42 protein-coding genes and 1 pseudogene (2 of these 43 cut by a window edge) are annotated in these 57,671 nt (G+C 71.7%); 30 read left to right on the top strand and 13 right to left on the bottom strand.

Going from position 1 to position 57,671, the window contains the following annotated elements:
• From OG199_RS14565 to OG199_RS14545, 5 genes are all read left to right on the top strand, one after another.
• Positions 1-103: the 3' end of a GNAT family protein gene (locus OG199_RS14565; protein WP_356803881.1), read on the top strand. Its footprint begins 464 nt before the window's first position; only the last 103 of its 567 coding nucleotides appear in the window; the start codon falls outside the window, past its left edge; the stop codon is at positions 101-103.
• A 97-nt stretch (positions 104-200) separates the two neighbouring features.
• Positions 201-812 carry a hypothetical protein gene (locus tag OG199_RS14560; protein WP_405829801.1) on the top strand — a complete coding sequence of 204 codons (612 nt, stop codon included), beginning with the start codon at positions 201-203 and terminating at the stop codon, positions 810-812.
• A 175-nt stretch (positions 813-987) separates the two neighbouring features.
• Positions 988-1,185 carry a hypothetical protein gene (locus OG199_RS14555; RefSeq protein WP_266701517.1) on the top strand — a complete coding sequence of 66 codons (198 nt, stop codon included), beginning with the start codon at positions 988-990 and terminating at the stop codon, positions 1,183-1,185.
• Between the two features lie 179 nt (positions 1,186-1,364).
• A complete protein-coding gene (locus OG199_RS14550) occupies positions 1,365-4,469 on the top strand; it encodes an AAA family ATPase (RefSeq protein ID WP_405829799.1) in 3,105 nt (1,034 codons plus the stop codon).
• Positions 4,470-4,507: 38 nt separating this feature from the next.
• A complete protein-coding gene (locus tag OG199_RS14545) occupies positions 4,508-4,726 on the top strand; it encodes a DUF6191 domain-containing protein (protein ID WP_356803885.1) in 219 nt (72 codons plus the stop codon).
• 11 nt (positions 4,727-4,737) lie between these two features.
• Here the strand turns inward: OG199_RS14545 and OG199_RS14540 are convergent, their stop codons facing one another.
• Together OG199_RS14540 and OG199_RS14535 are read right to left on the bottom strand one after the other, a co-directional pair.
• Positions 4,738-5,946, bottom strand: coding sequence for a PQQ-dependent sugar dehydrogenase (locus tag OG199_RS14540; RefSeq protein WP_356803886.1), 1,209 nt, complete (start codon positions 5,944-5,946; stop codon positions 4,738-4,740).
• Positions 5,947-6,014: 68 nt separating this feature from the next.
• On the bottom strand, positions 6,015-7,028 hold the full coding sequence (locus OG199_RS14535; protein WP_356803888.1) for an aldo/keto reductase: 1,014 nt from the start codon (positions 7,026-7,028) through the stop codon (positions 6,015-6,017).
• A 76-nt stretch (positions 7,029-7,104) separates the two neighbouring features.
• Here OG199_RS14535 and OG199_RS14530 point away from each other — a divergent pair, with 76 nt between their 5' ends.
• The 6 genes from OG199_RS14530 to serA all read left to right on the top strand — a co-directional run bounded on the left by OG199_RS14530 (position 7,105) and on the right by serA (position 17,230).
• The gene (locus OG199_RS14530; RefSeq protein WP_401799853.1) at positions 7,105-8,046 is read left to right on the top strand and encodes a 2-hydroxyacid dehydrogenase; all 942 of its coding nucleotides are present in this window, start codon (positions 7,105-7,107) and stop codon (positions 8,044-8,046) included.
• Positions 8,047-8,500: 454 nt separating this feature from the next.
• Positions 8,501-11,455 (top strand): putative bifunctional diguanylate cyclase/phosphodiesterase, encoded by a 2,955-nt coding sequence (locus tag OG199_RS14525; protein WP_405834546.1) that lies wholly within the window; start codon positions 8,501-8,503, stop codon positions 11,453-11,455.
• Between the two features lie 226 nt (positions 11,456-11,681).
• A complete protein-coding gene (locus tag OG199_RS14520) occupies positions 11,682-13,538 on the top strand; it encodes an acetolactate synthase large subunit (protein WP_356803891.1) in 1,857 nt (618 codons plus the stop codon).
• Between the two features lie 20 nt (positions 13,539-13,558).
• A complete protein-coding gene (ilvN, locus tag OG199_RS14515; protein ID WP_148010603.1) occupies positions 13,559-14,089 on the top strand; it encodes an acetolactate synthase small subunit in 531 nt (176 codons plus the stop codon).
• Between the two features lie 115 nt (positions 14,090-14,204).
• Positions 14,205-15,206: a ketol-acid reductoisomerase gene (ilvC, locus tag OG199_RS14510; RefSeq protein WP_266701535.1), complete on the top strand. Its 1,002-nt coding sequence runs from the start codon at positions 14,205-14,207 to the stop codon at positions 15,204-15,206.
• Positions 15,207-15,640: 434 nt separating this feature from the next.
• Entirely contained in the window at positions 15,641-17,230 is a 1,590-nt protein-coding gene (gene serA / locus OG199_RS14505; protein ID WP_359495124.1) for a phosphoglycerate dehydrogenase, read from the top strand.
• A gap of 177 nt (positions 17,231-17,407) precedes the next feature.
• Here serA and OG199_RS14500 read toward each other — a convergent pair whose 3' ends face one another.
• Positions 17,408-20,419, bottom strand: a complete 3,012-nt coding sequence (locus OG199_RS14500) for an AAA family ATPase (protein WP_405829796.1) — start codon at positions 20,417-20,419, stop codon at positions 17,408-17,410.
• 277 nt (positions 20,420-20,696) lie between these two features.
• Positions 20,697-22,250: an MFS transporter gene (locus OG199_RS14495; protein ID WP_405829795.1), complete on the bottom strand. Its 1,554-nt coding sequence runs from the start codon at positions 22,248-22,250 to the stop codon at positions 20,697-20,699.
• Between the two features lie 123 nt (positions 22,251-22,373).
• Here OG199_RS14495 and OG199_RS14490 point away from each other — a divergent pair, with 123 nt between their 5' ends.
• Positions 22,374-22,979, top strand: a complete 606-nt coding sequence (locus tag OG199_RS14490) for a TetR/AcrR family transcriptional regulator (protein WP_356801852.1) — start codon at positions 22,374-22,376, stop codon at positions 22,977-22,979.
• A gap of 88 nt (positions 22,980-23,067) precedes the next feature.
• Here the strand turns inward: OG199_RS14490 and OG199_RS14485 are convergent, their stop codons facing one another.
• Positions 23,068-24,345 (bottom strand): PucR family transcriptional regulator, encoded by a 1,278-nt coding sequence (locus OG199_RS14485; protein ID WP_405829794.1) that lies wholly within the window; start codon positions 24,343-24,345, stop codon positions 23,068-23,070.
• A 168-nt stretch (positions 24,346-24,513) separates the two neighbouring features.
• On the opposite strand from OG199_RS14485, the gene OG199_RS14480 reads away from it, so the two are divergent.
• The 3 genes from OG199_RS14480 (at position 24,514) to OG199_RS14470 (ending at position 27,846) form a co-directional block, all read left to right on the top strand.
• Positions 24,514-25,440: a proline dehydrogenase family protein gene (locus OG199_RS14480; RefSeq protein WP_356801848.1), complete on the top strand. Its 927-nt coding sequence runs from the start codon at positions 24,514-24,516 to the stop codon at positions 25,438-25,440.
• Positions 25,441-25,475: 35 nt separating this feature from the next.
• Entirely contained in the window at positions 25,476-27,107 is a 1,632-nt protein-coding gene (gene pruA / locus OG199_RS14475; RefSeq protein ID WP_356801846.1) for an L-glutamate gamma-semialdehyde dehydrogenase, read from the top strand.
• 172 nt (positions 27,108-27,279) lie between these two features.
• Positions 27,280-27,846: a GNAT family N-acetyltransferase gene (locus tag OG199_RS14470; RefSeq protein WP_405829792.1), complete on the top strand. Its 567-nt coding sequence runs from the start codon at positions 27,280-27,282 to the stop codon at positions 27,844-27,846.
• A 67-nt stretch (positions 27,847-27,913) separates the two neighbouring features.
• Here OG199_RS14470 and OG199_RS14465 read toward each other — a convergent pair whose 3' ends face one another.
• Positions 27,914-28,888 carry a LysR family transcriptional regulator gene (locus tag OG199_RS14465; protein ID WP_356801842.1) on the bottom strand — a complete coding sequence of 325 codons (975 nt, stop codon included), beginning with the start codon at positions 28,886-28,888 and terminating at the stop codon, positions 27,914-27,916.
• Positions 28,889-28,954: 66 nt separating this feature from the next.
• On the opposite strand from OG199_RS14465, the gene OG199_RS14460 reads away from it, so the two are divergent.
• Together OG199_RS14460 and OG199_RS14455 are read left to right on the top strand one after the other, a co-directional pair.
• Complete coding sequence (locus tag OG199_RS14460) at positions 28,955-30,388, top strand: MFS transporter (RefSeq protein WP_405829790.1); 1,434 nt, start codon at positions 28,955-28,957, stop codon at positions 30,386-30,388.
• Positions 30,389-30,591: 203 nt separating this feature from the next.
• Entirely contained in the window at positions 30,592-30,720 is a 129-nt protein-coding gene (locus OG199_RS14455) for a hypothetical protein (RefSeq protein ID WP_095852449.1), read from the top strand.
• Positions 30,721-30,831: 111 nt separating this feature from the next.
• Here OG199_RS14455 and OG199_RS14450 read toward each other — a convergent pair whose 3' ends face one another.
• The gene (locus tag OG199_RS14450; RefSeq protein ID WP_405829788.1) at positions 30,832-32,397 is read right to left on the bottom strand and encodes a purple acid phosphatase family protein; all 1,566 of its coding nucleotides are present in this window, start codon (positions 32,395-32,397) and stop codon (positions 30,832-30,834) included.
• Between the two features lie 142 nt (positions 32,398-32,539).
• Here OG199_RS14450 and OG199_RS14445 point away from each other — a divergent pair, with 142 nt between their 5' ends.
• The 3 genes from OG199_RS14445 (at position 32,540) to OG199_RS14435 (ending at position 36,334) form a co-directional block, all read left to right on the top strand.
• Positions 32,540-33,583, top strand: a complete 1,044-nt coding sequence (locus OG199_RS14445; protein WP_401799877.1) for a 3-isopropylmalate dehydrogenase — start codon at positions 32,540-32,542, stop codon at positions 33,581-33,583.
• A 274-nt stretch (positions 33,584-33,857) separates the two neighbouring features.
• Entirely contained in the window at positions 33,858-34,964 is a 1,107-nt protein-coding gene (locus OG199_RS14440) for a branched-chain amino acid aminotransferase (RefSeq protein WP_405829785.1), read from the top strand.
• A gap of 392 nt (positions 34,965-35,356) precedes the next feature.
• A complete protein-coding gene (locus OG199_RS14435) occupies positions 35,357-36,334 on the top strand; it encodes a GNAT family N-acetyltransferase (protein ID WP_356801835.1) in 978 nt (325 codons plus the stop codon).
• A gap of 186 nt (positions 36,335-36,520) precedes the next feature.
• Here the strand turns inward: OG199_RS14435 and OG199_RS14430 are convergent, their stop codons facing one another.
• Positions 36,521-37,969 carry a cytosine permease gene (locus OG199_RS14430; protein WP_405829783.1) on the bottom strand — a complete coding sequence of 483 codons (1,449 nt, stop codon included), beginning with the start codon at positions 37,967-37,969 and terminating at the stop codon, positions 36,521-36,523.
• A gap of 164 nt (positions 37,970-38,133) precedes the next feature.
• On the opposite strand from OG199_RS14430, the gene ureA reads away from it, so the two are divergent.
• The 5 genes from ureA to cimA all read left to right on the top strand — a co-directional run bounded on the left by ureA (position 38,134) and on the right by cimA (position 44,359).
• Complete coding sequence (gene ureA, locus OG199_RS14425; RefSeq protein ID WP_405829782.1) at positions 38,134-38,838, top strand: urease subunit gamma; 705 nt, start codon at positions 38,134-38,136, stop codon at positions 38,836-38,838.
• Positions 38,835-40,505, top strand: coding sequence for an urease subunit alpha (locus tag OG199_RS14420; RefSeq protein ID WP_405829780.1), 1,671 nt, complete (start codon positions 38,835-38,837; stop codon positions 40,503-40,505). The genes ureA and OG199_RS14420 overlap by 4 nt, the downstream gene beginning before the upstream one ends.
• 11 nt (positions 40,506-40,516) lie before the next feature.
• Positions 40,517-41,554, top strand: a complete 1,038-nt coding sequence (locus OG199_RS14415; protein WP_405829778.1) for an agmatine/peptidylarginine deiminase — start codon at positions 40,517-40,519, stop codon at positions 41,552-41,554.
• Between the two features lie 223 nt (positions 41,555-41,777).
• Positions 41,778-42,314 carry a TetR/AcrR family transcriptional regulator gene (locus OG199_RS14410; RefSeq protein WP_401800097.1) on the top strand — a complete coding sequence of 179 codons (537 nt, stop codon included), beginning with the start codon at positions 41,778-41,780 and terminating at the stop codon, positions 42,312-42,314.
• Between the two features lie 440 nt (positions 42,315-42,754).
• Positions 42,755-44,359, top strand: a complete 1,605-nt coding sequence (gene cimA, locus OG199_RS14405; protein WP_266701575.1) for a citramalate synthase — start codon at positions 42,755-42,757, stop codon at positions 44,357-44,359.
• Positions 44,360-44,431: 72 nt separating this feature from the next.
• Here cimA and OG199_RS14400 read toward each other — a convergent pair whose 3' ends face one another.
• Complete coding sequence (locus tag OG199_RS14400) at positions 44,432-46,297, bottom strand: ricin-type beta-trefoil lectin domain protein (RefSeq protein ID WP_405829776.1); 1,866 nt, start codon at positions 46,295-46,297, stop codon at positions 44,432-44,434.
• 238 nt (positions 46,298-46,535) lie between these two features.
• Between OG199_RS14400 and OG199_RS14395 the strand changes: the two genes are divergently transcribed.
• Together OG199_RS14395 and OG199_RS14390 are read left to right on the top strand one after the other, a co-directional pair.
• Positions 46,536-49,556, top strand: a complete 3,021-nt coding sequence (locus tag OG199_RS14395) for a glycoside hydrolase family 3 protein (RefSeq protein ID WP_405829774.1) — start codon at positions 46,536-46,538, stop codon at positions 49,554-49,556.
• 145 nt (positions 49,557-49,701) lie between these two features.
• Positions 49,702-51,054, top strand: a complete 1,353-nt coding sequence (locus OG199_RS14390; RefSeq protein ID WP_405829772.1) for a hypothetical protein — start codon at positions 49,702-49,704, stop codon at positions 51,052-51,054.
• Between the two features lie 179 nt (positions 51,055-51,233).
• On the opposite strand, the pseudogene OG199_RS14385 reads toward OG199_RS14390, so the two are convergent.
• Positions 51,234-51,482 (bottom strand): annotated as a pseudogene (locus tag OG199_RS14385) (MarR family winged helix-turn-helix transcriptional regulator); the annotation flags it as partial.
• Between the two features lie 61 nt (positions 51,483-51,543).
• Here OG199_RS14385 and OG199_RS14380 point away from each other — a divergent pair.
• Positions 51,544-52,668 carry an FUSC family protein gene (locus OG199_RS14380; RefSeq protein ID WP_405829771.1) on the top strand — a complete coding sequence of 375 codons (1,125 nt, stop codon included), beginning with the start codon at positions 51,544-51,546 and terminating at the stop codon, positions 52,666-52,668.
• A gap of 80 nt (positions 52,669-52,748) precedes the next feature.
• Here the strand turns inward: OG199_RS14380 and OG199_RS14375 are convergent, their stop codons facing one another.
• Positions 52,749-53,246, bottom strand: coding sequence for an N-acetyltransferase (locus OG199_RS14375; RefSeq protein ID WP_356801820.1), 498 nt, complete (start codon positions 53,244-53,246; stop codon positions 52,749-52,751).
• A gap of 194 nt (positions 53,247-53,440) precedes the next feature.
• Positions 53,441-54,052, bottom strand: a complete 612-nt coding sequence (locus OG199_RS14370; RefSeq protein WP_356801819.1) for a YceI family protein — start codon at positions 54,050-54,052, stop codon at positions 53,441-53,443.
• 627 nt (positions 54,053-54,679) lie between these two features.
• Here OG199_RS14370 and OG199_RS14365 point away from each other — a divergent pair.
• Positions 54,680-56,269 (top strand): acyl-CoA carboxylase subunit beta, encoded by a 1,590-nt coding sequence (locus OG199_RS14365; RefSeq protein ID WP_401799904.1) that lies wholly within the window; start codon positions 54,680-54,682, stop codon positions 56,267-56,269.
• Between the two features lie 57 nt (positions 56,270-56,326).
• Positions 56,327-56,521 (top strand): acyl-CoA carboxylase subunit epsilon, encoded by a 195-nt coding sequence (locus tag OG199_RS14360; protein WP_148014275.1) that lies wholly within the window; start codon positions 56,327-56,329, stop codon positions 56,519-56,521.
• Between the two features lie 952 nt (positions 56,522-57,473).
• Here OG199_RS14360 and OG199_RS14355 read toward each other — a convergent pair.
• Positions 57,474-57,671 carry the final stretch of an ATP/GTP-binding protein gene (locus OG199_RS14355; RefSeq protein ID WP_030793786.1) on the bottom strand. It continues 384 nt past the right edge of the window, so the window shows 198 of its 582 coding nt (coding positions 385-582); its start codon lies off the right edge, out of view; it ends in the stop codon at positions 57,474-57,476.

The raw sequence follows: 57,671 nt of genomic DNA, 5'->3' as shown, positions 1-57,671 counted from the left end.
GCTGCGCGAGAGCTTCCCCCACCGGGGCGTACGCCTCGACATGGAGGTCTGGTCGGTGCTCGCGCGCGACTGGCGGGCAACGCGCGCGCGGACGAGCGACTGAGCGTTGCCCGACGGTCACGCACGCGTACGCCGATCGTTACCCGCGGGCACAGGGATCATTAAGAGACTTCTCAGACTCCGTCCGTACGGTGCGGGACATGGGAACCAAGACAGTTGACGAAGCCGTGGACGCGAACGGCACCGAGGCGAAGAGCGACGAGGAGACCGTGGACGGCACCGCTACCGAGGAGAAGCCGGACGGCACGGCCGTGACCGAGGCCGAGACGGAGACCGCGGCCGAGGCCGAGGAGCAGGACCACACCGAGGACGACGCCCCGGTGGACGAGGACGTCCCCGCGGCCGGGGAGAAGACCGCTCCCGGCGTCGGTCAGGGCGCCGCCGCCGTCGTCTCCGCCGGACTCGGCATCGTGTCGCTCACCGGCAGCTGGGTCGCCACCGTGGCCGCCGCCCGCGAGACCCTGGTCGGACAGCTGCAGACCTCGTCCTCCGCGAGCGTCGCCACGCAGGTCAAGGAGGTCTACGGCGACGCCTGGGCGACCACCGCGCTCGTCGGCGGCCTCTTCGCGCTGGCCGCGCTGATCGTCGGCGTCGTGGTCCTGGCCCGGCCCGCCTTCGGGGCGCCCGGCAGGCCGCAGGCCGCCTGGATCAAGTCCGTCGCCTGGGCGGGCGTCTCGCTCGGCGTCGTCGGCCTCGTGCTCGCGGTCGCCAAGTACTCCGACATCCTGCTCGGACTGCCCTCCACCAAGTGAACCTCCCTGCCTCTGAGGGGCCTTAGGGCCGGCGCGGGTGATCCGCCGCCGCTCCTAAGGCCTTTCGCGTGCGCAAGATGCGGCACTCTCCCGATGTGACGCACCCCCCTGGGAGACGAAGGTTGAGGCATCGCACAGAGCGAGGCCGAAACCGGCTCTTCACGAGGGGTACGAGATGTTCGAGTACGAGCTCCACCAGATCCGATCCGCCGAGCTGATCCGCGAGGCGCAGAACCACCGACTGGTACGGGACGCCCTCCGCGGCCGCCGTGCCGACCGCCGCACCGCCGCGCGCGAGTCCGGCCAGAACGACACGGAGGGGCAGGCGCATAGCCCGCGTCCCCGCCGGCACCGGTTCGCCCGCGCCGCGTGAGCGCCGGGCCGAAGGGGGCCGCCCGCACCGCGGGCGGCCCCCTTCACACGCCGGAGGAGGCCGGCCGCACGGGGGACGGCCGGCCTCCCGGGAGAACGCTCGCCGCTCACCCGGCACCCGGCCCGGCACTGATGGCCGGCCGCCCGATAACCAGTGCCGCTCCCACGGACCGTTGTGCGATGCTCGGGCCCGTGGAGACCAGATCCGTCAGCCCCGTGTTCGTCGGCCGCGCGGACGAACTGGGCGTCCTGCGCGAGGCGCTCGCCCGCGCCGCCGGCGGCGGTGGCACGTCGGCGTCGAGCACCGGGGGCGAACCGCAGGCGCTGCTCCTCGGCGGCGAGGCCGGGGTCGGAAAGACCCGCCTGATCGAGGAGTTCGCCGCCGTGGCCGGCCGCGAGGGCGCCGTCTTCGCCTGCGGGGGCTGTGTCGAGATAGGCGCCGACGGACTGCCCTTCGCCCCGTTCTCCGCCGCTCTGCGCGCCCTGCGCCGGCTGCTCCCGGACGAGTTCGCCGCGGCCGCCGCGGGACAGGAGGACGAGCTGGCCCGGCTCCTGCCCGAGCTGGGCGAGACCGACCGTGGCCGGCGGCCCGACGAGGAGGGCATGGCCCGCCTCTTCGAACTCACCGTCCGCCTCCTGGAACGCGTCGCCGCCGACCGCACGGTCGTCGTGGCCCTGGAGGACCTGCACTGGGCCGACGCCTCCACCCGCCACCTGCTGGCCTACCTCTTCCGCACGCTGCGCGGCGGACGCCTCGTCGTCGTCGCCACGTACCGCGCCGACGACATCCACCGCCGCCACCCGCTGCGCCCCCTCCTCGCCGAGCTGGACCGCCTGCGCACCGTCCGGCGCATCGAACTCGGCCGCTTCACACGCGCCGAGGTCGGCCGGCAGATCGCCGGAATCCTCGCCCACGAACCCGAACCGGCCCAGGTCGACGACATCTTCGAACGATCCGACGGCAACGCGTTCTTCGTGGAGGAACTCGCCGTCGCCGCCCGCCAGGGCTGCCGCACGGGCCTCACGGACTCGCTGCGCGACCTGCTCCTCGTACGCGTCGAAGGACTGCCCGAGAGCGCCCAGCGCATCGCCCGGCTGGTCGCCGAGGGCGGCTCCACCGTCGAGTACCGACTGCTCGCCGCCGTGGCCCGGCTCGCCGAGGACGACCTCATCGACGCGCTGCGCGCCACCGTCGGCGCCAACATCCTGCTCGCCTCACCCGGCGGCGACGGCTACCGCTTCCGTCACTCCCTGGTCCGCGAGGCCGTCAGCGACGACCTGCTGCCCGGCGAGCGCTCCCGCTTCAGCCGGCGCTACGCCGAAGCCCTGGAGGCCGACCCCGCACTCGTACCGGCCGACGAGCGCGCCACCCGCCTGGCCAGCTACTGGTACCACGCACACGACGCCGCCAAGGCCCTGCCCGCCGTCCTGGACGCCTCCGTCGAGGCCCGCTGCCGGCACGCCCACTCCGAACAGCTCCGGCTCCTGGAACGGGCGATGGAGCTGTGGGAGGTCGCCCCGGAAGCCGTACGGGCCGCACTGCGCCCCATCGACTACGTGGAGGTGTTCCCGCCCTGCGGCCACGACCCGGCGGCCCAGGGCCCCCCGGATGCCCCGGCGCCCCTGCGCTATCTCGACCTGATGGCCGAGGCCGCCGTCGCCGGCCGGCTGTCGGGGGAGCGCGAGAGAGCCCTGAAGATCACCAAACGGGCGCTGCACGTCCTGGAGGACGGGAGCGATCCGCTGCGCGCCGCCTGGTTCTGGGTCCAGCGCTCCCGTCTGGTCACGGCACAGGCCCGCGGCGACGGGTGGCAGGAACTCGCCACCGCCCGGGACCTGGTGCGCGGCCTGCCCCCGTCGGCGGTGCACGCCGAGGTGCTGTCCCTGGTCGCCGCCTGGTGCATGCTGCACGAACCGGGCCCCGGCGCCCTCTTCGCCGCCGAGCGCGCCGTGGAGTACGCGCGCATGGTCGGCGCCCGGGACATCGAGCTGAACGCCCGGCTCACCCTCGGCGGCCTCATGGTCGACGCGGGGGACATCGAGGCGGGCATCACGGAGATGTACGAGGTCAAGGAGCAGGTGCCGCTGCACGGCGCGTCCCTCGTCGCGGGACGCCTCCACATCAACCTGCCCTCCCACCTGGAGTCGGTCGGCCGCTCCCGCGAGGCCGTCCCGATCCTGCGGCAGGGCACCGAACTCGCCCGGAAGAACAGCCTGCTGGACACCGAGGCCTGGGTGTGGGGCAACCTCGCCGAGTCGCTCTGCTCACTCGGCCGGTGGGACGAAGCCGTCGAGGCTGCACGGAACGCGCTGGGCGTGGGCCTCAGCGGCAAACCGTCCGGCAGCGGCGCCATGCGCCTGGCCGACCTCGCCCTCGACCGCGGCGACCTCGCCGAAGCCGCACGGCAACTGGCCGCCGCCCGCGCCCACTTCGGCACCCACGATCCCATGCCGCAGCACGCCCTGCCGCTGGCGCGCAGCACGATCCGCATCGCCGCGGGAGAGGGGCGCCTCCTCGACGCCCGCACCGCGCTGGAACAGGCACTGGACGCGGGCTTCCCGCCCGGCACCCAGCGCTACGGCTGGCCCCTGCTGCTCGCCGCCGCCACCGCGGAGGCCGACGCCCGCGGACTGCCCGCCGCGGAGGCGGGGCGCGACCGGACCGTGCGCGGCCTGCGGGAGGCCGCCAGGAAGCTGGCCACCGGAGCGCCGGTCTGGCACGCGCACGAGCGGTGGGTGCGCGCCGAACTCCGGCGAGCCGAGGGCGTGTCCGACCCGCACGAGTGGGCCGAGGTGGTCTCGGCCTTCGAATGCCTGGAACGCCCCTACGACCTCGCCCGCGTCCGCCACCGCCTCGCCGACTCCCTGTTGACCGCGGGCGCCGACGAGGACGGGCGGACCCGCGCCACCGAGCTCCTGCGGCTGGCCCGGGCGGCGGCCGACCACCTCGGCGCCCGCCCGCTCGCCGACGCCGTCGCGCTGCTCGCCCAACGGGCCCGCCTCGCCCTGGGCAGGGCCCCCGGGCCGTACGCCCCGACCCCCGTCGACCCGGCCCAGGCCCTCGGTCTCACCAGCCGTGAGCGCGACGTGCTGCGCCTGGTCGCGGCCGGCCGCAGCAACCGCCAGATCGCCGAGGAGCTCTTCATCTCCCCGAAGACCGCCAGCGTCCACGTGTCGAACATCCTGGCCAAGCTCGACGTCTCGGGAAGAGGCGAGGCGGCGGCACTGGCCCATCGGCTTCGGCTGTTCCCCCAGGAGACCCCCACTGCCAGGACGGCGGGCTGAGGCATACGCTGGCAGGGACCCGGGCCGAGGGAGGCGCCGTGTTCAACATGTTCGAGGAGATTTTCGCTCCAGGCCGCAAGCACACCGACGACGAACGCAAACGGCTCGAACTGAGCCGCGTGGACCTGAACGACGGTGATCCGGGACGCGGCCCCATAGACCTGTCCTCGGGCAAGGTGGTCGTACGGCCGCCGGAGCGGGAACGCGACGGGGCGGACCCGAAGGAGGAACCCGTGTCCGAGCCGGACGAACCCTGAGGCCGCGGGCCCTACTTCACCTCCAGCTCCAGGATCCGGTCGTCCCCCTTCCCGGGGCTGCCCCGCCCGTCCGTCTCGCTGGTGACCAGCCAGAGCTTGTCGCCGCCCGCCGAGACCACCGTGCGCAGCCGCCCGTACCTGCCCTTCAGGAAGGACTGCGGAGCTGCGGCGGCCCGCGTGCCCTTCAGTGGGACCCGCCACAGACGCTCGCCCTTGAGCCCCGCCATCCAGATGGAACCCTCGGCATAGGCGATGCCGCTGGGCGAGGCGTCGTCGGTGTGCCACTGGGCGACCGGGTTGTGGTACTTCGGGTCGTCGCTCCTGCCCTCGACCACCGGCCAGCCGTAGTTGTCGCCCGGCTTGATCTGGTTCAGCTCGTCCCAGGTGTCCTGCCCGAACTCGGAGGCCCACAGGCGCTGTCTGTCGTCCCAGGCGAGCCCCTGTACGTTGCGGTGCCCGTACGAGTACACGACCGAATCGCCGAAGGGGTTGCCCGGCGCCGGGTCCCCGTCCGGCGTCATCCGCAGGATCTTGCCGCCCAGCGCCTTCTTGTCCTGCGCCAGACCCCGGGTGCCCGTCTCGCCCGCTCCCGCGTACAGCATCCCGTCCGGACCGAAGGCGATCCGGCCGCCGTTGTGGATCACCCCCTTGGGGATGCCCTTGAAGATCGTGTCCGGCGCGCCCAGCTGCTCGCCGGGCGGCTTCTTCGCGTCGTACAACATACGGACGATCCGGTTGTCCGACGCCGTCGTGAAGTACGCGTAGACCATGTGGTCCGAGGCGTAGGCGGGGGAGAGCGCGATACCGAGCAGGCCACCCTCCCCGGCCGGGGCCACCCCCGGCACCTGGCCCAGCTCCGTCGTCCTCCCGGTCTTCTCGTCCACCCGGGTGATCGTCCCCTCGTCCCGCGAGGACACCAGCAGACCGCCCTCCGGCAACGGCGCCAGGCCCCAGGGCGACTTGAGGCCCTCGGCGAGGGTGCGCACCACCCTCACCGAACCCTTGGCGGGCGCGGCCGTCTCGGTCGACCGCCCCGAGGACGCCGACCCCGTCACCGGAACGCTCGACGACGGGTTCAGGCCGTCCTTCGGCGATCCGCCTCCCGAGCCGCCGGAGGAACAGCCGGCCGTCACCACCAGCGCTGCCGCGGCCAACGCGGCCTTCACCACTCGACGTTGCACGATCAGAGGTCCCTTCGACGTGGCGGTCCTACTGTTCATACACCGCTCGCGTCCCGCGGGTTCCCGATCAGGAACACCCGATGCGCGGGCGCCGGCCGCGGGAGGTGTCAGTCCCACGACCCCTGGGCCCCGGGCAGCCCCGCCACCTCCGCCAGATCCTCCGCCGTCAGCAGCAGCCCGGCCGCTCCCGCGTTCTCCGCCGCCCAGCGCGCCCGCTTGGCACCCGGCACCGGAACCACGTGCCGGCCCTGGGACAACACCCAGGCCAGCGCCACCTGCGCCGGAGTGACCCCGTCGCCGTGCCGTCGGGCCACCCGCCGCAACCCGGCGACGATCGGCTGGTTGGCGGCCATCATCTCGGCCGTGAAGCGGGGATGGCGGGCACGTACGTCATCGGGCTCGAAGCCCCCGCCCGGCGTCAGCGTGCCGGTCAGGAAACCGTTGCCGAGCGGCATCGCCGCCAGGAAACCCACGCCGCGCGCGGCGCACCACGGCAGCAGCTCGTCCAGGGCCTCCGTCGACCACACCGACAGCTCGGCCTCAACCGCGCTCACCGGGAAGACCTGTTGCACCCGCTCCAGCTGCCGGATCGTTCCGTCATGCAGCCGCCCGGCGTGCGGGCGCGCCCCCGACCGGCGGGCGGCACGGGCGCCGACCGCGCACAGCCCGAGCGAACGCACCTTTCCGGCCGCGACCAGATCGGCCATCGCGCCCCAGGTCTCCTCGACCGGCACCTCGGGGTCCGCGCGGTGCAGCTGGTAGAGATCGATCACGTCGGTCTGCAGCCGGCGCAGCGAGGCGTCGCAGGCCCTCCGTACATAACCGGGACGCCCGTTGGCCACGATGTGCTGCTCGCCCACCAGCAGCCCCACCTTCGTCGACACGAAGGCCTCCGGGCGCCGATCCCGCAGCGCCCGGCCCACCAGCAGCTCGTTGGTGAAGGGCCCGTACATGTCGGCCGTGTCGAGCAGCGTCGACCCCAGGTCGAGGGCCGCGTGCACCGTGCGCAGCGACTCCTCACCGCGCTGCCGCGAACCGGTGTACGCCCAGCTCATCGGCATGCACCCGAGCCCGACCGCCCCCACATCGAGCGTTGCCGCGCCGATCGTCCTGCGCTCCACCTGGCCGTGACCCTCCCTCTCCTGCCACCCCAACCTAACCTCTGTACGTCCCGCTGCCTGACATAGCCTCCTGAGCATGACTTCCGATGTGTGGCTCCCCTTTCACGCCGACGAGATCAAGGGCCTGCCCGAGGGCCTCGACTACCGCTTCTGGGACGGTGGCCAGGAGTTCCCCGCGGACCCGGCCGACTGCGTGTTCTACGTCGTGCCCTACATGAAGCCGCCCGCCGTCGCGCAGCGGCCGATGGCCGAAATGACCTCTCTGCAGGCCGTGCAGACCCTCTCCGCCGGAGTCGACCACGTCCAGCCGAGCCTGAAGTCCCTGCGTCCGGGGGTGCAGTTGTGCAACGCCCGGGGGGTGCACGAGGCGAGCACCGGCGAACTCGCCCTGGCCCTGATCCTCGCCTCGCTGCGGGGCATCCCCGACTTCGTGCGCGCCCAGGACAAGGGGGAGTGGCGCTCCGGATTCCGTCCGGCGCTGGCCGACAAGTCCGTTCTGATCGTGGGGTACGGGTCGATCGGGTCCGCGATCGAGGACCGGCTCGTGCCGTTCGAGGTGGCGCGGGTGGCGCGCGTCGCGCGCTCTGAGCGCACCACGGCGCGCGGTCCGGTGCACCCACTCACGGAACTGCCCGCACTGCTCCCCGAGGCCGACATCGTGGTGCTCTCCACCCCCCTCACCGACAGCACGCGCGGCCTGGTGGACGCCGACTTCCTGGCCCGCATGAAGGACGGCGCGCTCCTGGTCAACGTCGCCCGAGGGCCCGTCGTCGACACAAAGGCCCTGCTAGCCGAGCTGGACGCCGGACGCCTCACCGCGGCCCTCGACGTCACCGATCCCGAGCCGCTGCCCCTGGGGCACCCCTTGTGGCAGGCGCCCGGCGTGCTCATCAGCCCCCACGTCGGCGGCCCCACGTCGGCGTTCCTGCCGCGCGCCGAGCGGTTGCTGGTCACGCAGTTGAATCGTTTCGTGAACCGGGAGCCGCTCGGCAACGTGGTCCTCACCACGGGCATGTAATCCGCTGCCGTCCGCGGCCGCGCCCGGGGGAGGACACTCTCCGCATTCCCCCGGATGCGGGTCGTGTCCGCATCCTCGCTGGTCGTCACGGAGCGTAGAGGAACTATGTCCCTGAGTGACGAGACTGGTGTATCGTCCCGACAGGGGCTGCGCCGCGCACCGTTCGGCGCCGGGGATGGACATTCGGACTGCGAGGGGGGCGACGGGCGATGCACGGCCTATGGACGAACGATCCGACGCGGCGGGGCCGCCGACGACCCTGGCGCGCGGCCACGCGCAGCCGAGCCCACGGCGGCCACGGCGGACATCACCACCGCAGGCACGGAGCCCGCAGGAAGCATGCACACCCAGCGTGCCCGGAGCAGCGGGACCCCGCTGTGCGGACCGGGTGGGACCGGTGAGTTCCCCCGGGGCGCTGCTGACCCGCCGCCCGGTACTCGGCGGTGGGACGGGTATGGTCTCGCAGCTCGTGCTGGCCGTGGTGTGCGCGGGTTACGCCGTCGGTTCCGCCCTCGGCTGGGGATCGGCGAACCTGGCGCTGGTCATGGGGGACTTCGGGCTGAGCGCCGCCGCGGGCACCGCGGCCGTCTCCTGCTTCCTCTACGCCCATCACCGGCGCAGCCGCTTTCGACCCGCGTGGATGCTCTTCGCGGTCTCCTCCGTCATGGCCTCGCTGGGCAACGGCGTCTGGGGGTGGTACGAGATCGTCCTCGAGCGTCAGGTCCCGAGCCCCAGTGTCGCCGACATCTTCTTCCTGTGCTTCGCGCCCCCGGCCATCGTGGGACTGCTGGTGCTCGCCAAGAGGCCGGTGACCAAGGCCGGTTGGATCTGCCTGGTGCTCGACTCCTGGCTGATCGGCGGTTCCCTGATCACGCTGTCCTGGAGTCTCGCGCTCGCCCAGGCGGCGAAGTTCGACGGCCCGAGCGTCGCGCACACCGCACTCTCCCTGGCGTACCCCCTGCTGGACATCGCCCTGGTGAGCATGGTGCTGGCGCTGCACTTCAGGCGTTCCTCGCTGAACCGCTCGGCGGTGAACACCGCGATCGGCGCACTCGCCCTGACCGTCATGTGCGACGCCCTGTTCACCTCGCCCCTCCTGCACAACAACTACCACTCCGGGCAGCTTCTCGACGCGGGCTGGTTCGCCGGCTCACTGCTCCTGGCGTACGCCCCCTGGGCCGGCACCCGGCACGGACAGCCCGACGCCGACGAACACGACGGGAACGGACCGCGCGGGAACGGGTACGAACGGAGCGGCCACGGAAGGGACGGCTCTCACGAGGACGGGCACGCGCGCGTGGTGCACGAACACATCCCGGGCCGGCGTCCGGACGGCGGACACCCCGTGGGACACCCCGTCCCGCAGGGTCCGGGCCACCACCGGTACGCGGCCCCCCGCCCGATCGCCGGATCCCTCGGCGCGCTCACGCCCTACCTGGCCGCCGCGGTCTGCACGCTGGGGATTCTCTACAACGTGCTCAACGGCCGCAGCGTCGACCGCGTGGTGCTCCTCACCGCGGGCCTGGTCGTGCTCGCCCTCGTGGTGCGCCAGGGCATCATGCTGCTCGACAACATCACCCTCACCCAGGAGCTGGCCCAGAAGGAGAACCACTTCCGCTCCCTGGTGCAGGGCTCCAGCGACGTCATCATGATCGCGGCGCCCAACGGCATCCTGAAGTACGTCAGCCCGGCGGCCGCCGGGGTCTACGGCCGTAGCGCGGAGGACCTCGTCGGCTCCGAGCTCGCCTCCCTCATCCACCCCGAGGACCTCGGGTGCGTGGTGCACGAGGTGCGCCGCTTCCTGGCCGCCAGTCATCTGCAGGAGCCCACCACGCGCATCGAGTGCCGCTTCAAGTCCGGCGAGGGCGGCTGGCTCAACGTGGAGTCCACCGTCAACCGGCACCACGGCGGCCTCATCTTCAACAGCCGGGACGTGACGGAGCGGGTGCGTCTGCAGGCGCAACTGCAGCACAACGCCGAGCACGACCCGCTCACCGACCTGCCCAACCGCGCCCTGTTCACGCGGCGCGTCCAGCAGGCCCTGTCCGGCCGCCGCTCCACCGACCGCGGCACGGCTGTTCTCTTCATCGACCTCGACGGCTTCAAGGCGGTCAACGACACCATCGGGCACCAGGCCGGAGACGAGCTCCTCGTCCAGGCCGCCCGCAGACTCCAGGACTCGGTGCGGCACGGCGACACCGCCGCCCGGCTCGGCGGCGACGAGTTCGCGGCCCTGATCGTCGGCGACGGCAACCGCGACCGTGCCGCGCGTGAGCAACAGATCACGGAACTCGCCGACCGGCTGCGGATCAAGCTCTCGCAGCCCTACGCCATCGACGGCAACGATGTCCGGGTGGCCGCGTCCATCGGCGTCGGCTTCGCCGAACCGGGGCTGAGCGCGGGCGAGTTGCTGCGCAACGCCGACCTGGCCATGTACCGCGCCAAGGCGGCGGGCAAGGGGCGTGTCGAGCTGTACGCACCCCAGATGCAGCAGGACGTCGTACGCAAGGCGGAGCTGGCGACGCGGTTGCGCTCCGCTCTTCAGGGCGGCGAGTTCGCGCTGCTGCACCAGCCCGTGGTCTGCCTGGAGAACGGCCGGATCGCGACGGTCACCGCCCAGGCCCGCTGGCGTTCCTCCCAAGGGGTGCTCTTCACACCCGCCGAGTTCCTGCGGGTCGCCGAGGACAGCGACCGGACGGCCGAGCTGGGCCGCTGGATCCTGGAGGAGGCGGTCGAGCAGGCCGCCGAGCGGGCCGCCGCGGGGGTCACGGTGCCCGTCGCCGTCCGGATGAGCGCCCGGCGACTGCTGGACCGCTCGGCACCCCTCGGCTCTGTGGAGGCCCTGCTGACCCGGCACGGGCTCTCCTCGGGCGCCCTGATCGTCGAGCTGTCCGACGCCGATCCACGGGTGGCCCTGGACGAGCTGGAGCGCCGGCTGAACGCGCTGCGGAGGGTCGGGGTCCGCATCGCCCTGGACGGCTTCGGGGGCGGCTGCGCCGCCATCACGGCACTCAGAAGGCTGCCCGTCGACGTCCTCAGGCTCGACCGGGGCCTGGTCGAGGGGGTCGTCGAGTCCGCCCGGCTGTACAAGATCACCAGCGGGCTGCTGCGGATCGCCACCGACCTCGGGCTGCAGTCCGTGGCCGACGGCGTGGACCTTCCCGAGCAGGTCGTGGCCCTGCGCGCGATGGGCTGTACGCACGGCCAGGGGATGGCCTTCTCCGGGCCCCTCGACGAGTACCGGCTGCGCAGAGCGCTGTCTTCCGGCCACTACCCCGTCCCCCACGGGCCGGCCGAGCCCGCGTTCGCGGGCGGCGGCGCGGGGGTGTATACGAGTGGTGTGCCCGCTGTTCTCGGGGGCGGTACCGCCCTCCGCTCACATAATGAGACTCCCGTCCCACCTACTTGACAGTCGATGCGTGCCGGGGGGAGGGTCAATGCCATGCGCACCCGAATTCTCGTACTTGGAAAGCGCGTCGGCTGAAGCTGGTGATCACCGGACCGACCCGGAACACCCAGCGACCGCACCCGGCGCGCTCCCCTCGCTTGCCTCACGGCACGAGGGGTTTTTTGTTGCACAGGCACCAGTCGTACACCGCACAAACCTCGCAAAAACCCTCAGCATCGAGAAGAGAATGACGATGACCGAGCAGGCCACCGGGGCCCATCATCCGCAGCCGCGGCCCCGTTCCGGAGGACAGCAGTCCGCGCCCGAACAGGTGACGGGTGCCAAGTCCCTCATCCGTTCTCTCGAGGAGGTAGGGGCCGACACGGTGTTCGGCATCCCCGGCGGCGCGATCCTTCCGGCCTACGACCCGCTGATGGACTCCCAGCGCGTGCGGCACGTGCTCGTCCGTCACGAGCAGGGCGCGGGCCACGCGGCCACCGGGTACGCGCAGGCCACCGGCAAGGTCGGCGTCTGCATGGCGACCAGTGGTCCGGGTGCCACCAACCTGGTGACGCCGATCGCCGACGCGCACATGGACTCGGTGCCGCTCGTGGCGATCACCGGGCAGGTCGCGTCCAAGGCGATCGGCACGGACGCCTTCCAGGAGGCGGACATCGTCGGCATCACCATGCCGGTCACCAAGCACAACTTCCTGGTCACCAAGGCCGAGGACATCCCGAAGACGATCGCGGAGGCCTTCCACATCGCCTCCACCGGCCGCCCCGGCCCGGTCCTCGTCGACATCGCCAAGGACGCCCTCCAGGCGCAGACCACCTTCCAGTGGCCGCCCACCATGGACCTGCCCGGCTACCGGCCGGTGACCAAGCCGCACGCCAAGCAGATCCGCGAGGCCGCCAAGCTGATCACGCAGGCGAAGCGGCCCGTGCTCTACGTCGGCGGCGGTGTGCTCAAGGCCCGTGCCACCGCCGAGCTGAAGGTCCTCGCCGAACTCACCGGAGCGCCCGTCACCACCACCCTGATGGCGCTCGGCGCATTCCCCGACAGTCACGAACTGCACGTGGGAATGCCGGGCATGCACGGTGCGGTCACCGCCGTCACCGCGCTGCAGAAGGCCGACCTGATCGTCGCCCTCGGAGCCCGCTTCGACGACCGCGTCACCGGCAAGCTGGACAGCTTCGCCCCGTACGCCAAGATCGTCCACGCCGACATCGACCCGGCCGAGATCGGCAAGAACCGCGCGGCCGACGTGCCGATCGTCGGGGACGCCCGCGAGGTCATCGCCGACCTGGTCCAGGCCGTGCAGAAGGAGCACAGCGAGGGGCACCGCGGCGACTACAGCGCCTGGTGGAGGGACCTCAACCGCTGGCGCGAGACCTACCCGCTGGGTTACGAGCAGCCCGACAACGGCTCGCTGTCGCCGCAGCAGGTCATCGAGCGCATCGGACAGCTCGCGCCGGAGGGCACGATCTTCGCCGCGGGCGTCGGCCAGCACCAGATGTGGGCCGCGCACTACATCCAGTACGAGACCCCCGCGACCTGGCTGAACTCCGGCGGCGCCGGGACGATGGGCTACGCGGTGCCGGCCGCGATGGGCGCCAAGGCGGGGCAGCCGGACCGCACGGTCTGGGCGGTCGACGGCGACGGCTGCTTCCAGATGACCAACCAGGAGCTCACCACCTGCGCCCTGAACAACATCCCGATCAAGGTCGCCATCATCAACAACGGCGCCCTCGGGATGGTCCGCCAGTGGCAGACCCTCTTCTACAACCAGCGCTACTCCAACACCGTGCTGCACAGCGGCCCGGGCGCTGACGGCAAGCAGCCGAGCGCGGGCACCCGCGTCCCGGACTTCGTGAAGCTGTCGGAGGCGATGGGCTGCTACGCCATCCGCTGCGAGTCCCCGGACGACCTCGACAAGGTCATCGAAGAGGCGAACTCGATCAACGACCGCCCCGTCGTGGTCGACTTCATCGTCCACGAGGACGCCATGGTGTGGCCGATGGTCGCCGCCGGCACCTCGAACGACGAGATCATGGCAGCCCGGGACGTCCGCCCCGACTTCGGCGACAACGAAGACGACTGAGAGAGAGCCGAGTCCGAACCATGAGCACCAAGCACACCCTCTCCGTCCTCGTCGAGAACAAGCCCGGTGTCCTCGCCCGGATCACCGCGCTGTTCTCGCGCCGCGGCTTCAACATCGACTCGCTCGCCGTCGGCATCACCGAGCACCCGGACATCTCCCGCATCACCATCGTGGTGAACGTGATCGAGGCACTGCCGCTCGAACAGGTCACCAAGCAGCTCAACAAGCTCGTCAACGTCCTGAAGATCGTCGAGCTGGAGCCCGGCGCGGCGGTGCAGCGCGAACTCGTTCTGGTGAAGGTGCGCGCCGACAACGAGACGCGCTCCCAGATCGTCGAGATCGTCCAGCTGTTCCGCGCCAAGACCGTGGACGTCTCCCCGGAGGCCGTCACCATCGAGGCCACCGGCGGCAGCGACAAGCTGGAGGCCATGCTCAAGATGCTGGAGCCGTTCGGCATCAAGGAGCTCGTCCAGTCCGGCACGATCGCGATCGGACGCGGGGCGCGTTCGATCACGGACCGGTCGCTGCGCGCGCTCGACCGATCAGCCTGAGTCCCGGAACGGGCGGCCGGTGATCGCCGACCGCCCGTATGCCGAGACCCGGAAACTTTCCCTCCCCCGCCCGCCGTACGGTGGGACGCGACACCGCACACCAAGGAGAACCCCAGTGGCCGAGCTGTTCTACGACGACGACGCCGACCTGTCCATCATCCAGGGCCGCAAGGTCGCGGTCATCGGCTACGGCAGCCAGGGCCACGCCCACGCGCTGTCGCTGCGCGACTCGGGTGTCGACGTCCGCGTCGGTCTGCACGAGGGCTCCAAGTCCAAGGCGAAGGCCGAGGAGCAGGGCCTTCGCGTGGTGACGCCGTCGGAGGCCGCCGCCGAGGCCGACGTCATCATGATCCTGGTGCCGGACCCGATCCAGGCCCAGGTCTACGAGGAGTCCATCAAGGACAACCTCAAGGACGGCGACGCGCTGTTCTTCGGTCACGGCCTGAACATCCGCTTCGACTTCATCAAGCCGCCGGCCGGCGTCGACGTCTGCATGGTCGCCCCGAAGGGCCCGGGTCACCTGGTCCGCCGCCAGTACGAGGAGGGTCGCGGCGTGCCCTGCATCGCGGCCGTCGAGCAGGACGCGACCGGCAACGGCTTCGAGCTGGCGCTGTCGTACGCGAAGGGCATCGGCGGCACCCGCGCCGGCGTCATCAAGACGACCTTCACCGAGGAGACCGAGACTGACCTGTTCGGTGAGCAGGCCGTCCTCTGCGGTGGTACCGCGGCGCTGGTCAAGGCGGGCTTCGAGACCCTGACCGAGGCCGGCTACCAGCCGGAGATCGCGTACTTCGAGTGCCTCCACGAGCTGAAGCTCATCGTCGACCTCATGTACGAGGGCGGCCTGGAGAAGATGCGCTGGTCGATCTCCGAGACCGCCGAGTGGGGCGACTACGTCACCGGCCCGCGCATCATCACCGACGCCACCAAGGCCGAGATGAAGCAGATCCTCGCCGAGATCCAGGACGGCACGTTCGCCAGGAACTGGATGGAGGAGTACCACTCCGGTCTGAAGAAGTACAACGAGTACAAGACCCAGGACCAGAACCACCTCCTGGAGACCACCGGCAAGGAGCTCCGCAAGCTCATGTCGTGGGTCAACGACGACGAGGCGTAAGCCGAACGGCCGAAAGGGCCGGAGCGGACCTGCTCCGGCCCTTCGGTCTGACCCTGGGTAATGCCCGTGAGCGCGACGTTGTACACACCGTCCAGCCACGGACGAGTGATCCTTCCACAGAGGCGCAAGAAGACCCCTGTTACGGCACTACACTGCTGCACAACATACGCGTCAGGCCCACAGCGTCGTGCGTCTTCCACGCGGCTCGAGCGACCCCGAAGATCTGCAGGCACGCCCCCGCGCCGCCCGGCACGCACTCTCGCCGCACCGGTCACGGGCCCGAGTAGCTTCCGCTACGAGAGCCCCGTCCGGCAGACCGAGAGCACGCTCCGGACGACGCGAGAACGCACCCGCACCTCCCCGAGGCCGCTACATCCCTCCACTCGCCCGCGGCCGTCGGGACGGCCGTCCGCATTGGACTTGTGAGGACTCACGTGAGCTCGAAACCTGTCGTACTCATCGCTGAAGAGCTGTCGCCCGCGACTGTTGACGCCCTGGGCCCGGACTTCGAGATCCGGCACTGCAACGGCGCGGACCGTGCCGAGCTGCTGCCCGCGATCGCCGACGTCGACGCGATCCTGATCCGTTCGGCCACCAAGGTCGACGCCGAGGCGGTCGCCGCCGCGAAGAAGCTGAAGGTCGTCGCACGAGCCGGCGTCGGCCTGGACAACGTCGACGTCTCCGCCGCCACCAAGGCCGGCGTGATGGTCGTCAACGCGCCCACCTCCAACATCGTGACCGCCGCCGAGCTGGCCTGTGGTCTGCTGCTGGCCACCGCGCGGCACATTCCGCAGGCCAACTCGGCGCTGAAGAACGGCGAGTGGAAGCGCTCGAAGTACACCGGCGTCGAGCTGGCCGAGAAGACCCTCGGTGTCGTCGGACTCGGCCGCATCGGCGCGCTGGTCGCCCAGCGCATGTCGGCGTTCGGCATGAAGGTCGTCGCCTACGACCCCTACGTCCAGCCTGCCCGGGCCGCGCAGATGGGCGTCAAGGTCCTGTCGCTGGACGAGCTGCTCGAGGTCGCGGACTTCATCACGGTGCACCTGCCCAAGACCCCCGAGACGGTCGGTCTCATCGGTGACGAGGCGCTGCACAAGGTCAAGCCGTCGGTACGGATCGTCAACGCCGCGCGCGGCGGGATCGTCGACGAGGAGGCGCTGTACTCGGCGCTCAAGGAGGGCCGCGTCGCGGGCGCGGGCCTGGACGTGTACGCGAAGGAGCCCTGCACGGACTCCCCCCTCTTCGAGCTCGACGAGGTCGTCTGCACCCCGCACCTCGGCGCCTCCACGGACGAGGCGCAGGAGAAGGCCGGTGTCTCCGTCGCCCGTTCGGTGCGTCTGGCGCTCGCCGGTGAGCTGGTCCCGGACGCGGTGAACGTGCAGGGCGGTGTCATCGCCGAGGACGTCAAGCCGGGCCTGCCGCTCGCCGAGAAGCTCGGCCGCATCTTCACCGCGCTGGCGGGCGAGGTCGCGGTCCGCCTCGACGTCGAGGTGTACGGCGAGATCACCCAGCACGATGTGAAGGTGCTCGAACTCTCCGCGCTCAAGGGTGTGTTCGAGGACGTCGTCGCGGAGACGGTGTCGTACGTCAACGCCCCTCTCTTCGCCCAGGAGCGCGGTGTCGAGGTGCGCCTGACGACCAGCTCGGAGTCCCCGGACCACCGCAACGTCGTCACCGTGCGCGGCACGCTCGGCGACGGCCAGGAGGTCGCGGTCTCCGGCACGCTCGCCGGCCCCAAGCACCTGCAGAAGATCGTCGCCGTCGGCGAGTACGACGTGGACCTCGCCCTCGCCGACCACATGGTCGTGCTGCGCTACGAGGACCGTCCCGGTGTCGTCGGCACCGTCGGCCGCGTCTTCGGCGAGGCGGGCATCAACATCGCCGGCATGCAGGTGGCCCGCGCGGCCGCGGGCGGCGAGGCCCTCGCGGTCCTCACCGTCGACGACACGGTCCCGCAGGGTGTCCTCAACGAGGTGGCCGAGGAGATCGGCGCCACGTCGGCCCGGTCGGTGAACCTCGTCTGACGTCCGCCATCGAGGGCCGGGCCACCTTCGGGGGCCCGGCCCTCGGTCGTGCGCCGGTGGTCGCCGGTGGGCGGACGGCCCGCGGTTCGGCGGCGGACGAGCCTGTGGCGGATCGACATCGGCCGGGTGTCGACGGGGGACCCGCGGGGGCGGATCCGCGGGCGTGGGGCCAAGGCCTCAGGCGGACGCGGTGGGCTCCGGTTCGATCAGGCCCTCGCGGTAGGCGATGGCCACCGCCTCCGTGCGGCCGGCGGCGCCCAACTTGCCGAGGATGTTGGAGACATGGACGCTCGCCGTCTTGCCGCTGATGAACAGCTCCTCGCCGATCTGGCGGTTGGTGCGGCCCCGCGCGAGCAGCCGCAGGACGTCGCTCTCGCGGGCGGTCAGGGCCGCGATGCGATCCGCGGCGGACGGTGAGCCGGCGAGACGGCCGCGCCGGATCAGGGCGTCCACCTCCTCGCGCAGCGGTACGGCACCGAGCCGGTCGGCGATGTCACGGGCGGCGCGGGCCTGCCCGGCGGCCTCCTCGCGCCGGTCCGCCGCGACCAAAGCCTCGGCGAACCGCCGTCTGGAGCGCGCCAGTTCGTAGGGATCGCCGTAGCCGAACGCGCTGACGGCCGATTCCCACGCGGAGACGGCCCGTTCCCGCGCGGCGCTCTCCGTCTGGGCGTGCGCGCGCAGCCACTCCGCCTCGGCGCGGGCCAGCCAGGCGAGGCCTTCCGGGCCCTGCCGCGTCCCGTCCTCGCCCTTGGCGGCGGTGCTCCGGGCGACCTCCACCAGTTCGGAGGCGGTGGCCGCCCAGCGCAGGGCCCCGGCCTCGTCGCCGGTCAGACGCAGCCGTACGGCCGCGTCGGCGACCGCGGAGAGCGCGAGCGCGGCGAGCCGCACCCCGATGTCGGGCCGCTCGCTGCCGGAGCCGTCGCTGAGGGCCGCGAGGCTCTCGCGCATGGCCGCGACGGCGCCCTCGGCGTCCCCGCGCAGCGCCGCGGCGTCGGTCAGCACGATGCCCGCGACGAGTGAGGCCATCCAGTCGAACGGCCCGTCGAGCAGGGCGCGGGCCCGCTCGACGGCCCCCTGCTCGCCACGCGCCAGCGCCACGTACAGCGCGGGACCGGTGGCGAAAGCGCCCGCCGGAGGCAGCCGTTCGGCGTCGGCGGCGGCCGCCCGGGCGCACTCGTCCCAGCGGCCCAGGGTGTAGAGGATCAGGGACTGGAGGTAGCGCAGCTCCAGCGCGTACGGCGAGGACAGGAGTCCGGAGCGGCCCGCTCGCTCCAGCCCCTCGGAGAGCCAGGTCAGGCACTCGTCCAGTGCCCCGGACTCGTAGCATCCGATGGCCAGGTTGAAGAGCGCGCGCATCTCGACGGAGACGTTGCCCGCCTGCCGGGCCAGGTCACGGGCCCGGCGCAGTCGCTCCCGGCCCCGCGGGGTCCGCCGGTTGCCGCCGTCCAGACCGACGAGGGAGATGGTCAGGTCGGCCTGGGCGTCGGGCAGCCGGAGTTCCTCGGCGGTGCGCAGGGCCTGCCGGGCGACACGGTGGGCGTCCTCGTCGTGGCCCATGTACCGCGCGGCCATGACATGGGTGGCCGCGGCCCACACCCAGGTGTGCGAGGGGGGCTCGGCCGGGATCATGGCCAGCGCCTCACTGCTGTACGTGTAGGCGGCCTTCGTGCTGTCGACACGCATCAGATTGCCCGCGAGGGTGTAGCGGACGCGGGCGGCGAGCTCCGAGTCGGCGTCCGAACCCGCCCGGGCGAGTGCGGCGCGGGTGAGGGAGACCGCCCGGTGGGCGTCGCCGGCGTGCGCGGCGGCCGCGGAGGCGCGCAGCGTGAGCGTCACGGGGCCGGATGTCCGTGGGCGGGCGGCGGGGTCCACCGCGGACCACAGTTCGAGCACGGTCTCCAGGTGACGCAGCTCCTCGGCGGGCGCGCCGAGAACCTGGGCGTGGTCGGCGGCTTCCAGGGAGGCGGTGAGCGCGTCCGCCAGGTCGTGGCTCTCGCGCGAGTGGTGGGCGCGCTCGGCCGAACGGGCCTGCCCGGCAAGGAGTCCGGCGAACGTACCGTGCAGCCGGACTCGCTCGCCCGGTAGCAGATCGGCGTAGACGGCCTCCCGGGTCAGGGCGTGCCGGAAGGAGTAGGTGCCGTCCTCGCCGGGGACCAGGAGCTGTCGTCCGACGGCCTCGCGCAGCGCCGACTCCAGGGTGTCCTGCGGCAGTTGCAGGGCGTCGTGCAGCAGGCCGTGCTCGACGCGCCGTCCGGCGACCGCGGCCGTGCGCAGCACCTGCTGGGCGGTGTCGGACAGTTGCTCGATGCGGATGAGGAGTACGTCGGCGAGGCCGCTCGGCATGGCGGGGGTGGCCGGGTCGACGTCGCCGGGCAGCGCGGCGAGCAGCTCCTCCGCGTAGAAGGCGTTGCCCTCGGCGCGTTCGACGATACGGCGGACGGTGGTGTCGGAGAGGACCTCCGCCCGCAGGGCGCGTACCAGGCGGGCCACCTCGGCGTCGGCCATCGGGCGCAGTTCGAGACGGTCCACGGAGGGCAGCCGGACCAGCTCGGCGAGCAGGGGGCGCAGGGGGTGGCGGCGGTGCAGGTCGTCCGCGCGGTAGGAGGCGAAGACGGCCAGGCGGTGGGCCGGGGCACCGGGCGCCGCGTTCTGGAGGAGCCCGCGGCTGAGGAGGAAGCGGAGCAGGTCGCGGGAGGACTGGTCGGCCCAGTGGAGGTCTTCGAGGACCAGGAGGAGGGGGGTGATGTCGGCGACGGCGGCCAGCAGGGCGGCCACCCCCTCGAACAGCCGCAGGCGGCCGCCGGCGTCCGCGGTGCCGTCGGGGGTGCCGGGGCCGGTTCCGCCGCCGGTTCCGGTGCCGAGCAGTCGGTCGACCGCCGGGTGGGCGGCGAACGCGGCCGCGAAGCGCTCGTCCGCGGCGAGGACGCCGAGGATCTCGGTGAACGGGAGGTAGGGCAGGCCCACGTCGCCGAGGTCCACGCAGTGGCCTGTCAGCACCGTCATGTCCGTGCGGGTGGCGTGGGCGGCGGCCTCCGTCAGGACACGGGTCTTGCCGACGCCGGCGTCTCCGGAGACGAGCACCGCGCGCGGGGTGCCGTTCCTGGCTCGGTCCAGCACCTCGGTGAGCCGGGCGAGTTCGCTGGCGCGGCCTATGAGCGGCGTACCGAATGTCTGTGCCACAACCACCATCCTGGCACGCGTCCCGTCCCAGGGGGCTCCGCCCCCGGACCCCCGCCAGGGGCGCTGCCGCCCCCTGGACCCCCGCTTCGCCCGAAGGGCTCGTCCTCAAACGCCGGACGGGCTGAAAATCCGCAGCCCAGGCCCGCGTCTCCAGCCCGTCCGGCGTTTGAGGGCGAGGCCGTTCAGGCCGACAGGGGGTCTGGGGGCGGAGCCCCCAGGTACAGGATGGGTCGGGTAGGGGCGGCGGGGGCGAGAACCCCGGGGTGCCAAGAGCGCGCGGCGGGTGTCAGACGGAAGTCTGCTCCCGGTGCGGCGCCCCGACCGCGTCCTCCCGCACCCGCACCCGCCGAAGCGTCGCCGAGGCGAGCACCGCCGCGCCGACCAGCAGCACCGCACCCGTGACCGCCGCCGCGTGCATCCCGTCGGTGAAGGCCTCGCGGGCCGCCCGGACCAGTGCCCCGCCGGCGTCGCCGGGCAGCTGGTGGGCCACCGCCAGGGCGCCGCCCAGGGTCTCGCGGGCCGCGTCCGGCGCGTCGGACGGAATCCCGTGGCGATAGACCGCCGTGCCGATCGAGCCCAGGACGGCCATGCCCAGCGCACCCCCGAACTCCGCGCCGGTCTCCAGCAGGGAGGAGGCGACGCCCGCGTTGGCGGCGGGGACCGTGCTCAGCGCCAGGTCCATCATCTGGGACATGACGACGACGATGCCGGCGGCGAGGACACCGGCTCCGGCGAGTGCCCACCACAGCGAGTCCGTGCCGGTGAGCGCCAGCAGCCCGTAGCCGCAGGCGCCTAGGGCGAATCCGCCGGAGACGACATGGGCGCGGTGCACGCCCTTCTGCACCAACTGCGCGGCCACCGGCGCGGCGACGCCGACCAGGACCGTCGGGAGCAGCGCCCACAGGGCGGCCTCCATGGAGCTCTTGCCCAGCACCGACTGCAGGTACTGGGTGGTGAAGTACGCCGAACCCATCATCCCGAACGAGGAGACGAGGTTGAGGGCGACGGCCGGCGCGAAGCCGCGGCCGCGGAACAACTCGGGGGAGACCAGCGGGGATTCGGCGGTGCGCTGACGTCGGACGAAGAGGGCGGTGAAGAGGAGGCCGACGACGATCGAGAGGACGTACCCGAACTTCCAGCCCTCGGAGGGGATTTCCTTGATGCCGTAGATGACGGGCAGCACGGCCGCCATCGACAGTGGGACGCTCGGCAGGTCGAAGCGGCCGGGCCGCGGGTTCCTGGACTCGGGGAGCAGGACCGGGCCGAGGACCAGCAGCAGTGCCATCGCGGGCAGGTTGACCAGGAAGACGGAGCCCCACCAGAAGTACTGCACCAGGATTCCGCTCATCACCGAGCCGAGCGCGACGCCACCGGTCATGACGCCGGACCACAGACCGATGGCCTTCGCGCGCTGACCGGGGTCCGTGAACATCGTGCGGATGATCGCCATCGTCGACGGCATCAGGGTCGCGCCGCCGACGCCGAGGAGCGCGCGGGCCGCGATCAGTGTCCCCGCGCTGTCGGCGTAGGCGGCGAGGGCGGACGCCCCACCGAACGCGGCGGCGCCGAACAGAAGGAGCCTGCGACGGCCGATGCGGTCGCCGAGCGATCCCATCGTCATCAGCAGGCCGGCGAGCACGAACGCGTAGATGTCGAAGATCCACAACTGCTGGGTGCCGCTCGGTTCCAGGTCCGCGCTGATCGCGGGGATCGCGAAGTAGAGGACCGACACGTCCATGGAGACGAGGAGCAGCGGAAGCATCAGGACACCGAGGGCGGTCCATTCGCGGCGGCCGGCGCGTGCGCCGGGTGCGGGAGTCGTGCGCGTCGGGTTCGTCATGGCAGGGACTGTACGAGCGTCTTAAACGCTTGTCTAGTACGGGTGTGTAGGACGCTCGTTTGGGACGCTCGTGTGTGACGTATGTCTGAGACGTTTGTATGGATCGAGGGTAGGGTGACCCGCATGGGACACCGTGAGGATCTGCTCGAAGGCGCCAAGCGCTGCCTGCTGGAGAAGGGGTTCGTGCGCACGACCGCGCGCGACATCGTGAAGGAGTCGGGGACGAACCTGGCCTCCATCGGCTACCACTACGGGTCGAAGGACGCCTTGCTCACCCAGGCCTTCGTGGAACTCGTGCAGGAGTGGGGCGAGAAGTCGGGCCATCATCCGGAGCGGGAGGACACGGCCGGGGGTTCCGTGGAACGCTTCCACAGCGTGTGGGCGCGGATGCTGGATTCCTTCGAGGAGTACCGGCCCGTGTGGGCGGCCAGCATGGAGGTCGTGACACAGGGGGAGCGGGTGCCGCAGCTGCGCGACCTGCTGGCGCAGGCGCAGACCGAGGGGCGGGCCGGGCTGGCCGCGATGCTGCTGGGCCTGGACGAGGAGACCCTCGACGAGCGGACCGTGAAGTCCGTCGGCGGCTTCTACCAGGCGCTCCTCAACGGGCTGATGGTGCAGTGGCTCTTCGACCCGGCGAGCGCGTCGACCGCGGACGACCTGACGGAGGGGCTGCGCCGCGTGATCGAGGCGGCGGGGGCGGCCCGACGGGACGGCGCGGTGTCCCCGTGACCGTCCCCGGCGGCCCGTTCACCCGCTCGGCCGGGGCCGCTCGCCCGGGTGGCCCCGGCCGAGCGGAGAGGGGAGTGCCCCGCTCTCCTCACAGCCGTGCCGCCTTGAGCGCCATGTGCAGCAGCAGGCGGTCCTCCCCGTCGTCCAGGTCGAGGCCCGTCAGCTGCTCGACGCGGGAGAGACGGTAGTAGAGCGTCTGCCGGTGGATGCCCAGTTCGGCCGCGGTCCGCCCCGCCTGGCCCGCGCAGTCGAGGAACACCTCGGCGGTGCGCGCGAGTTCGTGGTGGGCGGGGGAGAGGAGCGTGCGCACGGCGGGGTCCCGGGCGGCCTCCGGAGGGAGAGTGGTGAGGAGGCGGTACGGGCCGATCGACGACCACTCGGCGACCGGGCCGAGGCGGGGCTCGGCGAGGACCGCGCGGGCGGCGGCGGACGCCTCCTGCCAGCCGGCCCCCAGCTCCGCGAGCCCCACCCGCGCCCCCGCGACCCCGGCCGCCGCCCGTGCTCCCGAGGCTCCGGTGCCTCCGGCGCGCTCTCCCGCCGCCTCCCGTACGAACCGGACGGCCGCCGTGAGCGCCGGGGTCAGCACCTCGGGCGAGCGCAGCCGGACCAGCAGCGCCAGGCTCCAGCCGGGCTCCGCCCCTTCACCGGCGGCGGAGGCACCACCGCTCCACGGCACCGTGCACAGGGCGGTGGCACCCGGCACCGTACGGGCCGACGGAGCGTCGTCCGGGTCGGCCGAGGGCCAGGGCGCGACGCACACCAGCGTGTGCAGACCCTCACCGCGCGGGCCGAGCGCCGTCCGCAGTTCGGCCACGGCCATGTCCCGCTGCCAGCCCCGTTCGGCGGTGAGCACGGCCCGCAGCTCGCGGGTCAGGTCCGCGCCCGCCTGTGCCTCGTCCGCGAGCAGCGCGCCGATGCGGGAGGCGACCTCCATGGCGGCGTCCAGCCGCTCCCGCGCCGGCCCGGGGTCGTCGTCCAGGAGCCACACGTATCCCAGCACGACACCCCGATGGCGTACGGGGAGACAGACGCGTCCCCGGTAGACCCCCGCCTCCGGGGTCGGCGGAATGCGGACCGGGGCCGTGGCCCGGGCGATGCCGAAGCCCTCGAACCAGGCGCGGACCGCCGGGGTGGAGCGGCGGGTGAGGATCGAGCGGGTACGGACGGGGTCGAGGGCGGCCGCGTCGAAATCGTCGTCGCCGTCGCTCCCGTACGCGGCGAAGGCGATCAGCTCGAAGTCCCGGTTCTCCAGGGTCGCGGGGGCGTCGAGCAGCGCCGAGATCTCGTCGACCAGCTCCTGGTACTCACCGCCGCCGGCCGTCCTGCCCGCCTTGAAATCGCCCGTCACACGGGCATTCTCCCCCATCTCCCCTCACCCTTCATACAGATGTCTGAGATCCAGGGCACGGATGCGTGACAGCTGTCGATGGCCGAGGATCAGGGGGATCCTTAGGTTTCACGGTGGTTCCCCGTGCCGTCCCCGCGTGTTGTCCGTGCGGGTTCGCGGCCGTCCGTACTTTCCGTGGAGGTGCCCGTGCTGGGTCCCGTGATTCTCGCCGCGTCGCGCAGCGACCGCATGCGCCGTTTCGTGTCGGCGGCCCCCGGCACCAAGCAGGTGGTGGCCCGCTTCATCGCCGGTGAGAGCGTCGACCAGGTCGTCCCGGTCGTCCAGGACGCCGTCGCCAAGGGTCTCGCGGTCACCCTGGACGTGGTCGGCGAGGACATCACCACGCGCGATCAGGCCTTCGCCGCCCGCGACGCCTATCTGGAGCTCATCGAGCACCTCAGGGAACTGGACCTCGGCACCAAGGCCGAGATGTCCGTCAAGCTCTCGATGTTCGGCCAGGCGCTGGACGGAGGCCACGAGCTGGCGCTCGCCAACGTCCGCCCGGTCGTCGAGGCCGCGGCCGCGATCGGCACCACGGTCACGCTGGACGCCGAGGACCACACCACCCTCGACTCGATGTTCGCCATCCACGAGGAGCTGCGGAAGGACTTCCCCGCGACCGGCTGCGTCATCCAGGCCTACCTGTTCCGCACCGAGGCCGACGCCCGGCGCCTCGCCGCGAGCGGCAGCCGCGTACGCCTCGTGAAGGGCGCCTACAAGGAGCCCGCCGAGGTCGCCTACCAGGACAAGGCCGAGACCGACAAGGCGTACGTCCGTATCCTGCGCATCCTGATGGAGGGCGAGGGCTACCCGATGATCGGGTCCCACGACCCGCGCCTGATCTCCATCGCCCAGGAGCTGGCCCGCAAGGCCGGCCGCAAGCTCGACGAGTACGAGTTCCAGATGCTGTACGGCATCCGCGGCGAGGAGCACCTGCGGCTCGCCGCCGAGGGCCACCGCATGCGGGTCTACACCGCCTACGGCACCGACTGGTACGGCTACTTCATGCGCCGCCTCGCGGAGAAGCCCGCCAACCTGCTCTTCTTCGCCCGCTCGATCCTCACCAAGGGCTGAGTCCGAACCACCGCTCACTAAGGAGTACGGAACACATGGACGCTGTGACCCAGGTCCCCACCCCCGTCAACGAGCCGGTGCACGGCTACGCCCCCGGCTCGCCGGAGCGCGCCCGTCTGGAGGCCAAGCTCAAGGAGCTGGCCGAGAACCCGATCGAGCTGTCGATGACCATCGGCGGCGAGAAGCGGCTCGGTGGCGGTGAGCGCTTCGAGGTCGTGCAGCCGCACAACCACAAGGCCGTCATCGGCACCGGCGCGCACGCCACCCGGGCCGACGCCCAGGACGCCATCGACGCGGCCCTCGCCGCCGCGCCCGCCTGGCGCGCGATGTCCTTCGACGACCGCGCCGCGATCATCCTGCGCGCGGCCGAGCTGCTGGCCGGCCCCTGGCGCGAGACCCTCGCGGCCTCCACGATGCTCGGCCAGTCGAAGACGGCCCAGCAGGCCGAGATCGACTGCCCGTGCGAACTGGTCGACTTCTGGCGCTTCAACGTCGCCTACGCCCGCCAGATCCTCGCCGAGCAGCCCCCGGCCAACTCGCCGGGCGTCTGGAACCGCCTCGACCACCGCCCGCTCGAAGGCTTCGTCTACGCGATCACGCCCTTCAACTTCACGGCGATCGCGGGCAACCTGCCGACGGCTCCCGCGCTGATGGGCAACGTCGTCGTCTGGAAGCCGTCCCCGACCCAGACCCACGCCGCCGTGCTGCTGATGCGGCTCCTGGAGGAGGCCGGTCTGCCCAAGGGCGTCATCAACCTCGTCACCGGTGACGGCATCGAGGTCTCCGAGGTGGCGCTGGAGCACCGTGATCTCGCGGGCATCCACTTCACCGGGTCGACCAAGACCTTCCAGTACCTGTGGAAGACGGTCGGCGCCAACATCGAGAAGTACCGCTCGTACCCGCGCCTGGTGGGCGAGACCGGCGGCAAGGACTTCGTGGTCGCCCACCCGTCGGCCGACCGGGCCATCCTCAAGACGGCCCTGACCCGCGGTGCCTTCGAGTACCAGGGCCAGAAGTGCTCCGCGACCTCCCGCGCCTACATCCCGGCGTCGATCTGGAACTCCGGGTTCAAGGAGGAGTTCGCGGCCGAGATCGACCACCTGACCATGGGTGACGTCACCGACCTGTCGAACTTCATCGGCGCGGTCATCGACGAGCGGTCCTTCGCCAAGAACAAGGCGGCGATCGACCGGGCGAAGTCCGACCCGGCCTGCACGGTCGTCGCGGGCGGCTCGTACGACGACTCGGTCGGCTACTTCGTGCGTCCGACGGTCGTCGAGTGCTCGGACCCGGAGAACGAGGTCTTCAAGACCGAGTACTTCGGTCCGTTCCTCGCCGTGCACGTCTACGAGGACGACGCGTACGACGCGATGCTGACCCAGATGGAGTCGGCCTCCGACTACGCGCTGACCGGCTCGGTCGTCGCGGGCGACCGCGCGGCCGCCGCGTACACGATGGAGAAGCTCCGCTACGCCGCGGGCAACTTCTACATCAACGACAAGTCGACCGGCGCCGTCGTCGGCCAGCAGCCCTTCGGCGGCGGCCGTGCCTCGGGCACGAACGACAAGGCGGGCGCCCCGCAGAACCTGATGCGCTGGACGCTGACCCGCGCCATCAAGGAGACGCTGGTCCCGCCGACCGACTACACGTACCCCCACATGGGCTGACCCCCACGGGACGTCCGACGCGGGCCGGGCGGTCGCCGATCAGGGCGGCCGGCCGGCCCGCGTGCGTGCTCACGGACGCCGTCGTACCGGCCGCCCTCCGTCGCCCGCACCGGCCGGCGGCCCGGCGCACGAGGCGATCGACGGCCACGGGGGGCGCCGGGATACTGGGCGGATGGCCACCCGACTGCGGACCGCCCACACCGCGGACCTCGCGCCCGCCGAACTCCACGCGGTCCGCGCCTTCCTGGACGACGCCTTCGGCGGGGACTTCGGTGACGAGGACTGGGACCACGGCCTCGGTGGCATCCACGCGCTCGTCCACGACGACCAGGGCCTCGCGGGCCACGGCTCCGTGATCCAGCGCCGGGTGCTGCACCGCGGGCGCTCGCTGCGGGTCGGCTACGTGGAGGCCGTGGGCGTCCGGGCCGACGTGCGCAGACGGGGGCTGGGCGGCCGGGTCATGGCGGCCCTGGAGCGGGTGATCGAGGGCTCGTACGCGTTGGGCGCGCTGTCCGCGAGCGAGGAGGGCGGCCCCCTGTACGCCGCCCGTGGCTGGCAGCGCTGGCCGGGCCGGATCTGCGCCCTGGGGCCGGGAGGCGTCGTGCGCTTGCCGGACGAGGAGGGCAGCACCTTCGTACGGCCCGTCGTCACCACGGTTTCCCCCGGCCGCCTCCCGCACGGTGCCCTCGACCCGGCCCATGAACTGGTCTTCGACTGGCGGGAGGGGGACGTCCTGTGACCGGCACCCCGACGCGCCCCGCGAGGCCCGGTCCCGTCTCGACCGCACCGGACCGTACCGATCCGTGTCATCCGGCCGTGCGCGCGACGTCACCGGTCACCGCCGGCGCCGCACCCGCCGCACCCGCCACCCGTTCCAACGCCCCCCGCAGCCACCGATGCGCCGGATCGGTGTCCAGCCGAAGGTGCCACGCCTGGCCCGACGCGACCAGGGGCAGGTCGAGCGGGATCTCCAGCGCCACCAGCGGCATCACCCGCGTCGCCTCCGCCGCGACCTCGAAGGGGATCAGCGCCAGCGCGTCCGTGCGCAGTGCGAAGAAGCAGGCCGCGCCGTAGGTCGGGGCGGTGGCCAGGACGTCGCGGCGCAGACCGAGCGCGGCGAGACGTTCGTCCACCACACTGTGCGCCCGGCCGCGCCGCGTCACCGTGAGGTGCGGCAGCGCGGCGAACCGCTCGGGCGTCAGCGGCTCGCGGGCCAGATCCGTACCGGCCCGTGCCACGGCCACCATCCGGCGCGCGTACAGCGCGGAGCTCCGTACGTCGTGCGGCAGCGGATCCGGCAACTCGCCCACGTCCAGGTCGACATGGGTGCGCAGATCCGCCGGGTCCTCCTCGCCCTCCGGCAGCAGCCGCAGCCGCACGCCGGGCGCCTCCCGGGCCGCCAGCGCCAGCAGCGGGGCACCGAGCGACATGGCGATCCCGTCGTTCGTACGGATCCTGAACTCCCTGTGCAGGGAGGCGAGGTCGACGTCCCTCGGCGGACGCAGCGCCGCCAGCGCACCCGCCAGCGCCTCCCGCACCAGGGGCCGCATCTCCCGCGCCCGGGGTGTCAGGGCCAGCCCGCGCCCCGACGGGACGAGGAGCGGGTCGCCGACCACCCGGCGCAGGCGGCCCAGGGTGCGGCTCATCGCCGAGGGCGACACGTTCAGCTCGGCCGCGGCGCCCGCCACGCTGCCCGCGCGGAGCAGGGCGTCGAGGGCGGGCAGGAGGTTCATGTCGGGAAGGGGCGTGGCCGACGCGGCCCCCGACGGCAATTGCTGCATGAGACGCAAGGCTACGTGAAGCAATCGGACCTTGTGTACAGCAATCGGCGCCCTGAACCTGGACCCATGATGGATTCGCGTCAGCGCGGCACCGCGCTCCTCGTCGCGGGCTGCTTCTTCATGGAGATGCTGGACGGCACGATCGTGTCGACCGCCGTCCCGCGGATAGCCCGTGACCTGCACACCGGCCCCGCCTCCGTGGGCCTGGTCGTCACCGCCTACCTCGTCACCCTCGCCGTCCTCATCCCCCTCTCGGGCTGGCTCACCGCCCGGTTCGGCCCGCGCCGCGTCTTCCTCGCCGCGATCACGGTCTTCACCGTCGCGTCCCTGGCCTGCGCGTTCGCCCCGAACCTCGGCGTGCTCGTCGGCACGCGCGTCCTGCAGGGCGCAGGCGGCGCGATGATGGTGCCGGTCGGCCGGCTGGTCGTCCTCGCCGGGACCGCCAGACGGGACCTGACGCGCGCCGTCGCGTACATCGTGTGGCCCGGTCTCGTCGCCCCGGTGCTCGCGCCGCTGCTCGGCGGCCTGATCGCCACGTACGCCTCCTGGCACTGGATCTTCCTGCTGAACGTGCCACTCGGTGTCGTCGCTTTCCTCGTCGCGCGCCGTCTGATCGAGGCGGGCCCGCACGGGACGCCACCGCCGCTGGACGTGCCCGGCATCGTGTTCGTCTGCTCCGGACTCGCGGCCCTGACCTGGGCGGCCCATCTGGTCTCCGGGGCGGGCAGCGATCCCGTGGCGGTGGTGGTGACCGCACTCGCCGCCACCGCCGCGCTGGCCGCGGGCGGACGCCATCTGCTGCGCACCTCGCACCCGTTGATCAACCTGCGCACCCTGGACGTCCCGTCCTTCCGGGCCTCGGCGCTCGACGGCTCGCTCTGCATGGCGGTCGTCTCCGCCCTCCCCTTCCTGCTCCCTCTTCTCTTCCAGGAGGTGTTCGGCTGGAGCGCGGTGAAGTCGGGCGCGGTGGTGCTGTTCGTCTTCGCCGGCAACATCGGCATCAAGCCCGCGACGACGTACCTCATCAACCGTTTCGGGTTCCGGCCGCTGCTGATCGTCGCCACGCTGGGGCTCGCGGTCACGACCGCGGCCTGCGCGCTGTTCACCGCCACGACGCCGGTCGTGGTGATCGCGGTGGTCACGGCGCTCGGCGGTGTCGCCCGCTCGGTCGGGCTCTCCGGTTACGCGACGATCGCGTTCAGCGAGACCGCGCCCGAGCGGCTGCGCGACGCCAACGCCCTCTTCGCGACCTCGCACCAGTTGGCCGCGGGCCTGGGGGTGGCCGTCGCCTCGATCGCACTGCGCGGGGGAGCGGCGCTGACGGACGCGCCGCGTTCGGCGTACGCCGTCGCGTTCGTGGTGCTCGGCGCGCTCTGCCTGCTGCCGACCCTGGGTGCCCTGCGGCTGCACCCCGCGGCGGGTGATGCCGCGCGGAGCGTCGGTGCTGGTCAGACCCGGGTGACCCGATCCGCCGTCTCAGATAGTAGGAAGTCCGAGTAATTGTGGAGACAGATGCTCCGTCCTCGCTTAGCTTGGTAGGAGCCGAACGTCTCGCTAGACCAAGCGAATGGCGGTCGTGAGCCGGCGCCCCTGGCAGGCAACCCCTGCGGCACCGCTCCCCGCCCCTTCCGGCGTCTCGTAATCCCTCACCGCACTTCCGGCCGCCCGTTCCGGGTCTCCGGAGGCTAAGGAGTCGATTCATCATGGCCGAGACGACCGTCCGCCGAGTCCGTCACGTTTCCCGTTCGAGCGAGTCCGACCGCAAGAACGCGGCCGCCGCCCTCCAGCGAGCCCTGGACCGCAGGGACAACGGCGGTGAGACGGGCCACTGAGGCCCGCCCCCGTCCAAGCCGCGCGCCGGGCCCGCAGCCGGGTCCCGCGCGGCCTGTGAGTCATCCGTCCCACGAGCCGGGAGCCGCACCCGACCGAGGTGCGGCGCGGGGTCACGCTCCGCGCCGCACCTCGAAGTAGTCGATCCGCCTGCCGTCCTGGGCGAGCGCCGACACCTTGAGCGTCGGCGCCGCGCCGGTCTCCGCCTCCACCGAGAGGAAGGAGTAGCCGGTGTAGCGCACGCGCGACCACTCCACGGTGTCGTGCTGCTGCTGCCGCGCCTTCGTCCAGTGGAAGGTCCTGACCGGCTCGTGGCGCGTGGTCTTCCCCTCGTAGCTGTCCTTCACCCCGGCGGGGAAGCGGTACAGGCTCTTGCCCGCCCCGCCCGCGGTGACGTACACGATCCCGTCCCGAGTCGGATCGGTCGACGCGCCGACCGGCACCGGCCTGCCCACCCTGCCGTCCTTGACGGCGTCGGTGCGCTCGTACACGTGGTTGTGCCCGTTGATCACCAGGTCCACCTGGTGCTTGGCGAACAGCGGAAGCCAGGCGTCCCGCACGCCGCCGTCGGAGGCGTGGGTCGAGGTCGAGTAGGCGCAGTGGTGGAAGAAGACCACCACGAAGTCGACGCTCCCGCGCAGTTCACCGAGCCGCCGGTCGAGCCACGCCGTCTGCCGGCCGTCCGTGTAGCCCTTGTTGGCGGGGATCTCGTACGACACGTCGTTCGCGTCCAGCGCCACGATGCCGACGTTGCCGTAGGTGAAGGAGTACACGCCCGGCGCCCGGCGGGCGTCGAAGCCGTTGTCCGGGAGGGACCAGCGTGCCGACTGGCCGCCGTACCCGTTCGGCGAGTACCAGGCCTCCATGTCGTGGTTGCCGGTCGTCACCATCCACGGCACCGACCTCGCCACCGACTCGGTCTGCCTGAGGAACAGGTCCCAGGCGCTGGGGTCGTAGATGTCGGACTTCGCGCCGAGGCCCACCGAGTCCGCGTAGCAGATGTCGCCCGCGTGCAGGTGGAAGGCCGGGTGCCGGCCGAGCAGCACCTTGTCGTTGGCGAGCGCGTCGGGGGTGACTCCCTGGTCGCCGAAGGCGGTGAAGACGAACTTCTCCGGACGCGCGGGCGCGGTACGGAAGGAGCCGACCGTGGAGTGCCGCTCCCGTGACGCGGGGTCGAACCCCTCGTGGCCGACTCCGTAGTAGTACGTCGTGCCGGGCCGCAGGTTGTCCAGCGCCGCGTGCAGGTAGTACTGGTCCAGCGCGAACCGCTGACCGGTGAGGCCCGGTGTGTGCAGGTCACGGACCTCCGCCTCGATCCGCCGGCTCAGCCCCCAGGGCGTCAGCCCCACCCGCACGTAGGGCTTCCGGACCGCCAGGGGCACCTGCCAGGAGATCCGCATCTGGGTCTTCGGGTCCGCGCCGAAGGCGAGATGGCGCCCGAAGGGCGTGACGGCGGAACCGTGCACCTGCCCGGTGGCGGAGCCCGCCCTCGGGGTGGACACGCGCGCCGGGCTCTTCGGACCGGACGCGCAGCCGGCCAGCAGCCCACCGCCGGCGAAGGCGCCCGCCGCGGTCAGCGCGCGGCGCCGGGTGAGCTTCGTCCGCAGGTACTCGTGCTGCTCGGCCATGCTCATACGGCGCGCGAGCTGCTCGGGAATGCCGACGTCGGGAGTGTCCATGTTCGAGAACTTCCCAGCGAGGTCCAACGGGGGCCCTACGTACGGGTGAACGCAGGGCGACGGGTTGGCGTGCGGCAGCACCGACTCGTCCGTATGGCGGACACGTCGTGTCATCCCATGGGACAGGGAGTACGGTGCCTTCATGTCTCGCAGCATCAATCTCGCAGTGATCCCCGGTGACGGCATCGGCCAGGAGGTCGTGGCCCAGGGGCTGAAGGTGCTCTCCGCCGTCCTCCCGCAGGATGTGAAGCTGGAGACCAAGGACTTCGATTTCGGCGCCCGGCGGTACCACGCGACCGGGGAGACCCTCACCGAGGCCGACCTCGATGCCCTGAAGCGGCACGACGCGATCCTGCTCGGCGCGATCGGCGACCCCTCGGTCCCGTCCGGCGTCCTGGAGCGGGGCTTCCTGCTCAAGCTGCGCTTCGCCTTCGACCACCACGTCAACCTGCGTCCCTCGAAGCTGCTCCCCGGGGTCGCCACCCCGCTGGCCGGCCAGCCCGAGATCGACTTCGTGGTGGTCCGCGAGGGCACCGAGGGCCCCTACACCGGCAACGGCGGCACCATCCGCAAGGGCACCGAGCACGAGGTCGCCACCGAGGTCTCCGTCAACACGGCCTTCGGCGTCGAGCGTGTCGTCCGCGACGCCTTCGCCCGCGCCCAGGCCCGCCCGCGCAAGAAGCTGACGCTGGTCCACAAGAACAACGTGCTGACCTTCGCGGGTCACCTCTGGACGAACGTCTTCAACAAGGTGGCCGAGGAGTTCCCCGAGGTCACCACGGACTACATCCATGTGGACGCCGCGACGATCTACCTCGTCACGGACCCCGCGCGCTTCGACGTGATCGTCACCGACAACCTCTTCGGCGACATCATCACCGACCTCGCCGCGGCCGTCTCCGGCGGCATCGGCGTCGCCGCCTCCGGCAACATCAACCCGAGCGGCGAGTTCCCCTCGATGTTCGAGCCCGTGCACGGCTCGGCGCCCGACATCGCGGGCCAGGGCAAGGCCGATCCCAGCGCCACCGTCCTGTCCGTCGCCCTCCTGCTGCGCCACCTCGGCTACGAACCCGAGGCCGCCCGCATCGAGGACGCCGTCTCCGCCGACCTCGCCGAGCGCGTCGGGCAGCCCGCCCGCAGCACCGAGGAGATCGGCGACGCGCTCGCCGTACGAGTAGCCGGCTGACCCCGCGCGCTCACCCCAACGAAGCAGCCGCCGGGTCGCAACAGCGCCCGGCGGCTTTTCTTCTGCCCTCGCCGGGTGCCACCATCAACCCCTGGGCAACCCCATGGGCCGCATTCACCCCGTTTTCGTCCACGGCCCCGACCGCGCGATACTCGCGCGATAATCGAACGCGGAGCCGCCGAATGAGGGAATGCTCGGACGTCCTAGCACTGGCCACTGGCAGTACAGGCGTGAGCGCGGCCCGTCACACACAACCGGTGAAGGACAACCACTCATGACGACGCCCACGATCGAGCTCAAGCCCTCTTCGCAGCCCCGCTCGGATGCGGAGCGCGAGGCACTGCTCACCAGCCCCGGGTTCGGCCGCCACTTCACCGACCACATGGTGACGATCAAGTGGACCGAGGGTCGCGGCTGGCACGACGGTCAGCTCGTTCCGTACGGCCCGCTCTCCCTCGACCCGGCGAACATGACCCTGCACTACGCGCAGGAGATCTTCGAGGGCCTCAAGGCCTACCGCCAGCCCGACGGCTCCGTCGCCACCTTCCGCCCGGACAAGAACGCCCGCCGCTTCCAGGCCTCCGCCCGCCGCCTCGGCATGCCGGAGCTGCCGGTGGAGACGTTCATCGAGGCCTGTGACGTGCTGGTCCAGCAGGACAGGGCCTGGGTCCCGGCGCACGGCGGCGAGGAGTCCCTCTACCTCCGCCCGTTCATGATCGCGACCGAGGTCGGGCTCGGGGTGAAGCCCGCCAACGAGTACCTGTTCCTCGTCATCGCCTCCCCGGCCGGCGCCTACTTCCCCGGCGGCGTGAAGCCCGTGTCCATCTGGCTCTCCGAGGACCGCGTGCGCGCCGTCCCCGGCGGCATGGGCGACGCCAAGACCGGCGGCAACTACGCCGCCTCGCTGCTCGCGCAGGCCGAGGCCGCCGCCAAGGGCTGCGACCAGGTCTGCTACCTCGACGCGGTCGAGCACCAGTGGATCGAGGAGCTCGGCGGCATGAACCTGTACTTCGTGTACGGCGGCGCGGCCGGTGAGAAGCCGGTGATCGTCACCCCCTCGCTCACCGGTTCCATCCTGGAGGGCGTCACCCGCGACTCCCTGCTCACCGTGGCCCGCGACCTCGGCTACGAGTCCCGTGAGGGCCGTGTCTCCATCGACCAGTGGCAGCGCGACGCCGAGAACGGCACGCTGACCGAGGTCTTCGCCTGCGGCACCGCGGCGGTCATCACCCCCGTCGGCACGGTCAAGCGCACGGGCGCCGAGTGGAAGCAGTCCGGCGGCGAGCCCGGCGAGGTCACCATGAAGCTGCGCGAGGCACTCCTCGACATCCAGCGCGGCATCAGCACGGACCAGCACGGCTGGATGCACCCGCTGGGCTAGGCCCGCTGTCTCCCGGGGCCCTCGCGCGCCCCTCGCGTCCGTCGGTCCCCCGCGATCCACGCGTCCCACCGGTCCCCGCCTCCCCGACAGGAGTGCGGGGACCGGTAGTCCGTTCGATGCGTCGTGTGCGCAGCACCGGTGCCGTAATGGATTGCGAGGTCGTGTCATGTGCCCGCTTCCGGCTCCCGGCCGGTCGAAACGATCATCACCATCAGCTGCCCGATCCGACGCGCTCGGACCCTCCGCCGCGGGAGCACTCCTCCGCGGTGCCCCTGCTTTCGGTGGCCTGCGGCGGACTCGCTCGTTCACCCGATGGATCGTCAAGTGGACATCGCTGAGGGTAGTTTGGTGCATTCATTCGCACCGGGGGTGAAGGCGTGACCGTGCCTGCCATGGAGACGATCGAGATCGTACGGGCGACCCAGGACCATGTCCCGAGGATCCTCGAACTGGCGCAGTCCAGGAGCCTGGAGGGCACTGATCCGGCTGTTGCGAGCCAGGACGGGTTCTTGGTGTCCGGGTACACCGAGGAGGTGTACCGGGCGGCGTTGGTGAGGGCCGAGCATTTCTACGTGGCGGTCAAGGGGACCGACGTCCTGGGATTTCTGCTGGCGTACAGCGACGAGCGGATCGGACTCGATGAGTGGCTGAATCATCGGATCAAGACCACGCTCGGCAGCTTTCTGGTGATCAAGCAGGTGTGTGTGGCCCGTGATGCGGCACGGCAGGGGGTTGCGTCGCAGCTCTACCACCATGTGCTGGGGCAGTGGACGAGCAACCCGGTGATCGCGGCGGTGGTGAGCGAGCCGCTCAACGAGGCGTCGACACGGTTTCACCGGAAGCTCGGCTTCGAGGAACTGACACGGCTGAGGCCGCCGGACGGCCGGTTGCGGGTGGTGTGGGTGTGGCGGAAGCCACGCGAGTCGATGCTGCAGACGCAGTACGGGATCGCCGTGGATCTGTACAAACACGAGGACATCATCAACTGGAACAAGCTCAACAACTTCCTCTACATCACGGCGGGCCTCGCGGCCACGCTGGCGTTCACGCTCGGCAAGGAGGGCGCGAAGTCGGAAGGGATGGGGCTGGGCATTGCTGTGATCATCACGGTGATCGGGTTCGCGTCGGCGCTGGCGTTCGCCGTCATGCTGCGGTTCGGGCGGCGCTATCTGCAGGCCCGTAAGAGCGCGGTCGTGGATTTGGAGGAGCACATGGCCTGGCACGGCGGGCACAGGATCGTGGGACGCCAGATGGCCGAGCCGGGGGCGGCGTGGCTGCACTCGTCTCCGACGGGCCTTGTGATGGTGGTGCTTCCGGCCTTTGTCGCACTGTGCTGGCTGGCGATGCTGGTCGTGCTGCTCGCCCAGTAGCGGTACGTCCGGTCAGGCCGGGGGACATCGATGCACCCCCGGTCTGTACAGGTCGGAGGCGCACCGTCAGGTGATGCTCTCAAAGGGTGTCCGCGCGGTGGCGGGACGGCTGCCACAGCCGCACCTCACAGGGGGGTAGGTGCCTGCCGTGCTGCTCCGCTCGGCTCGGCGCCGTGGACGGACGCGTTACAGCCCGCTTTCGGTGCGAGTCAGTTCCTGTCCGGTCTCGAACCGGTCCGACGCCGTCGCCGGGGCCGTCGCCTTCGGAGACAGCGTCAGGTACGCGAGCCCGCCCACCAGCCCCGACAGGACGAAGCTGCAGTCCACCCCGCCGGTGAGGGACAGCAGGGGCCCCTCGTAGGAGGGCAGTGACACGGCGAGCAGGCCGACGGACGCGCCGAGCACCCAGGAGAGCGTCGCCCGGACGTTCCAGCCGGCGCGGTACCAGTAGATCCCGCCCCGGGAGCGGCGGTTGAAGACCTGGAGGGCGTCCGGGTCGTAGCTCCCGCGGCTGCGGGCGAAGCCGATGAGGGTGATGACCGCCCACGGGGTGCCGATGGCCGTCAGGAGGAGGACGAAGGACGTCATCGCGGACTGCGCGTTCCAGGCGTAGTGGCCGACGAAGACACAGACGGTGGCGACGACGGCGACCGTGAGGGTCGCCCGGGCGCGCGAGGCCCGCGGCAGGATCGCGTCCAGGTCCAGGCCCATCGAGTAGAGCATCAGTCCCGCGTTGCCGACCGAGCCCGCGGAGGCGGCGAGCAGGAGCGGGACCAGGTACCAGGCGGGGGAGGCGGAGACCAGTGGTCCCGCGTAGTCGAGGGCGGCGCGGGCCGCGTACGCCGTGAAGGTCCCGAAGAGCTGGGGGACGAGCAGACCGGCGATCAGGCCCAGCCAGGTGGCGTGCAGGACCTTGCGCGAGGAGTGCCGGGACGGGGAGATGTACCGGGTGTAGTCACCGAGCAGGGTGATGAACGCGATGGGCCCGGACAGGCCCGCCGCGACCGCCGCCAGCAGCCAGGTCGGCCAGAACGAGCCGAGCAGGTAGCCGCCCGCCCCGGGGAGCGCGGCGGTGGTGAAGTGCGGCGCGTACGCGAGGACGCCGAGCGCGAGGAGCGCGGTCATGCCCACCGCGAGGACGCGGGACATGGCGAGCAGCACCCGGTAGCCGTAGACCGCGCCCGCGACGGTGGCGGCGGCGAGGAGCGCGTACACGACGGCGTAGGCGAGACCGTCCACCGGCAGGCCGAACAGCCGGTGCAGGACGCCGATCATCACATCGCCGCCGATCCACACGGTCAGCGCGGTGTAGCCGAGGGCGAGCAGCAGCCCCACGACCGAGCCGACCAGCCGCCCGCGCACACCGAACTGGGCGCCGGAGGAGGTGGAGAGGTTGGTGGCCGTGCGCAGCGAGACCAGCGCCAGGGGAGCGGTGAGCGCCGTGCCGATCACCGTGCCGGCCACGACCGAGCTCACCGAGGACCACCAGTCGAGCCCGAAGGACGGCGGCAGCCAGCCGAAGATGATCACGCCGAGACAGAGGTTGGAGCCGAGCAGGATCGACACGAGGTCGCGCGGACCGCTGGTCCGCTCCTCGTCGGGGATGGTGTCGACTCCGCGCTGTTCTATCGGCATGGCTGGTCTCCTTCGATCCGCCGCCCGGTTGTTTAGAGCGACGTTCAATGTGTCGCTTCCCGGGTGTGCCCGTCAATGCCCCTCTCCCTGTCAATGTTTCCCTCTTGACCATCCGTTGTTTAGAGTGTTGTTCTAATCAGTGGAAGGCAAGGAGGTGCCGCGTCGTGAGACTGACCCCCACGGAACGTGACCGGCTGCTGCTCTTCGGCGCGGCCGAGCTCGCCCGGGCCCGCCGGGCCCGCGGTCTCCGGCTGAACGTCCCCGAGGCGACCGCGCTCATCGCGGACACCGTGTGCGAGGCGGCCCGGGACGGGCGCCGGCTCGCGGAGGCCATCGAGGCGGCCCGGTCCGTGCTCGGCCCGGACGACGTGCTGCCGGGCGTCGCCGACATCGTCACCGAGGTGCACGTCGAGGCCGTCTTCGACGACGGGTCCCGGCTCGCCGTGGTGAGCGACCCCCTCGGCCCGGGACTGAGGGAGGCGGGACCGGGCGCCCTGCTGCCGGGGCCCGCGCACGCCGAGCCCGAGGCCGCCGTGCGCCTGACGGTCACCAACACCGCCACCGTGCCCGTCTCCGTCACCTCGCACTTCCACTTCTTCGAGGCCAACCCGCGGCTCGACTTCCCGCGGGCGACGGCCTACGGGATGCGGCTCGCCGTCCCCGCCGGTTCGTCGGTCCGCTTCGGCCCCGGGGAGAGCGTCGAGGTCGGCCTCCGCCCGATCGGCGGAGCACGCGTCGCGATCGGGTTCGCCGGGCTCGTGGACGGCCCGCTGGACGCGCCCGGAGCCCGGGAGGAAGCCCTGCGCAGGGCGGCCGCCTGCGGATACCTCGGAGCCGGTACCGGGGAAGCCGAAGGGAACGAACGATGAATCCGTACGAGTACGCCGCCACCCACGGCCCCCGCGCGGGCGACCGCGTCCGCCTCGGCGACTCGGGGCTGACCATCCGCGTCGAGTCGGACGCCCAGCTTCACGGCGACGAGTTCCTCGCCGGCTTCGGCAAGACAGCCCGCGACGGACTGCATCTCAAGGCCGCCGCCGTCCGAGACACCTGCGACGTGGTGATCAGCAACGTGGTGGTGATCGACGCGGCGCAGGGGATCCGGAAGGTCTCCATCGGCATCCGCGAGGGGCGGATCTGCTCGATCGGCCGGGCCGGGAACCCCGACACCCTGGACGGGGTCGACGTCGTGGTGGGCACGGGCACGTCCATCGTGTCCGGCGAGGGCCTGATCGCCACCGCCGGAGCCGTCGACACCCACGTCCACCTCCTGTCGCCGCGCATCATGGAGGCCTCGCTCGCCTCAGGCGTCACCACCGTCATCGGCCAGGAGTTCGGGCCGGTGTGGGGAGTCGGCGTCAACTCGCCCTGGGCGCTGCGCCACGCCTTCGCCGCGTTCGACGCCTGGCCGGTCAACATCGGCTTCCTGGGCCGGGGTTCGTCCTCCTCCGCCGCGCCCCTGGTCGAGGCCCTCGCCGAGGGCGGCGCGAGCGGCTTCAAGGTCCACGAGGACATGGGCGCCCACACCCGCGCCCTGGACACCGCACTGCGCGTCGCCGAGGAGCACGACGTCCAGGTGGCCCTGCACAGCGACGGACTGAACGAATGCCTCTCGGTCGAGGACACCCTGCGGGTGCTGGACGGCCGGACCATCCACGCCTTCCACATCGAGGGCTGCGGCGGCGGCCATGTGCCGAACGTCCTGAAGATGGCGGGTGTCCCGAACGTCATCGGCTCGTCCACCAACCCCACCCTGCCCTTCGGCCGGGACGCGGTCGCCGAGCACTACGGCATGATCGTCTCCGTCCACGACCTCAAGACCGACCTGCCCGGCGACGCCGCCATGGCCCGCGACCGGATCCGCGCCGGGACCATGGGCGCCGAGGACGTGCTGCACGACCTGGGCGCGATCGGCATCACGTCCTCGGACGCGCAGGGCATGGGCCGCGCGGGCGAGACCGTACGCCGGACCTTCGCGATGGCCGGAAAGATGAAGAGCGAGCTCGGCGCCCCGGAGGACCACGACAACGAACGCGTCCTGCGGTACATGGCAAAGCTCACCATCAACCCGGCCATCGCCCACGGGCTCGCGCACGAGGTCGGCTCCATCGAGGTCGGCAAGCTCGCCGACATCGTGCTGTGGCGCCCCGAGTTCTTCGGCGCCAAGCCGCAACTGGTCCTGAAGTCCGGCTTCCCGGCGTACGGCGTGGTCGGCGACCCGAACGCCGCCACCGACACCTGCGAACCCCTCGTCCTGGGCCCGCAGTTCGGCGCGCACGGTGCGACACCCGCCGAGATCTCGGTGGCCTTCGTCGCCCAGGCGGCCCTCGACCAGGGCAACGACCGGATGCCGACGCGCCGGCGCAGGGTCGCCGTGCGCGGTACGCGCGGGATCGGCCCCGCCGACCTGCGCCTCAACTCCCGTACCGGAGCCGTCAACGTCGACCAGCGCACCGGCCTGGTCACCCTCGACGGTGAGCCGCTGCGCTCCGAGGCCGCCGACTCCGTGTCCCTCAACCGCCTCTACTTCCTGTGATGGTGCACGTCATGACCCCTGCCTCCGACGGTTTCCGGATGCCCGCCGAGTGGGACGCGCACGAGCGCACCTGGATGGCGTGGCCGGGCCCGAACCCGACCTTCGACGACCCGGACGACCTCGCACGGGCGCGGGCCGCCTGGGCGGAGGTGGCGCGCGCGGTCCGCCGCTTCGAACCGGTCACCGTCGTGTGCGGGCCGGGGCAGTCCCGGGAGGCCGCCGAACTCCTCGGCCCCGGCGTCGACACCGTCGAGCGGGAACTCGACGACGCCTGGATGCGTGACATCGGCCCCACCTTCCTGACCGACGGGAAGGGCGGACTGGCCGCCGTGGACTGGACGTTCAACGGCTGGGGCGCCCAGGACTGGGCGCGCTGGGAGCACGACGCCAAGATCGGCGCGTATGTCTCGGACCTCGCGGGCGCGCGGACGTACGCCTCGCGGCTGGTCAACGAGGGCGGCGCGATCCACGTGGACGGCGAGGGGACCGTTCTGCTCACCGAGACCGTGCAGCTGGGCCGGGAGCGCAACCCGGACTGGACGCGCGAGCGGGTCGAGGCGGAGATCCACGCCCACCTCGGCACCCGCAAGGCGATCTGGCTGCCGCGCGGGCTGACCGGCGACTACCCCCCGTACGGCTTCGGCACGCTCGGGCACGTCGACATCGTGGCCGCCTTCGCCCGCCCCGGAGTCGTCGTCGCGCACCACCAGCCGGATCCCGCGCACCCCGACCACGAGGTGACGAAGGAGGTCATCGGGCTGCTGAGGGCGCAGACCGACGCGCGCGGGCGCCCCCTGGAGGTCGTCGAGGTCCCGGCCCCGACCGTCCTGGAGGCGGACGGGCACTGGGCGGACTACTCCTACATCAACCACTACCTCTGCAACGGCGGTGTCGTGCTGTGCGGCTTCGACGACCCGCGCGACGAGACCGCGGCCGGGATCTTCCGCGGTCTGTTCCCCGAGCGGACGGTGACCCTGGTGGACGCCCGTACGATCTTCGCCGGCGGGGGCGGCATCCACTGCATCACGCAGCAGCAGCCGAAGGTCTGAGACCGGGTCCGAGGTCCGGGGTCCGCCGACCCGCGCGAGCGGGGGTCGGGTAGAACGTACAGGTGAACGTACCGCTCTGGGCCGTGTGCCGGCGCCGCCCCCGCCGGGCCGAGGTGACCACCGGGGCCGACCGGGCCCCGGTCGGTACGGAGACCGTGGAGGCCGCCCCGTGACCCGTCGCCGCAACACCGCACCGCCCCGCGAGGAGGTCCTCGGGGTGGCGATGGGCATGATCGCCGAGCGCGGCCTGGAGAAGCTCACCATGGCGGCGCTCGGCCACGAGGTCGGGATGAGCAGCGGCCACCTCCTCTACTACTTCCGCTCCAAGGACGAACTGCTGCTGCAGACACTGGAGTGGAGCGAGGGCCGGCTCGGCGCCGAGCGCGGCCGGCTGCTCGCCGCGCGGGGCACCGCCCGCGGCCGCCTGGACGCGTACGTCGACCTGTACGTCCCCGACGGCCACCGCGACCCCCACTGGACGCTCTGGCTGGAGGTCTGGAACCACTCGCAGAACGCCGGCGAGGACGCCCGTGAACGGCAGGTCGCGATCGAGGGGGCCTGGCACCGGGACCTGGTGGCGCTGATCGCCGAGGGCGTCTCGCGCGGCGAGTTCCGGCAGGTCGACCCGGACCGCTTCGCCGCCCGCCTGCGGGCCCTGCTCGACGGCTTCTCCATCCACGTGGCGATCGGCCTGCGCGGCACCGACCGGGAGCGGACCCTCGGCCACGTCAAGGAGTTCCTGGACGATTCGCTCGGCTGACCCCGGCGCCCCCGGTCGCGGACCGTCGATCAGCCCGGGAAGGGCGACGCCCTGGGCGGGCCCGACTCGCGCACCGGTGAGCGGCACACCGTGGCCCCGTCCAGGACGGCCGTGGCCGGAAGCCGCCCCCGGAATCGGACGAACCGCCCGCATCCTGAGACGATCTGGGACCGGGGGCGGCGCTGTGCCAGACTGCCCCCGTGCTCTCGTTCGCCATGATTATGGGCAGCAGGCGCGCCGGTCCGCAGTGACCGCCACGTACCACCACGTACGGGCGGGCACCGTCGTCCTCGACCCGCGCGCAGACCTCTCGCACCCGCGAGAGGTTTTTCGTTTTCCTGGCCCACCACAAGCCGGGAAGGGAGCGCGAGGGATCATTGGGGGACGGTGGAGCCGGTCATTCCGGTACAGACCGAGATCCAACACAGGAGCCAGACACCATGACCGAAACCAGCGAGCTCGACGATTCGTTCCACGTCTTCGACACGACCCTGCGCGACGGCGCGCAGCGTGAGGGCATCAACCTCACCGTGGCGGACAAGCTGGCCATCGCACGGCACCTGGACGACTTCGGGGTGGGCTTCATCGAGGGCGGCTGGCCCGGCGCCAACCCGCGTGACACCGAGTTCTTCGCCCGCGCCCGGCAGGAGATCGACTTCAAGCACGCGCAGCTCGTGGCCTTCGGCGCCACCCGCCGGGCGGGAGCGAAGGCGAGCGAGGACCAGCAGGTCAAGGCGCTGCTGGACTCCGGTGCCCCGGTGATCACGCTGGTGGCCAAGTCCCACGACCGCCATGTCGAGCTCGCGCTGCGCACGACCCTGGACGAGAACCTGGAGATGGTCCGCGACACCGTCTCCTACCTCCGCTCGCAGGGCCGGCGGGTCTTCGTCGACTGCGAGCACTTCTTCGACGGCTACCGCGCGAACCCCGCGTACGCGAAGGCGGTCGTCCGGGCCGCCTCCGAGGCGGGCGCCGACGTGGTCGTACTCTGCGACACCAACGGCGGCATGCTCCCGGCCCAGGTCCAGGCGGTCGTGGCCACCGTCCTCGCCGACACCGGGGCCCGGCTCGGCATGCACGCCCAGGACGACACGGGCTGCGCGGTCGCCAACACGCTGGCCGCCGTCGACGCGGGCGCGACGCACGTGCAGTGCACGGCGAACGGCTACGGCGAGCGGGTCGGCAACTCGAACCTGTTCCCGGTGGTGGCGGCCCTGGAGCTGAAGTACGGCAAGCAGGTGCTGCCCGAGGGCGCGCTGCGGGAGATGACGAGGATCTCGCACGCGATCGCGGAGGTGGTCAACCTGACGCCTTCGACGCACCAGCCCTATGTGGGTGTTTCCGCGTTCGCGCACAAGGCCGGTCTGCACGCTTCCGCGATCAAGGTCGACCCGGACCTCTACCAGCACATCGACCCCGAGCAGGTCGGCAACACCATGCGGATGCTGGTCTCCGACATGGCGGGCCGCGCGTCGATCGAGCTCAAGGGCAAGGAACTCGGCATCGACCTCGGCGGCGACCGCGAACTGGTGGGCCGGGTGGTCGAACGGGTCAAGGAACGCGAGCTCAGGGGCTACACGTACGAGGCCGCCGACGCGTCCTTCGAGCTCCTGCTGCGCGCGGAGGCCGAGGGCAAGGCCCGCAAGTACTTCGAGGTCGAGTCCTGGCGGGCCATCGTCGAGGACCGCCCCGACGGCACCCACGCCAACGAGGCCACGGTCAAGCTCTTCGCCAAGGGCGAGCGCATCGTCGCCACCGCCGAGGGCAACGGTCCCGTCAACGCCCTCGACCGCGCGCTGCGGGTGGCGCTCGAGAAGATCTACCCCCAGCTGGCGACGCTGGAACTCGTCGACTACAAGGTGCGCATCCTGGAGGGCAAGCACGGTACGTCCTCCACGACCCGCGTGCTCATCTCCACCTCCGACGGCGCGGGCGAGTGGTCCACGGTCGGCGTCGGCGAGAACGTCATCGCCGCGTCCTGGCAGGCACTGGAGGACGCGTGCACGTACGGGCTGCTGCGGGCGGGAGTGGAACCGGCCGCGTAGCCCGCACCGCCCGGCACGGGTCCCCGGCGAGGCGTGAAGACCTCGCCGGGGACCGTGCCGGGACTCCGCGGCCTACTGCAGGTGCCACTTCTGGTTGGCGGCACCCGTGCACGTCCAGATCTGCGCCCGCGCCCCGTTCGCCGAGGAGTTGTCGGTCACGTCGAGGCACTTGTTCGCCGCGGTGTTGACCACGTCACCCGTCGTGGCGTTGTACGACCACCGCTGGGCACCGCTCCCGTTGCAGTCGTACAGCTGGACCTTGGCGCCGTTCGCCGTCGAGGCCGAGGTCACGTCCAGGCACTTGCCGAGCGTCTGCACCGAGCCGTCCGCCTGCACCGCCCACTTCTGGGCCGCGCTGCCGTTGCAGTCGTAGAGCTGCACCGCCGCGCCGTTGGCGCTCGAACCACCCGCCACGTCCAGGCACTTGCCCGCGAGCCCGACGAAGGAGCCCGACTGGCCGCCGCCCCCGCCCGACTGCGTGCCGGACCAGGTGAAGGTGGCCGAGGTCTTGCCCGGCAATGAGTAAGTGGCGTGCTGCGAGCCCCAGTTGACAGTGATCGTCTTCGCGGCGGACGCGTCGTTGTACGCGATCAGCGCCTTCGACCCGTCGGGGTTGCGCCACGCCACGTTCGGCACCGACGTGGACGCCGTCGACGCGATCCGCTGGGCACCGGGCCGGACGAACTTCGTCAGGTGGCCCATCGTGTAGTACTCGACCGTGTAGTCGACGCTCCCGCTCGCCCCGTCGCCGTTGTGCACGGTGATCAGTCCGCTGCACGTCCCGCAACCGCCGTTGTGCGGGCCCCGGTTCTGGTCCACGGCCAGCGACCACTTCGTCACCGACTTCGCCCAGTTGCGCGTGTAGTCGACGATGTTGAGCATGTCCTCGCGCTGCTGGTTGGCGATCCAGGTGCCGCCGGAGTGCTCGGTCCCGAAGGCGTCCAGGCCCGGGTACTGGTTGTGCACACTCGTCTGCTTGTTGATGTCCCCGCCGTACCCGTGCCAGGCGATCCCGCCGAAGTTCGGGTGGGAGCGCACCGCCGCGTCGTCGACGGTCTGGGCGGCGTACGAGTCGTACACGTCCCAGTTCCAGTCGTGGGCGAGGACCTTCGTGGACAGGCCCGCCGCCTGCAGCTTCGGCAGCAGCTCGCTCTTGGTGAAGTAGGCGAGCCCGGAGCCGTTCCAGCTCATCGAGGGGTACCCCGAGCAGCACGTCGGCTCGTTCTGCGCGGTGACGTACGAGACCGGCACACCCTGGTCCCGGTAGGCCTGGAGGTACTTCACGAAGTACGAGGCGTACGCCCCGTAGTCCTCCGACTTCAGCCAGCCGCCGTTGAGCTGCCCGCTGTCCTTCATCCAGGCCGGAGCCGTCCACGGCGAGGCCATCACCGTCAGCGACGGATTCAGCTGGAGCGCCTGCTTCGTCAGCGGTACCACGTCGGCCAGATCGTGCGCGATCGAGAACTGCGCCAGATTCGGGTCGCTCTGCCCGGCCGGCACGTCGTCGTAGGTGTAGCCGTACCGCGCGAGATCCGACGCGCCCATCGGGTTGCGCAGGAACGACAGTCCGATGCCGTCCGTCGGCGAGAACAGCTTGCGCATCGTGGCGTCCCGCGTGGACTGCGAGAGCGCGCCGCTGCTGTTCATCAGCCAGGCGGCGGTGTCGGTGAAGGAGGCTCCGCCGCCGGTGAAGGTCTGGTAGCGGGTGTTCTCGTCGACGGTGATGTTCTCGCCGCTTCCGCCCGTGCCGGACTGGAAGGCGAACGGCGCCTGGGCCTGGAGCCCGCGTACGACATGACGGCCGCCGTCGTCGTCGGTCGTGGTCAGCCAGGCGGTGACCTGTTCGCCCGCGGCGTGCGCGGGCGCGGCCGCGGTGAACCCGGCCGTGGTGAGCAGCCCGGCGAGAAGCAGCCGGACCGCTCGAGTGGATCCCCTCATGGGGCGCCGCCCTTCTGGAGGTGGGGGTGGGGAGGCGTGCGAGGCGTGAGTAAATGACGGCTTCCCGGGCGCGTCAAGGGGGTGCGCGTTCACACTTTGAAGGAACAACAGCCCTGATCCGGCCGGGGGTTGAGTCTGTACCGGTTCTGGCGTGAAGCCTTGACGGCCCCCCGTGGCGTCAGTTAACTCACGCCGTGATCTAAGTCGTAAGTGAACTAAGAGAGCCGAGGGAAGGTACATGCGAAGAACCGCCCTGCTCGCCTCCGCCGCCCTGCTCGTCGGGCTGCTGCCCCTGGCCGCGGCCGGCACGGTCGCCGCGGCCGACGACCCCGCGCCCGTCCCGGTCGACCGCTTCGAGGGGGAAGTGCCCTTCGCGAACCCGCCCGCCGAAGGGGTCTTCACCTGGGGCGGCGACGCCGACGACCCGCCCGCGCTCGCCCTGACCGCACGGTCCGACGCCCCCGAAGGCGGCAAGGTCCTCAGCGGCGACTACGACATCAGCGGCTACGGCGGCTTCACCCATGACTTCGCCTTCGACCAGCCGGCCCACGACTGGTCCGCCCACAAGGGCATCCGCTTCTGGTGGGACGGTCAGAACAACGCCAAGAAGGTCAGCTTCGAGATCAAGGACGGCGGCGCCAACGGCGAGGCCTCCGAGCTGTGGACGACGTCCTTCACGGACGACTTCACCGGCTGGAAGCAGATCGAGATCCCCTTCACCGACTTCGTCTACCGCACGGACTACCAGCCCGTCGGCGGCATCGACCAGGTCCTCGGCCTCACTCAGATGTGGGGGTACGCCGTCACGCTCCCGGTCGGCGTGAAGGGCCGGTTCGCCATGGACGACGTCGAGCTGTACGGCAAGGGGGACCAGTCCCTGCGGGCCTCCGTGAGCGCCGACTCGGCCGTCCATCCGGTGAAGGAGGGCGGGACGGCGACGGTGCGGCTCTCCGTGGCCACCACCGGATCCGCCCCGATCGACGAACCCGTGACGGTCGCCTACGAGAGCGCGGGCGGCACCGCCGAGTCCGGCAAGGACTACACCCCGGTCAAGGGCGAGATCACCTTCCCGGCGGGCACGGCCTCCGGAACCTCCCGCACGATCCGGGTGTCCACCCTGAAGGACAAGTCGGCCGAAGCCGCGGAGACGATCCCTCTCAAGCTGACGGTCACCGGCGCGAAGGCTCCCGCCGAGACCCCGCAGGTGGTCATCGACGCCCACGGGCTGCCGTACCTGGACCCGAAGCTGCCGGTGCGCAAGCGGGTCGCCGACCTGGTCTCCCGGATGTCCCTGGAGGAGAAGGCCGGGCAGATGACCCAGGCCGAACGCGGCGCGATCGGCGCGGGCGGCGACATCGCCTCGTACGACCTCGGGTCGCTGCTCTCCGGCGGCGGTTCCACGCCGACGCCCAACACCCCCGCGGCCTGGGCGAAGATGATCGACGGCTACCAGCTCCGGGCGCAGGCCACGCGGTTCCAGATCCCGCTGATCTACGGCGTGGACGCGGTGCACGGCCACAACAACCTCACCGGCGCGACGATCATGCCGCACAACATTGGCATCGGCGCGACCCGTGACCCGGGTCTGGCGGAGAAGGCGGGCGCCGTGACGGCCGCCGAGGTCCGCGCCACCGGCATCCCGTGGGACTTCGCCCCCTGCCTGTGCGTGACCCGCGACGAACGGTGGGGCCGTTCGTACGAGTCCTTCGGTGAGGACCCGGCCCTCGTGAAGTCCATGGAGACGGTCATCCAGGGACTCCAGGGCGCCCGCGACGGCAAGGACCTGAAGGACGACGACAAGGTGCTGGCGACCGCGAAGCACTTCGTGGGCGACGGCGGCACGGAGTACGGCTCCTCCACGACCGGCTCCTACACCATCGACCAGGGCGTCACGAAGGTCACCCGGCAGCAGCTGGAAGCCGTGCACCTGGCCCCGTACCAGACGGCGGTCGACCGCGGCATCGGCTCGGTCATGCCCTCGTACTCCTCGCTCGACATCCTCGGCGACGGCCAGGGCCCGGTGAAGATGCACGCCCGCGCGGACATGATCAACGGCGTGCTCAAGGGCCGGATGGGCTTCGACGGCTTCGTGATCAGTGACTGGAACGCCATCGACCAGCTCCCCGGCGACTACGCCTCCCACGTCCGCACCTCGGTCAACGCGGGCGTCGACATGATGATGGTGCCGTACTCGTACAAGGACTTCCGTACGACGCTCATCGACGAGGCGAACGCCGGCCGGGTCAGCGCGAAGCGGATCGACGACGCCGTGTCGCGCATCCTGACGCAGAAGTTCAAGCTCGGCCTCTTCGAGAAGCCGTACGCCGACACCAGCGGCGCGTCGCGGATCGGTTCGCCCGCGCACCGGGCGGTGGCCCGCGAGGCGGCGGCCGAGTCGCAGGTCCTGCTGAAGAACTCGGCGGGCGTCCTGCCCCTGAAGAAGTCCCAGAAGGTCTACGTCGCCGGTTCGAACGCCGACGACCTCGGCAACCAGACCGGCGGCTGGACCATCACCTGGCAGGGCTCCTCAGGAAAGATCACGGACGGCACCACGATCCTGGACGGGATGAAGCGCGCGGGCGGTGACGTCACCTACTCGAAGGACGCCTCCGCGCCCACCAGCGGTTACGACGTGGGCGTGGTCGTCGTCGGCGAGACCCCGTACGCGGAGGGAGTCGGCGATGTCGGCAACGGCAACGACCTGGAGCTGACCGCCGCCGACAAGGCCGCCGTGGACAAGGTGTGCGCCGCCATGAAGTGCGCGGTCCTGATCGTCTCCGGCCGCCCGCAGCTCATCGGCGACCGCCTCGGTGACATCGACGCGCTCGTCGCCTCCTGGCTGCCGGGTACCGAGGGCGACGGTGTCGCGGACGTCCTCTACGGCAAGCGGCCCTTCACCGGACAGCTCCCCGTCACCTGGCCGAAGTCGGAGGCCCAGCTGCCGATCAACGTCGGTGACACGGCCTACGATCCCCAGTTCCCGTACGGCTGGGGGCTGACCACGCTCACCAAGGTCCCCGAGGGCGGCTCCGCGACCCTCAGGGCCCTCGCCCTGGTGGCCGCGGGCGCGGACCGGGCCGGCGCCGACGCGCTCGGCCGGGCCGCCGTCTCCAAGGCCCGCCTGCTGGTCCAGCAGAAGCTCTCCTCGACCCTGACGCCGGCCACCAGCAAGCCCTTCGCCGACGCCGACCACCTCCTCCTGACGGGTCACTACGCCGAGGCGGTGAGCAAGCTGACGGAGGCGTACCGCGCCGCGTGACGTCCAGCGCGTAGCCCGCGAGCACGGGGCGGGTGGGAGCGGGTGGGCCGGTGGGGCGGGGGTGACCCCTCGCCACCTCCGTCCCACCCGCTCCCGATGTACCGTTCAGCACACGTTCGAGCAGGTTTCGGGTAGCTTCGGAGACATGAAGGCCGCACTGATCCGGGGGCTCCCCGGACTGCTGATCGCGCTGATCCTCGCCGCCTTCGCGGCCCTCGCTCCCGGCGCGTCCCCCGCGCACGCGGCCACCGACGTCGGAACGGTGGCGGCGGCCCTGCGCAGGAGCCCGGTCTACGTCGACCCCGCGGCCTCCGCCCAGTTGTCCACGGCGGACGCCCGGGCTCTCGCCGCGAAGATCAAGAAGGCGGACAAGCCCGTCTTCGTGGCGGTCCTCCCCGACGGCTTCCCCACCCAGAACCTCTTCCAGAACCTCCGCACGGACACCGGCGTCACCGGCCTGTACGCCATCAGACTCGGCACCCGCTTCGACGCCCGCGCGGACTCCGCCGTGCTGGCCCGTAACGGCGTGCAGAACCTGGTGACCAGCGTCCAGGGGGAACCCGCCAGAACCCAGCTGAACGACTTCACGGACCGCGCGCTCGACAGCGTCAAGGGCTCGGCCCCGGACAGCTGGGGGTCCCACGCGGACGGCGGAGTCTCCACGACCGCGCTGATCGCCGTCGGCGCGGTGGTCGTGGCCGGCGCCGCGGGCGCGTTCACGGTCGTACGCCGCAACCGGCGCCGCAGGTCGCAGGAGCAGCGGGCCGCGCTGGAGAAGCTCCGCGTCGTCGTCGACGAGGACATCACCGCCTTCGGCGAGGAACTCGACCGGCTCGACTTCCACCCCGCGGAGGTCGGGGCGGACGACGCGATGCGCGGCGACTACGAACGCGCGCTCGACGCGTATGAACAGGCGAAGTCGTCCATGGCGGCCGCGCGGCGCCCGGAGGACGTACGCGCCGTCACCGAGGCGCTGGAGGACGGCCGCTTCTCCCTCGCGCTGCTGGCCGCCCGCCGGGAGGGGCGCCCGCTGCCGGAGCGCCGCGCGCCCTGCTTCTTCGACCCGCGGCACGGCCCCTCGGTCGCCGACGCGACCTGGACCCCTGCGGGCGGCGCGGCCCGCGACGTCCCCGTCTGCGCGGCGGACAAGGCCCGGCTGGCCGACGGCGAGGACCCGGCGGTCCGCGAGGTCGACACCGACCAGGGCCGCCGTCCGTACTGGGACGCGGGCCCGGCCTACGGCCCCTGGGCGGGCGGCTACTTCGGCGGCGGCCTCCTGCCCGGTCTCCTCGTCGGCACCCTGCTCGGCGGCGCGATGGCCACCCCCTCCTACGCGGCCGACTACGGCACCGGTTACGGGGACTTCGGCGGCTACGACGGCGGCGACGTCTCGGGTGCCTCCTTCGACCCCGGCGACTTCGGCGGCGGATTCGGGGACGGCGGGGACGGCGGGGGCGGCGACTTCGGCGGCGGCGGAGACTTCGGAGGCGGCTTCTGAGACCCGGCGTCGGTATCGGCGAGCCGCTCCATCAGCGCCCCCGCCAGACGCAGCACCTCGTACTCGGTCTCGCTGAGCGTCCCGAGCGCCTCCGCCAGCCACACGTCCCGCCCGGCCATGTCCCGCTCCAGCGCGCGCAGCCCCTCCGCGGTGAGCGTCAGCACGGACCGGCGCCGGTCCGTGCCGCCGGCCTGCCGGACGATCAGCCCGGCCGCCTCCAGCTCGGCGAAGACACGCGTCAGGGACTGGGGCCGTTGCCGTTCGGCCGCCGCGATCTCCCCGGGCGTCGCCGAACCGTGCCGGTACAGATGCCCCAGTACTCCCAGTCGGCCGGAGCTGAGGCCGCCCTCGCCCCGTTCCTGCCGCAACCGGCGGTTGAGACGGACGACGCCACGCCGGATCTGGGCGGCACGGAAAAGGTGATCCATGGAGACATGGTAAGGAGACGCGTACTGTTCCGGGCTCCAGAACCCGCATAAACTCGGCGGGGTGATCGCCGCATCCCTACGCAACGCTTACGAAAGTCTGCGCGGACATGCTGACGAAGCGGCGCTGACCATGACGGCCGTGCTGCTCTGTTACTCCTTGGCCCTCTGGCTGGAGACGGCAGCCGGACTCCACACCGACGTCCTCGTCCTCGCGGTCGCGCTGACACTCACCCTGGCCCGCACCCAGCGGACCGCGGACCTCCGCCGACGGCTCACGGCCTGTGTCCTGCTCCCCGCCGTGGCCGGCGCCGCGACCCTGCTCGGCCGACTGCTGGCGTACCACTACGCGCTCGGCGCAGCGGTGTTCACCGTCTGCATCTCCCTGCCCATCTGGATCCGCCGCTTCGGCCCCGCCGCGGCCGGGGCGGGCACCCTGATGACGCTGCCACTGATCGCCCTGCTCGTCGTGCCCGGCCCGGCGCTGCCGCCCCGGGCCGAGAGCGCGTTGGTGAGCTGGGGCTGGTCGGCGGTGACCGGCCTGCTGGCGTGCGGTTGTGTCTGGCTGGTCCAGGCGGTCGGCGACCGCTTCGGGGCGCGGCCGCCCGGCCCCGAAGCCGTCCCAGCACGGCGACCCTCGCGGCTGCGCCCCCGGCCGAGCACCCGTATGGCGGTGCAGATGGCCGCCGCCGTCGCCGCGGCCTTCGTCCTCGGACGGCTCCTCTTCGACCAGCACTGGCCCTGGATGGTGCTGACCGCGTACGTCGCCGCGAGCGGCAACCGGGGCCGGAACGACGTCGTACGCAAAGGAGCCGAACGGCTGGTCGGTGCCTGCGCCGGCACGCTGCTCGCCACCGCCGTGGCCGCCGCCGGCATCGGTGGCCGGACCGCCGTCGTCCTGATCTTCGCCGTCCTGGCCGTGGCCCTGTGGCTGCGCCCGCTGAACTACGCGTTCTGGGCCGCCGGCATGACCACCGCGCTCTCCCTGCTTCTTGGCTACTTCGGCCAGGACGCCCAGAGCCTGCTGCTCACCCGCCTCGGAGCGATCGCCGTCGGCGCCGCCCTGACGGTCGCGTCGGCGTGGTGGGTCCTGCCGGTCCCGCGCCGGCGCCGTCCGCTCCCCGCGTCCCCCGGGTCCCGTTCACCGAGGGAGCCCGGACCCCGTCCCTCGACCGCGACGGACGGCTGACGCCTGTGGCGCCGGGAGGCTCGGACGCGGTCAGGGCTCGGAGAGTTCTCGTCGGGTGTCGGCGGGTGTCGGTGTCGGCGTCAGGCGCGTGCGTCGGGCAGGGCGAGCCACGCGCGCCACGAGAGGTCGCGGCCGATGAACCGCGGCCGTGCGAAGGGCCAGTCCGCGGCGATCCACCGGGGCACCAGCGAGTCCAGCTCACGCTCCAGATCGGTGCCGGCCCGGTCGTCCGTCACCCACCAGGAGATCTCGGCGTCGGCCCCCGCCTTCTCCGGCGGGTCGATGTACACACACCCGGACTCGACGGTCCCGGTCTCGTCGAGCAGGACGTAGTTGAACGACTCGTGAGCGGCGATCTCGGCCTCGTGCCGCTCCAGGTCCTTCTGGTTCGCCTCGTACGTCATGGTCTCGGCGGGCCACCCCCAGGCCTCCCCGAACTGGGACCAGAGCCGCTCGCGCGAGCCCATGACCACCGGATAGTCCATGGCCGCGTCGGCACCCGTGATGGGCCTGAGGTGATGGCCACCGGGCAGTTCGACACGAAGCGGGTGCGCGAAGTCGGCAGGCAACCAGGTCATGGCCGGAGGCTAGCGGCCGGACGACGGTCACCGCACCGGGATATCGGGCGTCGGCGGACGGCGTCGTGGACCGGCACCGGCACGTGGGCGGGCTCGTGGGCGGGCTCGTGTGCGCCGACGTGCCGGAGCGCCCGCCCTCCCGGTACCGGGGGGAGTAGAGGACGGGCGCGCTCAGGATGCCGTGCGGCGGCAGGTCAGGCGTTCTTGATCGCCGAAATGTCGAAGTTCAGCTTGATCTTGTCGGAGACGAGGACGCCACCGGTCTCCAGGGCCGCGTTCCAGGTGAGGCCCCACTCGGAGCGCAGGATCTCCGCCTTGCCCTCGAAGCCGACGCGCTCGTTGCCGAACGGGTCCTTCGCCGAGCCGTTGAACTCCAGGTCGATGGCGAGCGGCTTGGTGGTGCCGAGGATCGACAGCTCACCGGTGATCCGGTAGTCGTCTCCGCCGAGGGCCTCGGCCTTGGTGGAGCGGAAGGTCATCGCCGGGAACTCGTCGGTCTTGAAGAAGTCCGAGCTCTTGAGGTGGGTGTCGCGGTCGGCGGAGCCGGTCTCGATGCTGTCCATCTTGACGTCGATCGTGGCGGTGGACCGGGACGGGTCGGCGCCGTCCAGGTGCAGCGTGCCCTCGAAGTCGTTGAAGGAGCCCTTGACGTTCGTGACCATGGCGTGACGGGCGACGAAGCCGATCGTCGAGTGCGCCGGGTCGATCGTGTACTCGCCGGTGAGCGCCGCGAGGTCGGGGTTCACGGCGGCGGCTGCCGCGCCGGCGGCGGGGGTGTCGGTGGTCTTGCGGCCGAAGATGCCCATGACGTGCTCCTAGGGGGACGGGGTCGCGGGTCGAGGAATCGGAACCGCGAGGATGATTTTGTTAAACATTCAACGAGGTGAACAGGAGTGACGGTAGACCTATTCCATTCAAGTTTCAACATCATCCGCTGTGTGTTGCCGACGTTACTGTGCGTCCCGGCGCGGCGCTTCCCGGAGCGCATTCCCGGTTGGCCGAGCCCCCGCGCATCACCGCTGGTGGGGGCTCTGCGGGCCGGTCGTCGCCGCGGCGCGGGCGGGTGTGCGGCACGGCGGCGCTCCGCTACTGTTCGCGGGGAGACCGTGCTTCGGGGGGTTGCTGGGGGTTGCCGACGGGTGTCCCGGACCGGCCGGTACGGCGGGTGCGTCCGGGTGGATGCGGCCGTCGAGTGCCCGGCGCAGACCGCCGTCCGAGGGGCCGTGTCACTCCGGGGACGGTATGGGTCACCCATGAATGTGAGGTGACTCTCAGCTGACGGCTTTGTGTGACCTCTACAAGCCACATGCCCCCTGAGCAGTCAGATCGCCTGCGTGTCGTCGAGGTTCTGTTCAGGGGTACCAGGAAAACAGGCCGGAGACTGTACGGAGTCGACGGCTCGCTTTTCTTGTTCGACTTCGTAAGGTCGCTACATGACCGTTTTGGACGAGGCCGCACCCTCAGGCGAACCCACGGACGCACGCGGGCGCGTGGCCGAACTGCACGCGATTCGTGCGGAGGCACTGCGCGGCCCCAGCGAGAAGGCGACCGAGGCCCAGCACGCCAAGGGCAAGCTGACCGCCCGGGAGCGGATCGAGCTGCTCCTCGACCCCGGGTCCTTCCAGGAGGTCGAGCAGCTGCGCCGGCACCGGGCGACCGGCTTCGGCCTGGAGGCCAAGAAGCCGTACACGGACGGTGTGATCACCGGCTGGGGCACGGTGGAGGGCCGTACGGTCTTCGTCTACGCGCACGACTTCCGTATCTTCGGCGGCGCGCTCGGCGAGGCGCACGCCACGAAGATCCACAAGATCATGGACATGGCCATCGCGGCGGGTGCGCCGCTGGTCTCCCTCAACGACGGCGCGGGCGCCCGGATCCAGGAGGGTGTCTCCGCGCTGGCCGGTTACGGCGGCATCTTCCAGCGCAACACCAAGGCCTCCGGTGTCATCCCGCAGATCTCGGTGATGCTCGGCCCGTGCGCGGGCGGCGCGGCCTACTCGCCGGCCCTGACCGACTTCGTGTTCATGGTCCGTGAGACCTCGCAGATGTTCATCACCGGCCCGGACGTGGTCAAGGCCGTCACCGGTGAGGAGATCAGCCAGAACGGGCTGGGCGGTGCCGACGTGCACGCCGAGACCAGCGGTGTCTGCCACTTCGCGTACGACGACGAGGAGACCTGCATCGCGGAGGTCCGCTACCTCCTGTCGATGCTGCCGCAGAACAACCGCGAGAACCCCCCGCGTGTGGCCTCCGAGGACCCCGCGGACCGGCGCGGCGATGTCCTTCTCGACCTGGTGCCCGCGGACGGCAACCGGCCCTACGACATGACGAAGGTCATCGAGGAACTCGTCGACGACGGCGACTACCTCGAGGTCCACGAGCGCTGGGCCCGCAACATCATCTGCGCGCTGGCCCGCCTGGACGGCCAGGTGGTGGGCATCGTCGCCAACCAGCCGCAGACCCTCGCCGGCGTCCTGGACATCGAGGCCTCCGAAAAAGCTGCACGCTTTGTCCAGATGTGTGACGCTTTTAACGTTCCGATCATCACCCTGCTGGACGTGCCGGGGTTCCTGCCCGGTGTGGACCAGGAACACGGCGGGATCATCCGGCACGGCGCGAAGCTCCTGTACGCGTACTGCAACGCGACGGTGCCGAGGATCTCGCTGATCCTGCGCAAGGCGTACGGCGGTGCCTACATCGTGATGGACAGCCAGTCCATCGGCGCGGACCTCACGTACGCGTGGCCCACCAACGAGATCGCCGTGATGGGCGCCGAGGGCGCCGCCAACGTCATCTTCCGCCGTCAGATCGCCGACGCCGCCGATCCCGAGGGCATGCGTGTGCGCATGGTCAAGGAGTACAAGGCGGAACTCATGCACCCCTACTACGCGGCGGAGCGCGGGCTGGTCGACGACGTCATCGACCCCGCCGAGACCCGCGAGGTCCTCATCCGCTCGCTGGCGATGCTGCAGACGAAGCACGCGGACCTGCCCTCCCGCAAGCACGGCAACCCCCCGCAGTAACCCTGCGGCTCCTTCGCGGCAGCGCCGCGGAAACCTCTCTCACGGAGACTGACACTTATGAACGACCCCGAGATCCGCGTCGAGAAGGGCCACGCCGAGCCCGAGGAAGTCGCCGCCATCACGGCCATCCTCCTGGCCCGTGCCGCCGCCCAGCCGGACACCACTCCCACCCACCGAGGCCGCGCGAAGGCCGGCTGGCGCCGCCTGGAGCGCGAGCCCGGCTTCCGTGCCCCGCACAGCTGGCACGGGTAGCCTGCGGCGCTTGTGCGTGACGAGGGGCCCGCTCTGGATCCAGAGCGGGCCCCTTCGCCGTACCTGTGGCGACCACAGGGTGTCCCTGTCCCCGGGGGACGCGGGGAACGTCCCCGGGGCGCCGCGAACCCCCGTGGGGGCTGCCGCATGCCGTGAGGAGCACTGTCCCGCGTCCATGTGACTGAGAGGGGAAGCGCCACCGCGGCGAAGCGCCACCAGGCGGAAGCCCCGCCGGGGCGGAAGCCCGCCGGGAAACGGTCCCGGGGCGGAAGTCCGCCGGGAGGACGCGCCGCCGGGGCGGTAATGCTGCGGGGACGGAGACGCGTCCGAGGTGGAAGCCCCCCGGTAGAGGCGCACCGTCGGGGAGGGAGCAGCGCCGGTAGGGACGCACCGTCGGGGAGGGAGCAGCGCCGGTAGGGAAGCACCGTCGGGGAGGAACCCGCGCCGGACGGAAGCGCCACGGGAGGGAAGCGCCACGGGAGGGAAGCGCCACGGGGAGGAAAGCGCCCCCGCAAGGGAAGTCCGCCGCGGGGGAAGTCCGCCGGGAGGAAGCCTCGCCAGGACGGAAGCCCCTGCCTGGGAGAGGCGCACCGCCAGTGCGGCAATGCTGCGGAGCCGGAATCGATCCCGTGGCGGAAGCCCCCGGGAGGGAACCCCGGGGGGAGGGAACCGTGTCGGCAAGAAGGTGCCGCCGCGGGAACCGTGTCGGCAAGAAGGTGCCGCCGGCGAGGTAGTCCCGGCGGGGCGGAGACGCAACCGGGGTGGGAGCCCCCGGCAGGGGCGTGCGGGCGGGACGGGATCGTCGCCGGGAGGGGTGGGCACGCCTGTAGGGATGTCCCCGGCGGGGGAGGCACCCCAGGGCGGACGCGGGGGACGTGGCGTGGAGCGCGGCGGAGGGGCGGCTCCTCCCTGGGGAAGCCGCCCCTCCGTTGGCGTTCGTCGCGCGGAGCGGCTACCGCAGGCGGGCCATGAGCGCGTGCTCGACCAGCGTGATGAGCGCGCTCTTCGCGTCCGCGCGGTGCCGGGCGTCCGTCGTGATGATCGGAGCGTCCGGGCCGATCTGCAGCGCCTCGCGGACCTCGTCCGGGTTGTACGGCTGGTTGCCGTCGAACCCGTTGAGGGCGATGACGAAGGGCAGTCCGGAGTTCTC

Origin of the sequence: Streptomyces sp. NBC_01176 (genome assembly GCF_045039825.1) — a bacterium.
GTDB lineage: Bacteria > Actinomycetota > Actinomycetes > Streptomycetales > Streptomycetaceae > Streptomyces.
The sequence above is the reverse complement of the archived record's forward strand: the minus strand, read 5'-3'. Positions and strand labels throughout refer to the sequence as shown.

Bases quoted from the DNA above. Each gene is read 5' to 3' on its own strand.
- OG199_RS14560 (WP_405829801.1), top strand. From the start codon at position 201: ATGGGAACCAAGACAGTTGACGAAGCCGTGGACGCGAACGGCACCGAG.
- OG199_RS14555 (WP_266701517.1), top strand. From the start codon at position 988: ATGTTCGAGTACGAGCTCCACCAGATCCGATCCGCCGAGCTGATCCGC.
- OG199_RS14550 (WP_405829799.1), top strand. From the start codon at position 1,365: ATGCTCGGGCCCGTGGAGACCAGATCCGTCAGCCCCGTGTTCGTCGGC.
- OG199_RS14540 (WP_356803886.1), bottom strand. From the start codon at position 5,946: ATGAACAGTAGGACCGCCACGTCGAAGGGACCTCTGATCGTGCAACGT.
- OG199_RS14530 (WP_401799853.1), top strand. From the start codon at position 7,105: ATGACTTCCGATGTGTGGCTCCCCTTTCACGCCGACGAGATCAAGGGC.
- OG199_RS14525 (WP_405834546.1), top strand. From the start codon at position 8,501: ATGGTCTCGCAGCTCGTGCTGGCCGTGGTGTGCGCGGGTTACGCCGTC.
- OG199_RS14520 (WP_356803891.1), top strand. From the start codon at position 11,682: ATGACGATGACCGAGCAGGCCACCGGGGCCCATCATCCGCAGCCGCGG.
- ilvN (WP_148010603.1), top strand. From the start codon at position 13,559: ATGAGCACCAAGCACACCCTCTCCGTCCTCGTCGAGAACAAGCCCGGT.
- OG199_RS14500 (WP_405829796.1), bottom strand. From the start codon at position 20,419: ATGGTGGTTGTGGCACAGACATTCGGTACGCCGCTCATAGGCCGCGCC.
- OG199_RS14495 (WP_405829795.1), bottom strand. From the start codon at position 22,250: ATGACGAACCCGACGCGCACGACTCCCGCACCCGGCGCACGCGCCGGC.
- OG199_RS14490 (WP_356801852.1), top strand. From the start codon at position 22,374: ATGGGACACCGTGAGGATCTGCTCGAAGGCGCCAAGCGCTGCCTGCTG.
- OG199_RS14485 (WP_405829794.1), bottom strand. From the start codon at position 24,345: ATGGGGGAGAATGCCCGTGTGACGGGCGATTTCAAGGCGGGCAGGACG.
- pruA (WP_356801846.1), top strand. From the start codon at position 25,476: ATGGACGCTGTGACCCAGGTCCCCACCCCCGTCAACGAGCCGGTGCAC.
- OG199_RS14470 (WP_405829792.1), top strand. From the start codon at position 27,280: ATGGCCACCCGACTGCGGACCGCCCACACCGCGGACCTCGCGCCCGCC.
- OG199_RS14465 (WP_356801842.1), bottom strand. From the start codon at position 28,888: ATGCAGCAATTGCCGTCGGGGGCCGCGTCGGCCACGCCCCTTCCCGAC.
- OG199_RS14460 (WP_405829790.1), top strand. From the start codon at position 28,955: ATGATGGATTCGCGTCAGCGCGGCACCGCGCTCCTCGTCGCGGGCTGC.
- OG199_RS14455 (WP_095852449.1), top strand. From the start codon at position 30,592: ATGGCCGAGACGACCGTCCGCCGAGTCCGTCACGTTTCCCGTTCGAGC.
- OG199_RS14450 (WP_405829788.1), bottom strand. From the start codon at position 32,397: ATGGACACTCCCGACGTCGGCATTCCCGAGCAGCTCGCGCGCCGTATG.
- OG199_RS14445 (WP_401799877.1), top strand. From the start codon at position 32,540: ATGTCTCGCAGCATCAATCTCGCAGTGATCCCCGGTGACGGCATCGGC.
- OG199_RS14440 (WP_405829785.1), top strand. From the start codon at position 33,858: ATGACGACGCCCACGATCGAGCTCAAGCCCTCTTCGCAGCCCCGCTCG.
- OG199_RS14435 (WP_356801835.1), top strand. From the start codon at position 35,357: ATGGAGACGATCGAGATCGTACGGGCGACCCAGGACCATGTCCCGAGG.
- OG199_RS14430 (WP_405829783.1), bottom strand. From the start codon at position 37,969: ATGCCGATAGAACAGCGCGGAGTCGACACCATCCCCGACGAGGAGCGG.
- OG199_RS14420 (WP_405829780.1), top strand. From the start codon at position 38,835: ATGAATCCGTACGAGTACGCCGCCACCCACGGCCCCCGCGCGGGCGAC.
- OG199_RS14415 (WP_405829778.1), top strand. From the start codon at position 40,517: ATGACCCCTGCCTCCGACGGTTTCCGGATGCCCGCCGAGTGGGACGCG.
- OG199_RS14410 (WP_401800097.1), top strand. From the start codon at position 41,778: ATGGGCATGATCGCCGAGCGCGGCCTGGAGAAGCTCACCATGGCGGCG.
- cimA (WP_266701575.1), top strand. From the start codon at position 42,755: ATGACCGAAACCAGCGAGCTCGACGATTCGTTCCACGTCTTCGACACG.
- OG199_RS14400 (WP_405829776.1), bottom strand. From the start codon at position 46,297: ATGAGGGGATCCACTCGAGCGGTCCGGCTGCTTCTCGCCGGGCTGCTC.
- OG199_RS14395 (WP_405829774.1), top strand. From the start codon at position 46,536: ATGCGAAGAACCGCCCTGCTCGCCTCCGCCGCCCTGCTCGTCGGGCTG.
- OG199_RS14390 (WP_405829772.1), top strand. From the start codon at position 49,702: ATGAAGGCCGCACTGATCCGGGGGCTCCCCGGACTGCTGATCGCGCTG.
- OG199_RS14375 (WP_356801820.1), bottom strand. From the start codon at position 53,246: ATGACCTGGTTGCCTGCCGACTTCGCGCACCCGCTTCGTGTCGAACTG.
- OG199_RS14370 (WP_356801819.1), bottom strand. From the start codon at position 54,052: ATGGGCATCTTCGGCCGCAAGACCACCGACACCCCCGCCGCCGGCGCG.
- OG199_RS14365 (WP_401799904.1), top strand. From the start codon at position 54,680: ATGACCGTTTTGGACGAGGCCGCACCCTCAGGCGAACCCACGGACGCA.
- OG199_RS14360 (WP_148014275.1), top strand. From the start codon at position 56,327: ATGAACGACCCCGAGATCCGCGTCGAGAAGGGCCACGCCGAGCCCGAG.